The sequence below is a fragment of the Saccharopolyspora endophytica genome (assembly GCF_018070075.1).
Taxonomy (GTDB): domain Bacteria; phylum Actinomycetota; class Actinomycetes; order Mycobacteriales; family Pseudonocardiaceae; genus Saccharopolyspora; species Saccharopolyspora endophytica.
Genome location: NZ_JAGPXE010000018.1, coordinates 55,412 through 111,338, shown reverse-complemented (window position 1 = coordinate 111,338; position 55,927 = coordinate 55,412). Strand labels below are relative to the sequence as shown.

The following is a 55,927-nucleotide window of genomic DNA, read 5'->3' as shown; positions in this document are numbered from 1 at the left end:
TTTCTCCGTGGTCGAAAGGCAGCAGTTGTTCGACCGGTACATCGTCCCGGAGATCCCGCTGCTGCTGCGGGTCGCGCGGTCGCTCACCGACCAACCCGCCGACGCCGAGGACCTGGCTCAGGACGCACTGCTGCTGGCATACCGCGGAATCACGAGTTTCGACGGCTACTTCCCACGTGCGTGGCTGCTGCGGATCCTCCACAACACCCACGTCAGCAGGGTTCGCCGTCGCACTCCTCTGCTCGTCTTCGGCACCAGCGATCGCGAAGAGACCATCAGCGATCCCGCACCGCACGTCTCACCGGAGAGCGTCGTCGTCGACGACTCCTTCGGCTACGCCGTCCAGAAAGCCCTCGGCATGTTGCGACAGCCGAACAAGAGGGTGATCGCCCTCGTGGACATCGAGGGCCTCTCCTACGCGGAGGCCGCGATCGCGCTCGACGTCCCGATCGGGACGGTGGTGAGCCGCTTGCACCGCGCCCGCAAGCAGATTCGCGAGAACCTCGCCGACCACGGTGTCGGCCCGCACCGGCGCGGTTGGTGACATCTTCTACCGGGCAGGTCCGTCGACGAGCCCGCGGGCCTGATCGATCGGCACCGTGAACCCGAGTCCGGCCGCCTCGTTGCCCTTCTTACCTGCGACCGCGGTGTTGATGCCGACGACCTCGCCGTCCATGTTGACCAGCGGGCCACCGGAGTTGCCGTGGTTGATCGCGGCGTCGGTCTGGATGGCGTTGGCGAGTCCGGCACCGTTCCCGGTCGGAACACTGCGGTGCAGCGCGCTGACGATCCCGCTGGTGACCGTGCCGGGCAGGCCCAGGGGCGAACCGACGGCGATGACCTGCTGACCGACCTCGGGCTCCGGCCCGTAGGCGAGCTTCGCGGGCGTCAGGTCCTTCACCCCGTCGGCCTGGACGACCGCGAGATCGGCGCGGGGATCCTGCTGCAGCACCCGGGCCGGTGCCTTCTTGCCGTCGTTGAACGTCACCGTGAGCTTGGCGCCGTTGGCCGCCTTGGCCACGACGTGGTTGTTGGTCAGAATCCGCCCGCCCTCGTCGACGATGACGCCACTACCGGTGCTCTTGCTGTCCGGGCCGACGAGGTCGAGCGACACGACGCTGGGCTGCACGGCGGCCGCGGTCGCCTGCGGGGAGGCGGAGGGCTGCGAAGCGTACGAGGCGATCCCGTAGGTCGCGGCGGCGGTGGCCCCGCTGCTCAACAGCGCGGCGGCCACGACCACGGCGGTCACGCCGTGACGCTTGGGCGCACGCTTCAGACCGACGTGCTCGGGAAGACGGGGGCGAGGCATCTGCTTGAACAGCTCGCCCAGCTTGTCCATCGACGACGGCCGGGGAGCCTCGTCGATCGACGGGTCGGCTGTTGCGGTCTCGGTCTCCGCGGGCTCGGTCGAACCCCACGGGTCGTAGCTGAAGGGGTAGTCGTTGCGCACCCGCTGGTACTGGGCGGGCGTGTACGGAGTGTGAGTAGGGGCTTGCTCCATGGCCGAAAGTCTCCGTACCACACCCGAAGATCGCCAGGCTTTCTTACGTAGAGTGCATCACTCCACGCCTGGTCAGGACTAAATACCCGGAAATTCATCATTCTTCCGGGTGAAGATCGGAGCGCCGACAGCGGTGGCCCTTCGGAGTCGCGCGCTGAGACAGGTGGGAACGGAGTTGCTTCTGCGTCCATCGGGACGAATGTGACTCCGCTCCAACGCGATCCGGTCGACCGCGGCGTCACCCTACGTGGGCCCGCACCGACCAGGATTCACGACACCGCTTGCACGGCGGGCATTTCCCAACACGCTACCAACGTCGTGCGGACACGTCACCCCCACCGCGTGAGACTCCCGGCGAAACCGGTCCCGACAGGCGTTTCTCGATCTCGCCGGTCCGCGGAACCGGGTCAGGTGGCACCGCTGGTCGCTCTGCGGGGGTACGTGGCGGCATCGGTGGTGTACTCGGGATTTCCGTACTCGGCGAGCCGCTGCTTGACCACGCGGGTGGTGTAGCAGTCGGTCAGCTTCCGCAGGAGGGGCTGGCCGGCGACGACGGACATCGCCACGAACCGGCCGAGCACGAACGGCGCGGTGGCGGCCACGCACGCGGCGTCGACGGGTCCGAACTGGACGCTCATGGCCTCGGCCCGCTTGAGGTCGCCGCCGCAGATCCCGAGGAAGAAGGCCCGGCTCCAGCTGCGCTCCACGGTCTCGGCGGCCTGGTCGAGCAACGAGTTCCGCTGCCGGAGGTCGGCGGCCATGGTGGAGCGGACCAGCTCCCCGCAGGTCGCGTCGTCGAAGCCGCGGCGCAGCGTCGCCGCCCGCGCGTGGAAGACCTCGATGATCCCGGACGCCGTGGTGGGCAGGAGCTCTTCGGGCAGACCGAGCAGGAAGCACCGGTACCGGCTGAACTCCAGCATCGCGCGCTCGCGCGGGGAGAACTCGTCGCGGCCGGCGCTCCTGGCGAGCACCGCCGCCAGGTACATGTTGAACAGACCGGCGGGCATCTGATCGACCTGCGGCACCGGCACCCCGTACACCTCGGGGTCCCATCCCTCGGGGCTGATGAGTGCGTTGCAGCGCACCATCGAATGCATCAGCCGCACCATGGCGGCCGCCTGGAAGCCCTCCCCGTAGCGCTCCAGGGCTCCCGGCAACGTCGTCACCGCGAAGAAGTTCGCGGTCTCGTTGACCCGGCGGGAGGCACGGCGCCCGGTGAGCGCACCGGTCAGCGCCATCGGCAGGGCGGCGTAGGTGTTGATGAAGGTCGCGAGGAACGCGCCGCGGGTGATGTAGGGGGACAGGAACGCCGCCCCGATGCGCAGCTGCCGCGCGCCCTCCTCGACCAGCTCGACGTCGAGCCACTCCGGCGCCGCTTCCATCGATGCGATGAACGCGCGCAGCTCGTCGGGCGCGTCGGCGACGGAGTCCACGCCCGACCGGCAGGCCTTCCGCAGCATGTCGATCAACCCCTTGGCGCCGTGCTGCTTGGCCAGAGCCGCGTAGGGGTCGGCGACGACGTCACCGAGCATGGTGGTCGTGCGGATCAGCTCGACGGCCCGCTCGTCGGCGAGGACGGAGTCACGATCGGCGACCCACGCGGGCAGGTCGGACTTCACCTGCGGGTCGGTGGTGAACCGGTGCGGGGTGCGGTCGAAGTCGATCGAGCCGTAGAGATCGGGCATCCGCCGACGTTGTTCGCGGACGCGCTCGGCGAGTTCAGGATGGTGGAGCGCCATGGCAACACCTCAACTTTCAACCTGTTAATTCAGACTGACAGGTTGTCAGTTAGAGTGTCAAGGGTGAGCGGATCCCCCAGCGCGCGCAAGCGGATGAGCTCGGCCGACCGCCGCGAGCAGATCCTCGACGTCACGCACGGCATCGTCGACGCGGAGGGCTTCCACGCCGCGACGCCCAACCGCATCGCCGAGGACGCCGGCATCACGCGCCCGGTGCTCTACCAGCTGTTCGGCGACATCGCGGGCCTGTTCGTCGCGCTCGTCGACCGCGAGTCCGAGCGCGCGGGAATCCAGTTCGCACGAGCGACTTCGCAGCTCGCCGGAATCCCGGAGGAGGACCGGCTCGTCAGCACCTTCTGCGGCGTGCTCAACGCCGTCGACGAGCATCCCGCGACCTGGCGGCTGTTCCTGTTCCCACCCCAGGGCGCTCCCCCGGAACTGCACCAGCGCCTCGCCGAATCCGAGGAGCTCGTCCTGCGTTTCCTCCAGCAGGAGCTGGAACGCACCTTCCCAGGCATGCCCGACCCCGAGTACACCGCCAGGATGGTGCACGCCTCCGGGCGCGAACTGCTGCAACGCCGCCTGGTCGACCCCACCCACGCCACCACCGAACGCCTCGTGGCCCTCGTCCGGCACGTGCGGACCTGGGTGCTGCCGACGCGGAACCTCACGACGTGACAGCACCGCCGGCACGGAGTTCCGCGCCGGCGGTGCTCGAGGTCACAGGGAGGCGGGCACGACCAGGAAGCTCCAGGCCAGGATCGGGCCGATTCCCACGATTCCCGCCGTGTAGCCGATGATCTGCCTGTAGAAGCGCTCCCGGTCGACGCCTCGGGCGTTGCTGAGCACGAGCGCGCCGTTGGTGGAGAACGGCGAGGTGTCCACGATCGTCGTCGAGATCGCCAGCGCCGCGACGAGCCCGACCGCGCTGAGGTGGCTGGCCAGCAGCAGCGGCACGGCGATCGGGATGATCGCGGTGAGGATCGCCGTCGACGAGGCGAACGCCGACACCACCGCCACGACCAGGCACAGCAGCAGCGCGACGAACAGCGGGGCTCCCATCCCGGCGGCGCCGTGCGAGATCGTCTCGATCGTGCCCGCCTTCTCCAGGATCTCCACGTAAGTCACCATGCCCGCGACCAGCAGGATGGTGGACCAGCTGATCCCCTCGACCGCCTTGGACTGGTTCTTCATGTCCACCAGCGCCAGCACCGCGCCCGCGACCAGGGCCAGGAACCCGATCTCCAGGTGGAAGACCAGCGCCCCCACCACCAGCGCCGCCAGCGCGACCAGCGTGAGCCCTTGCCGCCACGTCACCTTCGGCTCGGCCGCGGCCTCCACGTCCTCCCCGACCGACTCGGCAGAGGCCTCCGGGGTCCTGCGACGCAGCAGCAGGAAGGTCAGCACCGACAGCAGCACGTTGAACCCGAAGCTGGCCAGGAACAGCGCCAGCGGGGACACCGCGAGCGGGGTGTTGCCGACCATCCCCAGCACGAGCGCACCCGAGACCGCGATCGGCGAGAAGGCTCCGGCGTGGGCGCCGCTGATGACCATCATGCCGACCATCAGCTGGCTGATGCCGTAGCGGTAGGCGAAGTTCATGCCGACCGGCACCAGCAGCGCCACCGCGGCCGGGGTGAAGGTGCCGAAGGCGGTGAGCACCGCCGCGACGCCGAACAGCACCCACGGCACCAGCGCGGCCTTGCCGCGCACGAGCCTGATCCCGACCCGCACCAGCAGGTCGATCGTGCCGTTGCGCTGCGCCACCGAGAACAGGTACGTGACACCGACGATCGTGACGAACAACGAGACGGGGAACCCCTCGAAGATCTCGTCCTCGGTGAGCCCGAGCGATGCGGTGCCGACGACGAACGCGCCGATGAAGGCCAGGATCCCGATGTTGATCGGTAACAGGGTCGCGACGACGAACATCACGCCGAGCGCGCCGATGGAGATCATTTCAGCAGACATCTTTGTCCTTGAGGTGGGAATCAGGCGGAATGCTAGGCGGGAATCGACTCGGGAACCACGATGTCGGCCGCGCAGAGGATGCGGGCGGCGCGGCGGACGGTGACCCGCCGCGGCCCCGACGTGGTGAGATCACCGCTGGTGACGGCGATGACACCGGCTGCAGTGGCGATCCGGAGCTCGGTCGCACCGGGGGCGCTGGACGCCGAGCGGACGACGGAACCGTCGAGGAGGTTGGCGACCGCGACGCCGACCGCCGAGGTGAGCCCGATCGCCGGGTGCGGAGCGTTCATCGACAGCATCCGCACCGACACGTCGTGCTCGGCGGCGGCGACCTCGTCGCCCAGCTGGGTCCGGTAGGCACGCGGCGGCCCGACGATGCCGACCTTCGGCACCGCGTCGTTGACGGCCGCACCGGGTGAGGTCAGCCCCATCCGTTCGGCGGCGCGGTGCCGGAACCGCCGCAGCGGTCCCACGAGATCGCCCATCTCGCGGAGGTTCTCGGCGCCGGTGAGGCCTTCGGCGTCCAGCAGGACCATCGGCGCACCGGCGTCGATCATCGTGACCCGGGCCCGCAGCCCGTCGATCTCCCACTCCTCGACCACCTCGCCCGCGGGCAGCAGCGCGCCGGTGGTGCCGCCGGCCGGGTCCAGGAAGGTCAACCCCACCGCCACTCCCCCGGCTCGGGTTCCCGGAACGGTTTGCGTGCCGAACTCGGTCACCTGCCCGTGCGGCGTGTCGACTTCGGCCTCGAGGACCGCGCCGGTGTTGGTGTTGCGCAGGACCACGCGGGTGCGATCACCGCTGACCGGGACCAGGCCCCGGGCCACCGACCACAGCGCGATCGCGGTCGCGCAGTTGCCGCAGTTGCTGCCCCACTCCACGCGCCCGACCCCGATGCCGACCTGCGCGAACAGGTAGTCCACGTGCACGCCGGGCGTGCCGGAGGGCCGCACGACCGCGGCTTTCGACGTGGTCGGGGTGGCACCGCCGATGCCGTCGAGCTGGACGGGATCAGCGGCACCGTAGGCGTTGACCAGCAGCGCCTCGATGTCGCTCACCGACGTGGGCAGCTCGGCTTCGTCGAACAGCCAACACTTGCTGGTACCACCGCGGACCAGCGTTGCCGGAACGTGCACGCCAACCTTCTTCCTCGCTCCGAATCGTTGGCGCTCACCCTGACAAGACCGGTGACTTCAGTACAATGTTCATATCCTTACGCTGGCTTAAGCGAAGCTAAAGGCTCTTGGGAGGCTCGGTGCTCGACGTCCGCAGGGTGTTGCTGCTGGTGGAGGCCGCCGAACTCGGTTCGCTCACCGCCGCGGCCGACGCGCTGGCCATCACGCCGTCCGCCGCGTCGCAGCAGATGTCCAGATTGGAAGCGGAGGTCGGGCAACCGCTGTTGCACCGCTTGCCACGCGGGGTCCGGCTCACCGACGCCGGGCACGCGCTGGCCGAGCGCGGCCGCGCCATCCGCCGCGAACTCCGCGGCGCGCAAGCGGATCTGGAGTCCCTGGCCCAGCTCGACCGGGGCACGCTGCGACTCGGATCGTTCCCGACGGCCAGCGCCTCGCTGCTGCCGCTGGCGCTGACCCGGTTCTCCCGCAAGCACCCGGGGATGCGAACCGCTGTGCGCTCCGCGCTGTTCGCCGAGCTGCTCGAACTCCTCGACACCGGCGAGGTCGAGCTGGCGCTGCTGTGGGACTACGACTGGAACCGCATCGACGAGCAGGCGCTGCACGTCGAGCACCTCCTCGACGACCCGACGGTCCTGGTCGTGCCCGCCAACTCCGAGCTGCTGGAGGAGCCGCGCATCAGCCTGGCCGATCTGGCGAGCCAGGAGTGGATCATCCGCGCCGACAACCACCCGGTCGCCGAGGTGCTGCGGCGCAGCTGCCGGCTCGCCGGTTTCGACCCGAAGATCTCCTACGAATCCCACGACTACCAGGAGGCGCAGGCGATGGTGGCCGCGGGCCTGGGCATCGCGATCGCACCGCGCCTGGCGCTGACCAACCGCCGCCACGACGTGCGGCTGGTGCACTTCGCCGACGACGTGCCCGCCCCGACGCGGCGAATCCTGCTGGCCCGCAACGCGAGCAGGCCACCGACACCGGCCGCCTCGGCCATGACCGACATCATCCGCTCGGTCTCCCAGCGCTTCACCGAGTCCAACCTCCACCGCACCCAGCTCGGCACCGTGCGCACCGGCTGAGGGCGGGTCGCCGGGAAGCCGTCGCGGGAGGTCGTGCCTAGGCTGGTGCCATGCCGCTGCTGCACGCCAACTCCTCGGTCCTGCTGGTCGTGGACCTGCAGGAACGTCTCATGCCGGCCATCGCGGGCGGTTCCGCCGTGCTGGACAACAACGCGCGGCTGGTCCGCGCCGCGACGCGGCTGGGCGTCGACGCCCGGGCCAGCGAGCAGAACCCCGCGGGACTGGGCACGACCGTCGGCGAGATCGCCGAGCTGCTGCCGCGACCGGCCCAGCCGAAGACGTCCTTCGCCGCCGGGTTCGACCCCGGACCCGGCACGGTCGTCGTGACCGGGTGCGAGACGCACGTCTGCGTGCTGCAGACGGTCCTGGCGCTGCTGGAACGCGGCCGGGACGTCGCGGTGGTCGCCGACGCCGTCGGCAGCCGCGTCGAGACCGACCGCGAGCGCGCGCTCGACCGGATGCGCTCCCACGGCGCCGACGTCGTCACCACCGAGATGGTGCTCTTCGAGTGGCTGCACGACAGCGACAACCCCGCCTTCCGCGAGGTCCTGGAGCTGATCAAGCAGCCGCGTCAGTCCTGCTGAGGCAGGCCGGGGTTGTTGCGGGCCGCGAGTTCCGCGCGGGAGCGGATGCCGAGCTTCGCGTAGACGCGGGTGAGGTGGTACTGGACGGTCTTGCTGGACAGGAACAGCTCCGCCGCGACCTCCTTGTTGGACAGTCCCCGTGCGACCAGTCGCGTGACCGATTCCTCCTGCGGCGTCAGGGCGTCCGCGGTCGGTTCCGGTCGAGTCCGGTGCACGCCACCGGCTTTGAGCTCGCGGTCGCAGCGCTCGACGTAGGTGGTGGCGCCCATGGCGGCGAAGCCGTCCCGGGCGGCGCTGAGCACGACGTCGGCGCGGGCGCGGCGGCGGAGGCGGCGCAGCGTCTGGCCGTAGCTGAAGTTGATGCGGGCCTGGTCGTAGCGCAGCGGCAGGCCGCTGATCAGCTCCAGCGCCTCGTCGAACGCCGCCGACGCCGCCGCGACGTCGCCTCGCGCGCCGTGCAGGCGGCCGCGAGCGGCGGTGAGCCGGGCGCGCATCGAGGTGTGGCCGCGCTTGGCGGCCAGCTTCTCGTGCGGGACCAGGAACTCGTCGGCCTCGTCGAGCCGGCCGAGCAGCACCAGGGCGTGGGCGTACATGTCCTGCCAGGGCCAGTGGCCGGGTTCATCGGTGCTGGTGCTCGGTGACGGGCGGGTCAGCGGGTACAGCGCGCGCAGCACGCCGTCGGAATCGGCGCGGGCCTCGGCCACGTGCGCTCGGGCGAGCTGGCTCGGGACGCGCATGATCTGGTAGTCGCCCGCACCGGTCGCGCTCTTGAGCAGGACCTCCTCGGTCTCGGCGAACTCACCGCGCAGCGCGTGCACCGCCGCGGCCGTCCACAGCAGCAGCGGGCCGGTCACCAGGATCCCGGTGCGCTCCTGCATGTCCATCGCTTCGCGGACGGTGGCCAGAGCCTCGTTCCACTCCCCGGTGAGGAACTGCACCCTGGCGAGCCAGGCGCGGGCCCACAACGAGATCCGCGCGGAACCGCCGAGGTAGGCGGTGGGCATGGAGCTCTCGAAGTCGACCCGGGCGTCGTCGACACGATCGGTGAGCAGGTTGATCCAGCCGCGGGCCATCGTGGCGCGCTGCCACTGCGCGCCGTGGCGCAGCCGGGCGGTCAGCTCGTCGTAGTGGCGCTGGCCCAGCACCACGCTGCCGGTCGCGGCCAGGCCGAGTCCGCGGATGGCCTCGGCTTCGACCGCCGTCGGCGTGTTGGGGCCCGCCAGCTCGATGGCCCGATCCGCCCACAGCACCAGGTCGCGACCGTCGTAGCGGCAGAGCGCGTCGAGCACGTAGCGCTGGCAGATCAGCGCCGCGGTCTCGGGTTCGCGGTCGGTGTTGACGATGTCCCAGGCCCGCCGGAGCCTGCTGCCCGCTTCGGCCGCGCGCCCTCGGACCATGGCGAGGTAGCCGAGAACGGCGTCCCGCAGCGGGGTTTCGCGGATGCTCTCGACCTCGGGGATCAGCGCCGTGGCGCGGAAGACGTCGCCCGCGCCGATGAGCGCGTCGACCGCGCGGGTGATCAGCGCCTGCTGGTGCTGCGGGTCGTCGGTGAGCCGGCTCGCGTCGCTGAGCAGGGTCGCCGCGGTCCCCCAGGCTCCTTCGGACGCGCGCTCACCGGCGAGGGCTTCGAGCCGACCCGCCACCTCGGCGTCCGGCACGGGGCTGGCGGCGACCAGCAGTCGCAGGGATCGGACCGGGTCGTCGACCAGTTCGGCGGCTCGGCGTTGCAGCGCAGCGCGTCGGGCCGGTCCGAGGACGGTGAGCACGGCGGCGCGCACCATCGGGTCGGGTGGGCTGACGTAGGTGAGCCCGCGCGGGGCCAGCGCCACGAGGCCGGCGGCGGTGGCTTCGTCCATCAGCGGCAGCGGTTCGCCGTCGAGCTCGGCCAGGGACATGACGTTGCGGACCGGGGCGTCGGTGCCCAGCACGGCGGTGGCCTCGGCGAACCCGCGCGCGCTCGGGGTGCACGTCTCCAGGCTCTCGCGCACGAGGGCCTGGACCGAGGCGGGTGCGGGCAGGGTGGGTTCGAACTGCGACCAGGTGGCGCGGGGAAGTTCGGTCAGCAGCTGCACGGCCGGTCGCGGCCTGCCGAGGGTGTGCCGCCGCAGGCGTTCGGCCATCGACGGGTGCAGCGCGACTCCCCGCGCGGCGGCCAGCTCGCTGATCTGCGCGGCGTCCAGCGGCGGGATGCGCGGTGCGTCGGTCGCGATGCGCGGGAGCAGGTCCAGGACCTCGGCCGACGCCCGCCGATCGCCGGTGGTGGAGGTCGCCACCACCCGCAGCGCGGCTTCCGGGTGGTGGCGCTGGGCCGAGGCGAGGGTGCGCAGCGAGTCGAGGTCGCCGAACTGCGCGTCGTGGATCACCAGCACCGTTCTCGGTGCGAGCCGGGCGACGAGTTCTGCCGCCGTGGCAAGCGGATTCGACGTCGGCAGGCCCGGGACGAGCTGGGCCAGCAGGGATCCGGGCTGCTCCGGCTCCCATTCCGCGGCCGTGGCGCGCAGGACGGGACCGTCGTGGCGGCGGACGAGGTGTTCGGCGAGCGTCGAGCTGCCGATCCCGGGCGGCCCGCTGAGCAGCACGAAACGGCTCTGGCCGGTCTGGAGGGTCTGCTCCAGACCGGCCACGAGCTCGGTCCGCCCGATCAGCGGCTGCGCCGGTCGTGTCACGTCCACCTCGTCGTTGGTCCCAGGCCGCCGGTGCGTCCACGGTGACTCATCGCCACGGCGACCGTCGAGTCACGCGGCCGGCGCACCGCCAACGGCGCCGAACAGCCTAGACCGGGTTCGAGCTGCCGGCCGCCGCTGCGACCAGCGGTCGTTCCGCCGCCTCCTCCTCGTCGTGCGAGCGGGGCACCAGCAACGTCACCGCCGCCGCACCGGCCGCGACGGCGGCGAACAGGTAGAACGCCGTGGTTCCGCCGAGGCCCGCCCCGACGAGCAGGCCACCGACGACGGGACCGACGATGCCGCCGATCCGCCCGAAGCCCGCGCACCACGCGACACCGGCCGCGCGCGCCCTGGTCGGGTAGTAGTTCGACACCAGACCGTAGATGAGCACCTGCGTTCCGATCGTGCCGATCCCGGCCACCGCGACCGCCAGCAGCAGCACGAACAGCGGGAGTTTCAGCGGGAGCAGCGCGAGGGTGCCCGCCGCGAGGACGAACGTCGTGGCGACCACGCGCTTGGCCCCGGCTCGGTCGGCCCACAGCGACGCGACCAGGCCACCCACGATGGCGCCGAGGTTGAGCACGAGCAGGAACGTCAGCGAGTAGGTCTTGCCGTAGCCGTTGTTGGCCATGATCTGCGGCAACCAGGTGTTGAGGCCGTAGGTCAGCAGGAGACCCGCGAAGCTCATCAGGCCCAGCAGCGCCGTCGGCCACGCGAGGTCCTTCGACGCCAGCGCGGGGAATCCCGCGCGGACGCTGCCCGCCGGTGCCGCCGGCTCGGTCCGCAGCTCGATCCCGGTGCGCTCGGCGAGCGCCTTCGCCTGCTCGACCTTGCCGCGCGCGGCGAGCCACTTCGGCGATTCCGGCAGCTTCACCAGCGCCAGCGGGAGCACGAGCACGATCGGGAGGGCCCCGATCCAGAACAGCCCGCGCCAGCCGACCACGTCGTCGAGCACCAGGGCGAGAAGCCCGGCGAGCACGCCACCGGCGGGCACTCCGCTGTAGACGATGGCGTTGAGCCGGTTCCGCCGCCCGGGATCGGCGAACTCGGCCACCAGCGGTCCGACCGTGGCCACCAGCGCGCCGACACCGATCCCGGTGAAGAAGCGTCCGATGCCGAAGGCGGCGACGCTCTGGGTGAGCGCGGTCGCGCCCATCCCGACGGAGAACCAGGCGAGGTTGATCAGCATGATCCGGCGGCGGCCGATGAGGTCGCCGAGGGTGCCGGCGACCAGCGCGCCCACGAGGACTCCGATGAGCGCGTAGCTGCCGAGGGTGCCCGCCTGGCCGGGCGTGATCGCCCCGAGCTGGGTCGGGTCCTTGAGCAGGGTGGGCAGGACGGTGCCGTAGACGACGAGGTCGTAGCCGTCGAACACGAGCACGATGGTGGACAGGGCCACGACCCAGGAGACGGTTCGTTGGCGCCGACGCGTCGTTGAGTCGGTTTCGGACATGGGGGGGCTCCCGATTCGTCGGAGGGAGGAAAGCGGCCTGATCAGGCCGAACCGGCGGCGCGAGGCCGCACGTGCGAGAGGTGGGACGGGGGCACGTCTCGCCCCCGTCCCGACCGGCGTCAACCGAGGTCGCCGCCCGCGACCGGCAGGACGCTGCCGGTGATGTAGGACGCCTCGTCGGAGGCGAGGAAGGCGATCGCCGCGGCCTGCTCGTCCAGCGTTCCGTAGCGCTTCATCAGCGAGGTGCTCACGGTCTGGTCGATGTGGGCCTGGAACCAGGCGCGTTCCTCGTCCGTCTCCAGCGCGGAGCCGCCGCGCGAGATCCGCCGAGGTGGTGCCTCCGTCCCGCCGGGAGCCGTGGCGACCACTCGGATCCCTGAGTCAGCGCACTCCAGGGCCAGCGACGCGGTGACCGCGTTGATGCCGCCCTTGGCCGCCGAGTACGGGATGCGGTGGACGCCGCGCGTGGCGGCGGAGGAGACGTTGACGATCACACCGGTGCCGCGCTCGCTCATCGACGGCAGCACCGCCCTGCAGGTGAACAGCGTCGTCAGCAGCGACCGGCGCAGCTCGGCCTCGATCTGCTCCGGCGTGAACTCGGTGAACGGCTTGAACCAGATCGCACCGCCGACGTTGTTGATCAGCACGTCGATGCGGCCGTGGCGAGCGATCGCCGCGTCCACCACCGCCTGCGCGCCCTCCCAGGTCTCCAGGTCGGCCACCACGGCCACGCCCGAGAGCTCCTCGGCCAGCTCCTCGACCAGCTCCGACCGGTCGGCGAGCACGAGATCGCCGCCCTCGGCGGCGACCCGGCGTGCGGTCCACTCGCCGATGCCCTGGGCCGATCCGGTCACGACGACGACCTTGCCGTCGAAGCGTCCCGGGGTGATGAACCGCGGCCGCTTCGCCGACTCGGCGTCGGCCATCGCGCGCCGGGTGGTGACCTTCGAGCGGTCCGCGTGCTCGGCGATCAGCCGTCGGGCGGTCGTGCGGTCGCCCGCTTCGAAGGCGCTGACGATGTCGAGGTGGTCCTGCGTGCACCGCGGGTGGCACCAGGTGGCGTTGCGCAGCGTCGTCTCCATGTGGCCCTTCACGCCGAGCGCGCGGTAGGCCTGCAGGAGGTGCTCGTTGCCGGTGAGGGTGAACAGGTAGTCGTGGAAGGCCGCGTTGGTCTCGGTGTACTGGGCGGCGTCGACGAACCGGTCGCCCTCGACGTAGGGCACGGCGGACTCGGCGAGCAGCCGGTAGCCGGCCAGCTGCTGCGAGGTGAGCCTGCCGATGGTGAGTTCGAGCGCACCGAGTTCCAGCGCCTGGCGCGCCTCGAACACCGCGTCCGACTCGTGCACCGACGGGTGCTCCTCGCCGATCTCGTACCCGCCGGGCGCGGGTGCGGTCAGCGGTTCGAGGTCGGACGGCGGGGACAGGACCTCCTGCCCGGCGATGGATCGGGCCTCGGCGTTCTCGATCAGCGCCGCACCGGGATCGAGGGCGCGGCTGCCGCTGCCGGTGCCCTGCCAGATCCGCTGCCCGGCGATCAGGCTCGCGGTGACCGTCTCCTCCCCCGCCGACCGCTCGAACCCGGCGTGCAGGGCCGGGATCGCGACGTCCGGGAAGAGGTTCTGCCCGGCGACCTCCCGGCTCCCGCCGGGGTTCGCCTCCGGCACGAGCTCGGGTTCCGGTTCGGGTTCGGGTTCGACCTCGGCGGACGGTTCCGGTTCGGGCTCGGGTTCCGGAGCCGGCTCGGGCGCCGGTTCCTGAGCCGCAGTGGCGGCGAGGGCGAACTTCTCGTAGTAGAAGCCGGTCGGCTCGAACCCGTCGTCGGCGAAGTGCTTGCGCACCGCCTCCACCATCGGCGGCGGTCCGCACAGGTACACCGCGACATCGCCGCCGTGCAGGTGCTCGTCCCGGATCAGCTTGGTGACGTAGCCCTTGTTGGGCGCTGCGCTGCCGGGGTCGGCGACGCAGTAGTCCCAGGTGAGGTTCTCGATGTCGGCCGCGAGCTCGGTCACCGCGTCGGTCTCGACCAGGTCGTCGTCGGTCGTCACGCCGTAGATCAGGTGCGCGGGGCGCTTCGATCCGCACGCCCGCATCTTGCGCAGGATCGACAGGATCGGCGCGAGCCCGGTCCCACCGGCCAGCAGCAGCACCGGGCGATCGGTCTCGCGCAGGAAGAAGCTGCCGTGCGGGCCGGTGAACGACAGCTCGTCGCCGACCTTCGCGCGCTCGGTGAGGTACTCCGACATCACCCCGCCCGGGGTGATCTTGACCAGGAAGCTCAAGTGCTCCTCGTCGGGCGCGCTGCTGAAGGAGTACGACCGCGTCTGGTCGGTGCCGGGCACCGCGATGTTGACGTACTGGCCGGGCAGGAACGCCAGCTTGTCGCGGTCCGGCGTCTTCAGCGTGACCGACACCGTGGTCGGCGAGAGCCGTTCGAGCGCGGTCAGCGTCGCGGGGTAGGTCGCCGCCTGCGTCTTGGCCACGGCCGAGGTGCTGGCGATGCGCAGCACCAGGTCCGACTTCGGGGACATGCTGCACGGCAGCACGTAGCCGCGCTCGGCCTCGTCGGCGGTCAGCGCGTCGTCGATGTAGGTCCCGCCGTCGTACTCACCGGACTCGCAGAACGCCTTGCACGTGCCGCAGGCGCCGTCCCGGCAGTCCAGCGGGATGTTGATGCGCTGCCGGTAGGACGCGTCGGCCACGGTCTGGTCGGGAGCGCACGTGATGAACCGGGTGACACCGTCCTCGAAGGACAGCGCGACTTGGTGAGTCATGGCCGCCTCGCTCAGATGTGGTACACGTCGACGACGTGGTGGATGTAGTCGTTCTTGAGCACCACGGTCTTCCGGCGGATCAGCGGCGCCGGTCCGGAGAAGTCGATGGTGTAGAACGACGTCCCGTAGTACGGGTCCACGGTCTTGTACCGGAAGTACATGGTGTGCCAGTTGAAGCGCACGTCCACGATGTCGCCGCGGCGCTCGATCAGCTCGACGTTGCTGATGTTGTGGCTCGTGCGCGGTTCCGGGATCGAGGTGGCGCTGGAGCGCTCGGTGCGGATGCGGAAGACCCGGTCCTCCAGGCCGCCCTTGTTCGGGTAGTAGATCAGCGAGATGTCGGTCTGCGGATCTTCGGTGAGAAGGTCGTCATCGCCCCACGAGGGCATCCAGTAGACGACGTCGTCGGCGTAGCACTCCAGCCACTTCTCGAACTCGCGGTCGTCGAGGTAGCGGGCTTCGCGGTAGAGGAACTGCTCGATGTCCTGCTGGGTGATCGGCTTTCCGGTGGTGGTGGCGGTGGCGTCAGCGTGGACGGTCATCGGGAACTCTCCTGGCGCAGAGGGGGTCACTGGGATTCGGCGGCGCGTTCGGCGGCGATGGCGGCCTGCATGGTCTGCTGCCAGTAGCCGTGCTGCACCGGGTAGAGGCCCTCGTCCTCGTTCTTCTTGCCCGCCGAGATCACGCCCGGCATGTCGAGTGCTTCTGCGACCTCGTCGGGGCCGGTGAGCCAGTGCTCGGCCCCGCGGCTCATGTCGTTCCACGGCGCGGCGGTGGCGCGGAAGGTGAGCTGGCAGGAGCGGAACTCCTCCAGGTCGTCGGGAGTGGCCATGCCGGAGGCGTTGAAGAAGTCCTCGTACTGTCGGATCCGCCAGGCCCGCGCCTCGGCGCTCTCGCCCTTGGGGGCGATGCAGTAGATGGTGACCTCGGTCTTGTCCGGCGCGATCGGCCGGAAGTGCCTGATCTGCGTGGAGAACTGGTCCATCAGGTACACGTTGGGGTACAGGCACAGGTTGCGGGAGCCGCGAACCATGAACTCGCCCTTGGCCTCGCCGAACTCCTCCTTGAGCTCGTCCATGCGGTCCCACAGGGGGCGGTCCTGCGGGTTGCCCGCCCACGTCCACAGGCACAGGTGACCGTTGGGGTAGGACCAGTAGCCACCGCCGGACTTGCCCCAGCTGCCCGCGTCGAGGGTCTTGGTGCTGTTCTTGGACTCGCCGGTGCCGCGCCGGGCCGTGGTCGCCGCGTAGTTCCAGTGCGTGGCGGTGACGTGGTAGCCGTCGGCGCCGTTCTCGGCCTGCACCTTCCAGTTGCCGTCGAAGGTGTAGGTGGACGCGCCGCGCAGCACCTCCAGCCCGTCCGGGGACTGGTCGACGAGCATGTCGATGACCTTGGTGGTGTCGCCCAGGTGCTCGCTCAGCGGCTTCACGTCGGGGTTGAGGCTGCCGAACAGGAAACCGCGGTAGGAGTCGAAGCGGGCGACCTTGGTCATGTCGTGCGAGCCGCCGGTGTCGAACGAGTCCGGGTAGCCGGCGCCGTCGGGGTCCTTGACCTTGAGCAGCTTGCCGTCGTTGCGGAACGTCCAGCCGTGGAACGGGCACGTCAACGTCGTGCGGTTGTCGGCCTTGCGGCGGCAGATCATCGCACCGCGGTGAGCGCAGGCGTTGATCAGCAGGTGCAGCTCGCCGTCCTTGTCGCGGGTGATGACCACCGGCTGGCGGCCGATGTAGGTCGTGAAGTAGTCACCCGGGTTCGGCAGCTGGCTCTCGTGGGCGAGGTAGATCCAGTTGCCCTCGAAGATGTGCTTCATCTCGAGTTCGAAGATCTCCTCGTCGGTGAAGATCCGGCGGTTGGCCCGGTACACCCCGGCCTCGCGGTCCTCCACGACAGCGTCTGCGACGACGGCGGACACGTGGTTCAGCATCTCGGTCATGGATCCTCCAACGGCCCAGATCGACTCTGATCGGCCTCGCGGCGACAACTGGCCGCCGTGGCATGACTGGGAACCATGACACCTCGTGGTGCCGGTCACACCAGGCAAATACCCAGACCTGGCTTAGGGTGTTATTCATCCACGCTGTTTATCAATCGAGCGAAACCAAGTCTTTGTCTTCGATGAGCGGGTTGCCTACCGTGAGAAAAATCGGCGACGAGGACGAGGGAGGAGGCCCGCCGTGGAGCTTCGCCACCTGCGCTACTTCGTCACCGTCGCCGAGACGTGCCACTTCGGTCGCGCCGCCGAGCAGCTGCACATCGCCCAGCCCGCGCTCTCGCACACCGTCCGCCAGCTGGAGGACGAGCTCGGCGTCGCGCTGCTGGCCCGCACGACCCGGCAGGTCCGCGTGACACCGGCGGGCGAGTTCTTCCTGGGCGAGGCCCAGCGGGTGCTCGCCGCCGTCGACGCCGGGGTGCGCGGAGTGCAGCGCATCGGCGAGGGGCAGCTGGGGCTCGTCCGGGTCGGGTTCACCGGCACGGCCGCGTTCTCCCACCTGCCGCACCTCGCCCGGGCGCTGGCCCAGCGCGTTCCGCAGGTCGAGCTGGAGGTGCACGCCGAACTCCTCACCGCCGAGCAGTGCGAGCAGCTGCGCGACGGTTCGCTGGGCGTCGGCGTGCTCCGGCCGCCGGTGACCGGTGACGACATCGACTACCGCGTGATCGAGGTCGAGCCGCTGGTGCTGGCGGTGCCCGCCGACCACCGGCTGGCCGTCGAGCCCGTGGTGGCCACGACCGATCTGCGGGCCGAACCGCTGGTGACCTACGACGGGCGCAACTCCGTCGTGCACGCGGCGGTGCTGCGCAGCTGCCGGGACGCCGGGTTCACCCCGCACCAGCAGCACCAGGCCCCGGGGACCGCGGCACTGCTCGCCCTCGTCGCGGGCGGTCTGGGAGTCGGGGTCGTTCCGGCTTCGGCGCGCTCGCTGCCGCTGGCCGGGGTGGTGTTCCGGGACCTCGCCGGCGCGGCGACCGTCGAGCTGGCGCTGGCCTGGCACCGCGAGACCAGCTCGCCCCTGGTCAACACAGTCCTCGCCGAATTGGAGGACGTCTTCCCGTCCGCACGACCACCAGCAGAGGCCGGTTCATGAAGATCACCCAGGTGGAAGCGATCCCGTTCGCCATCCCGTACCGCAAGCCGCTGCGCTTCGCCTCCGGCGAGGTGCACGCCGCCGAGCACGTGCTGGTGCGGGTGCACACCGACGACGGGATCGTCGGCGTGGCCGAGGCACCGCCGCGGCCGTTCACCTACGGCGAGACCCAGGCCGGGATCGTCGCCGTCATCGACTCGATCTTCGCTCCGCAGCTGGTGGGCCTGAGCCTGCTGGACCGCGAGACCGCGCACGCCAGGCTCGGGCGCACCGTCGGGAACCCGACCGCGAAGTCGGCCATCGACATGGCGATGTGGGACGCGCTCGGCCGCACCCTCGACGTGTCGGTGACCGAGTTGCTCGGCGGCTTCACCGACCGGATGCGGGTGTCGCACATGCTCGGCTTCGACGAGCCGGCCGCGATGCTGGCCGAGGCCGAGAAGATGCGCGACAACTACGGAATCACCACGTTCAAGGTCAAGGTCGGTCGCCGTCCGGTGTTCCTGGACACCGCCGTGGTGCGCGCGCTGCGCGAAGGGCTCGGCGACTCCGTCGAGCTCTACGTCGACGGCAACCGGGGCTGGACGGCCGCCGAGTCCGCGCGCGCCATGAAGGAGATGGCCGACCTCGACCTGCTCTTCGCCGAGGAGCTGTGCCCGGCCGACGACGTGCTCGGGCGGCGCTGGCTGGTGCAGCAGCTCGACGTGCCGTTCATCGCCGACGAATCCGCCGTCTCCCCCGCCGACGTCACCCGGGAGATCCTCGGCGGTTCTGCCACGGCGGTGAGCATCAAGACCGCGCGGACCGGGTTCACCCGCTCCCAGCGCACCCACCACCTCGCCGAAGGGCTCGGGCTGGAGGTCGTGATGGGCAACCAGATCGACGGCCAGCTCGGCTCCCTGTGCAGCGTCGCCTTCGGCGCCGCCTACTCGCTGACCTCCCGCCGGGCCGGCGAGCTGTCCAACTTCCTGGACATGAGCGACGACCTGCTGGCCGAACCGCTGCGCATCAGCGACGGTGAGCTCACCGTCCGACCCGGCGCCGGTCTCGGCGCCGAACTCGATCCCGACAAGCTCCGGCACTACCGCCAGGACTCCTGACCCACCACGAATCGAGGAGGATTCCATGACCACCGCTTCTGATGCGGCCACCGCCGCCGCTTCCGGCGCCAACGCCACCGAGCGGTTCAAGAGCGACAAGCTGGTCGGCGTGGAGAACACGCCGCCCGAGCGCGTCAGCACCCTCGCCCGCGAGGTGCTGGAGGCCGTCCACGAGACGATCCGCAAGCACAAGGTGACCTACGACGAGTACAACGCCCTCAAGGCGTGGCTGATCAGCGTCGGCGAGGACGGCGAGTGGCCGCTGTTCCTCGACGTCTGGGTCGAGCACGTCGTCGAGGAGGTCGCCACCGAACACCGCGAGGGCAACAAGGGCACCATCGAGGGCCCGTACTACGTCCCGGACGCCCCCGAGCAGGGCTCCAGCGGGTCGGTCCCGATGCGGGAGAACGAATCGGGCACGCCGCTGACCTGGACCGGGAAGGTCACCTCCACCAACGGCTCCGCGCTCGCGGGGGCGAAGGTGGAGCTGTGGCACGCCGACGCCGACGGCTACTACTCGCAGTTCGCGCCGAACATCCCGGAGTGGAACCTGCGCGCGTCGTTCACCACCGACGCCGACGGCAACTTCGAGATCCGCACGGTTCGCCCGGCTCCGTACCAGATCCCCACCGACGGGGCCTGCGGCAAGCTCATCTCCGCGGCCGGCTGGCACGCGTGGCGTCCGGCGCACCTGCACGTCAAGGTGTCGGCACCGGGCCACGAGCTGCTGACGGCGCAGCTGTACTTCCCGGGGGACGAGCACAACGACGACGACATCGCCTCGGCCGTCAAGCCCGAGCTGATGCTCGCCCCGAAGCCGGTCTCCGGTGGCGAGGCCATCGAGTACGGCTTCGTCCTCGACCCCGCCTGACCGATCAGTCCACAGGAGACACACTCGTGCTTTACCACATCCGCATGGACGTGAACCTCCCGCCGGACCTCGATCCGGAGGAGCGCGCCGACCTCCTCGCGCGCGAGAAGGAGTACAGCCAGAAGCTCCAGCGCGAGGGCAAGTGGCCGCACCTGTGGCGGATCGCGGGCGAGTACGCGAACGTCTCGGTCGTCGACCTCGCCGACCACGACGAGCTGCACTCCGTGCTGTCCGGGCTTCCGCTGTTCCCGTACATGAACATCGAGGTCACACCCCTGGCAGTGCACCCCAACAAGATCACCGGCTGAGGACGGTTGTTGAGGGCGGCACGGCTTCCGCCGCACGGCTCAACAGCTCTCAGCAGGACTCCACCGATGCCGGGTGTCCGTCGTGGACGCCCGGCATCTTCTCCGCCCGAGGGGGATTCGTGACCAGCACGCTCGACGACGTCGACACCGAGAAGCCGGTCCACCGGGAGCGGTTCGAACGTCCCGCCTCCCCCGCCACGGGGCCGCGCCGGGTGCTGCGGGACCTCAGCGGGGCGTCGGTCGCGGGCGGGGTGGTGGGTCTCGTCTTCTCCGCCAGCGGCCCGATCGCCGTGATCCTCTCGGCGGGCACCCACGGCGGCCTCAGCTCGGCGCAGCTGGCGTCGTGGGTGTTCGGGGTGTTCTTCCTCAACGGCATCCTCACCGCCATCGCGTCCTGGGTCTACCGGCAGCCGCTGGCGTTCTTCTGGACGATCCCGGGCACCGTGGTGGTCGGCGCATCGCTGAACCACCTGAGCTGGCCGGAGGTCCTGGGGGCGTTCGTCGTGACCGCGCTGCTGATCCTCGCGATCGGCCTCACGGGCTGGGTGCGCACGATCATGGCCGCCCTGCCGATGCCGATCGTGATGGCGATGGTCGCCGGGGTGTTCCTGCGGTTCGGGCTCGACCTCGTCACCGCGACCGGCTCGGACATGAGCGTCGCCGTGCCCATGATCGCGGTCTTCGCGCTGCTGAGCGCATTCCCCCGCGCGGGACGCCTGGTGCCGCCGATCCTCGGCGCGCTGGCCGCCGGCGCTCTCGCCGTCGCCGCGTCGGGCCGGTTCGGCCTCGACAGCGCGGGATGGCTCGCCCAGCCGATGCTGCAGACCCCGGAGTTCTCCTGGCGGGCGATCACCGAGCTCGTCGTGCCGCTGGCGATCACGGTCCTGGTGGTCCAGAACGGCCAGGGCACAGCGGTTCTCAAGCAGGCAGGCCACAACCCGCCGACGAACGTGGCCGCGGTCCTGTGCGGGCTCTGGTCGTTGCCGGCCGCCGCGGTCGGCGCGGTCTCGACCTGCCTGACCGGCCCGACCAACGCGCTCCTGGTCGCCTCCACCGAACGCTCCCGCCAGTACACGGCGGGCATCGTGTGCGGGCTCGGCGCGATCGTCGTCGGCCTGTTCGCCCCGGCGTTCGTCAGCTTCATGCTGGCCACGCCCCCGGCGTTCATCGCGGTGCTGGGAGGCCTGGCCATGCTCCGAGCCTTGCAGGGCGCCTTCGTCACGGCGTTCAGCACGAACTTCACCCTCGGCGCCCTGCTGGCCTTCCTCGTCACCGTCTCGGGCGTGAACCCCCTGAACATCAACTCCGCGTTCTGGGGCCTGCTCGCAGGAGTCCTCGTCGCCCTGGCCCTCGAACGCCAACACTTCAACCCGCGCAACTGACCCGAGACCCGTCAGACCAGGACGGCGAACAGTCCCCCGACGACGGCCGCGCCGACCACCGAACCACCCACGACCTGTGCCGTCGTGTGGTCACCAAGCCGGACCCGCGACCACGCGATCGCCGCGACGACCAGCGATGACAGCAACCAGGCCGGCCCGTGCAGAACCACCAGCACCACGGCCGCGCCGGCGGCCACGGCGGCGTGCAAGGACACCTTCCACCAGATCGTGATCGTCCCGGTGACCAGCAAGGCGGCGACCATCGTGACGTCCAGCGCCACCAACATCCACGGCGCACCCAGAGCCATGAGCAGCGCCAAACCGATGCTGCTCAGCACGATCAGGGCCAGGAAGGGCACGAGCCTGCCCTTCCGATCGCGGACATGGTGCCCGTCCCACCGCCCCGAACGCGCACCCCACACGATCACCCCCATCGGCAGCACGCTGCTGGTCAAAGCCACCAGCAGCCCCCACCCCAGCGTCGGGCCCGCGGCACGGGTCGCCTGCCACGCCACGATCAGCGGCAACACAGTCACGACCACGGAGGGCGGCAGCACCTCGGTGACCACACGCGCGACCCGATCAACCCACGTCCAGCGCGCGAGTACACCCACTGCTTGCAACTCGGTCCGCATCTCCGCCCGGTTCTGCGAGGCAGCACCCAGGCCAGGTCTTTCCTGGCCGAGCGCAGGGTCCTGCGTCGTGTCCTTCATTCCCACGGGTGTCCGCGTCACGGCACGTGGTGGCCTGCTGCTTGGAGGAGGCCGTACCACTCTCCTCGGGTGAGCCGGATGTCCGAGCCCGCGGCGGCATCGGTGATGCGCTGCGGGGTGGTGGTGCCGAGGACCACCTGCATGCCGGCCGGGTGGCGGGTGATCCACGCCGTGGCGATCGCGAGGGGCGTGACGCCGTACTCGGCCGCGAGCTCGTCGAGCATCGCGTTGAGCCGCGGGAACTCCGCGTCGCCCAGGAAGACCCCGCCCTGGGCCCCCTTCTGGAACGGCGACCACGCCTGGACGGTGATCCCGTTGATGCGGCAGTGCTCCACCAGGCCACCGCCGTCGCGGGTGAGCGCGTCGTCGACGGCCGTGTTGGCGGCCAGGCCCTGCGCGACGATCGTCGCGTGCGTCACCGACAACTGCACCTGGTTGACCACGATCGGCTGCCGCACAGCGGTCTTCAGCAGGTCGATCTGCCGCGGTGTGTGGTTGGAGACGCCGAAGCTCCGCACCTTCCCAGCGGATTCGAGCTCGTCGAAAGCGCGCGCCACCTCGTCCGGCTCGACCAGCGCGTCCGGGCGGTGCAGCAGCAGCACGTCGAGGTAGTCCGTGCCCAGCGCCCGCAGCGAATCCTCCGCGGAGGACACGATGTGCTCGTAGGACGAGTCGTAGTGCCACTCCTCGTCGACGATGCTCGTCTTCGTCTGCAGCGTGATCTGCTCGCGCTCCGCCGCGGAGAGCCCCAACGCCTCGTGGAACCTGCGCTCGCAGTGGTGCGTGCCGCCTCCCGGGTGACGGAAGCCGTAGAGGTCCGCGTGGTCGAAGAAGTCGATCCCGGCCTCGCGGGCCGTGGTGTAGAGCTCGCGGATCTGCTCATCGGTCTTGTCCGCGATCCGCATCATCCCGGAGATGACGTTGGGGGCTGCAGCACCGCTCGTTCCGAGCGGAACGGTCCGCATAGGTCGTGTCCCAATCAGTAGGCGTCAGTCTGAGCCCGGACGTGCCGAGCCGGCACCGGAGATTCTTCACGAACGCGCTCCGGTTCGGCCAGGCCGCTCACCTGTTCCCGTCCCGGGCGAGGGAGGGAGGGCCTATCGGCCCTACCCGTACCGGTGGCGGGTCTGCATGGTTGCCTCACCAGGCCCGCCGACCGCCGGAGGACGCCATGCTTCGACGCCATGAGATCCGCATCCTCGGAGAGATGGAACGACAGCTGCGCACCGACGATCCGGCGCTGGCCGGCGAGCTGACCCACCCCCGGACCCGGTTCCGCGACTGGGGGACCACGCGCAGAGCGCTGGGGTTCACGACGGCGGGTTTGGCCCTGCTGTGCCTCGTGCTCGGCGAAGGCGCGGCCTTCTTCACCACCGCAGCGCTGGCCGTGGCGCTGATCCTGCTCAGCCACTGGTCCGTCCGAACCGAATGACCGCGCGAACCGGGCGCGCTCAGCGCGGGGTTCGAGGTGCGCGCCGGAGATCGGCGGCGTTCGCGATGTTGCGGACCATCCCGCCGAACACGAGACCGTGGAACGGGTAGATCGCCGCCCAGTACAGCTGTCCGGTCAACCCGTGCGGTTCGAACACCGCGCGCTGCCGGTAGATCGCGCCGCCGTCGTCGGCGGGTTCCACGCCGAGCTCCAGCCAGGCGCGACCGGGCACCTTCATCTCCGCCCGCAACCGCAGCAGCCTGGGGCGGTCGACGTGTTCGACCCGCCACCAGTCCAGCGCTTCCCCGGCGTGCAGCCGATGCGGGTCCCGGCGTCCCCGCCGCAGCCCCACGCCACCGACCAGCCGGTCGACCCAGCCGCGCACCGACCACGCCAGCGGGAACGAGTACCAGCCGTGCTCGCCGCCGATCGACTCGATGACCTCCCACAACGCCTCCACCGACGCCGCCGTGCTCTGCTCGCGCACGTCCTCGCGCACGCTGCCACCGGTCCACTCCGGGTCGCTGGGCAGCGGATCCGACGGGGCGGTCGGTCCGGTGGCGTCCGACCACCGCGTCGGCACCTCCGCGCTGCGCATCCGCGCCAGCGCGAGCTCCACCGCGCGTTCGTAGCCGGTCAAGCCGCCCTCGGGGTCGGGGACGTGGTCCGCCACCGCGTGGTCGCGGCAGACCACCTCGTGCACCAGCGATTCGATCAGCGGCACCGCGATCGCCTTGGGCACCGGGGTGACCAGGTTGACCCACTGCGCCGACAACCAGGGCGTCAGCACCGGCACCGGGAGCACCACCCGCCGCGGCAGGTCGGCGACCCTCGCGTACCGGTGCATCATGTCCAGGTAGGTCAGCACGTCCGGACCACCGATGTCGAACGCCCCGCTGGTCTCCGCGGGGATCTCGGCGGCGCGCACGAGGTAGTGCAGCACGTCGCGCACCGCGATCGGCTGGATCCGGTTGTGCACCCAGCGCGGCGTGACCATCGCCGGCAGCCGATCCGACAGGTACCGCAACATCTCGAAGCTCGCCGACCCCGAGCCGATGATCACCGCCGCCCGCAGCACGATCGTCGGCACGCCCGAGTCCGCGAACACCCGGCCCACCTCGGTCCGCGACGCCAGGTGCGGCGACAGCTCCTGCTCCCCCGGCACGATTCCGCCCAGGTAGACGATCCGCCCGACGCCCGCCTCCCGAGCGGCGTCGGCGACGGTGCGCCCGGCGGCGCGGTCCAGCGCGACGAAATCCCGGCTGGTCAGCGAGTGCACCAGGTAGTAGACGACCTGCTCGTCCGACAGCACCCGCGCGACGCTCTCGGCATCGGAGACGTCGCCCTGCACCACCTCCACCTGGTCGCGCCACCGCATGTCGTCGAGCTTCTCCGGGGAGCGGGCGAACACCCGCACCCGGTGCCCGGCGTCGAGCAGCTCGGGCACCAGCCGCCCACCGATGTAACCCGTCGCACCCATGACCACGCACCGCATACCGCGATGGTTCCTCGAACCGAGGGGCTCCGCAGAGCCATCGCCGACTCGCCGCGGCGTGCGGGACGGGTCGTGCCCGAACGATTCGGGCATCCTGTTGACCCGCACGACCGAGACCCGTGAGGTGCTTTCCGATGACCGTCGCCGTCGCCCTGTTCACCCGCGACCTGCGGGTGCACGACAACCCGGTGCTGCACGCCGCGGCGACCGGCGCGGACCGGGTGATCCCGCTGTTCGTCCTCGATCCCGCGATCACCGGAACGGGGTTCGCCGGGCCCAACCGCGCCGATTTCCTGGCCCTCAGCCTGGCCGACCTGGACGACGCCCTGCGCGCACGAGGTGCAGCCCTGGTCGTCCGGCGCGGCGATCCGCGGCAGGAGCTGGCGGAACTGGTCGCCGAGCACGACGTCACCGACGTCCACCTGGCCGCCGACGTCAGCGGTCACGCGCAGCGCAGGCAGGACGCGCTGGTCGACGGGCTCGACGCGAGGGTGCACCTGCACGACGCGTCGATCACCGCCGTGGCGCCCGGTGCGATCACCCCGTCCGGCGGCGGCGCGCACTTCGCGGTGTTCACCCCCTACCTCCGGCGCTGGCAGGAAACCGGTCAGCGGTCGCCGCTGCCCCCACCGGACCGGCTGCGCATGCCCGACCTCGACCCGGGGAAGGTTCCGGAGGCCGCCGAGATCAGCTCCGGCGACCCGGCCGAGGACCTGGTCGGAGGTGGCGAGCGCAACGGCCGGAGCCTGCTGTCGGAATGGGCTGACGGTCTGGTCGACGACTACTCGTCCGGGCACGACGACCTCGCCGGGGATCGCACCTCGCGGTTGTCGCCCCACCTGCACTTCGGCACGCTCTCGCCGACCGAGGTGGTGCACCGGGTGGGTACCCGCACCCAGGGCGCGCAGGAGTTCGTCCGGCAGGTGGCCTGGCGGGATTTCCACCACCAGGTGCTGGCCGCGAACCCGCGCACCTCGATCGAGGACTACCGACCTCGCGGCGACGACTGGCGCGACGCGCCGGAGGAGCTGCGCGCCTGGGCGGAGGGGCGCACCGGATATCCGATCGTGGACGCGGGCATGCGCCAGCTGCTGCGGGAGGGCTGGATGCACAACCGCGCCCGGATGATCACCGCGAGCTTCCTGACCAAGACGTTGCACCACGACTGGCGGGCCGGTGCCCGGCACTTCCTGTGGCACCTGGTGGACGGGGACGTGGCGAACAACCAGATGAACTGGCAGTGGGTGGCCGGAACCGGCACGGACACCCGGCCCAACCGGGTCCTCAACCCGCAGCGCCAGGCCGAGCGCTACGACCCGCGCGGGGACTACGTGCGGCGGTACGTGCCGGAACTGCGCGGCATCGACGGCCCGGCGGTGCACGCGCCGTGGAAGCTCCCGGACGACCAGCGCCGCGGGCTGTCGTACCCGGAGCCAATCGTGGACCTGGACTTCGGTCGCCGCCGCTTCCTGGACGCCCGCACATCCGACTGAGGTTCCAGGATCGCCGCTGACCTGGGCCGCGAACCCCGGCCCGGAACGCGGCCGTTCCCGATCACGCACGAGCTGGTATGTCCGGTTAGGGTAGATCAGATGCGTGAAGCGTTCCACGGCGAACTCGAGGAGCTCGGCGAGCAGCTGGCCGCGATGGTCGGCCAGGCGGCCGAGGCCATGCGTCTCGCCACACAGGCCGTGACCACCGGTGACGTGTCGCTGGCCGAGCAGGTCCTCACCGCCGATGCCGAGCTCGACGACGCTCGCAACACCTGCGAGGACCACGCCCAGCGGCTGCTCGCGCTGCAATCACCCGTGGCCGGTGATCTGCGCACCGTCCTGGCCGTCCTGTACTGCGGGGTGAAGGTCGAGCGGATGGGTGATCTGGCCGCCCACGTCGCGGGCCTGGTCCGCTACAGCCATCCGGACCCGGTCGTCCACGACGAGGTCGCCGACATCGTGGCCGCCCTCGGCGAGGTGACCGTGACCATGGCCGGTTCCCTGCAAGAGCTGATCCGGGGTTCCGACCCCGCGGACTCCGCCTGGCTGAGCGGCACCGACGATGAGGTCGACGCTCTGAGCAGCCGGTTGGACGCCGCGGTGCGCAACGACAGCTGGCCGCACGGCGTGGCCTCCGCGATGCACCTCGCGCTGCTCGCCCGGTTCTACGAGCGCTTCGCGGACCAGTCCGTGTCCGTGGCCCGCCGACTCGAATTCGCCACGACCGGCGAGATGCCGGACTGAAGCGAGCCTCAGGGCTTCCGCCCTGCGCGATCGTGCCGCCCGGTCCGGACGGCGTAGCGGCGTTCGGCGTAGGCGAGGTCGTCCCGCCAGAGCCTGCGCGCCGCTCGTGCCATGGCCGGTCGCAGCAGCGTCGCCGCGTTCCTGGCCAGCAGGAATCCGGTCCTGGGCGAGGTCGCGACGACGGCTTCGACGACCTGCGTCAGCGGACGCCCGTCGGCCGTGCTCCCCACCGGCGTGGCATGCGTTTCGACCACGCTGCCGGCGCCCTCCCCGGAGATGATGCGCATCAGCACGGTTCTCGCCTCGGGGCAGGTGAACTCGGCGAGGACAGGAACGCCGAGGCGTCCCGCCACGCGGAAGGTGACCTCGACGAGGAAGCGGTCCTCGACAGGTGCCGGGCCGTCGACCGGCGGGGTTTCCAGGACGCGGAGCCGGGTGAACGAGTACGGGTGGAACCACGCGCCGTGCCAGGGATCGAGGCGATTGGCGACCACATCGGACGGTTCGCAGACACCGGTCACCGCCATGACCGCGTCGATGCTGCGGCGCGGCACCGGGCGGGCGGCGATCACCGGCTCGTCGAGCGGCTCCTCATCGCCCGCGCCGTCCAGCCGGACCCAAGCGAGAACGCCGTCGTCGTGGCTGGGCAAGGGTTTCCAACCGGGCCGTCCGCGGCTGCCCAAGCGCATCCCGTGCCACCGACACACGAGGGCGCCGCGGTGCACGGCGGCCTCGCTCAGCGGAGCCCCGAGGTGCGGGCACGCACCGGGCCCGACCTGCAGCGCTCCCGACCGATCGCGCCAGGCCACGAGCTCGGTCCCCGCGACGTGGAAGCCCAGCGGCCGGTCGGCGCGAACCTGGCGGCTACCCGCGAAGACGTACCAGTTGCCGCCGGTGCGGCGCTCGGCCCGCGCGAGTGCGGCACGGATGATGCGCGGCTCGGCCTCGGGGTAGGTCGGGTGCTGCTCGGCCCACGCATCCCTGGGAACCGGTTGCAGGGGCCACCTCTCGGGCCACTGGTCGCGGATGTTCACCACCGAGTCCTCCCTTCTCGCTGGGCCAGCCGCCGCAGCACGCCGTTGCGACCGCAGGTGGGAACCGAGCGCAGCTCGTGCCCCCGAAGACCCCAGTGACCGAGCAGCCGGTTGGCTGCGTGCCAACCCGTGGTCGCGGCCCGTTCCATCAGCGCCACCGGCAGGTCGATCCGGATGCCGTCGCCGGCGAGCACGAGGCCTGCGTGCGGAGTCCTCACGCCCGGCCGCCGGAGGAAATCGCCGACACCGAACAGCGGGCAGTCCTCGCGCCACAGCACCGATTCCGCGACGACGCCGGCTCGGGCGGTCTCGGGGTAGAGCTCGTGGAGCCGACCCACCAGGTCGTTGCGCAGGCGGCGGGTTCGAGCGCAGTCCCCCGGGTGCTCCGCCACGGCGTAGGCGTGCAGCTCGACCACGGAGCCACCGCGCCGGGCCGCCCAGCCGCGCGCTTCACCGTCGTAGCGGTCGAGCACGCTGATGTTGTCGAGCGGGCCGTGGCCGCTGGTGGCCAGGAACGCCGCCCGGTGCGGCTCGACCGGCCGGTCCAGCCAGAGCCGCTGGACGAAGAACGAGGGAGCGTTGCGCAGCCCGCGAACCGACTCCGACCAGCCGGGCGCCTCCAGATCCGGCGAGTCGTCCAGGAGCTGCCGCAGCGCCCGCACGTCAGCGGCGATGACCACGCCGTCGGCGTCGAGAGGTGCGCCCCGGTCGCGGTGCACACGGTAGGTGCCGTCGGAACCGCGTTCGATCCCCGACACCGCGGTGCCCAGGTCGAACCCGACGCCGAGCGCGGTCAGGTACGTGCGGAGCGGGTCCCACAGGCTCCGCTCGAAACCCGCGTCCGGAACGTCGAACAGCAGCCCTTCGCTGGAGCCGAGGAAGAAGATGTGGAACATCGTGGCGAGCTCGGCCGCCGACATCTGCTCCGGGACCGCGAAGAAGCTGCGGGAGAACACCTCCAGCGCCAGGTGCCGAGCCGCTTCCGGGAAGCGGATGCGGTCGAGGAACGTCGCGGCGTCGACGTGGTCGAGGCGCTCGTAGGTCTCGGGGACCGACACGGTCGCCAGCGGCGCCGCCGCGCGGGGGTCCAGGCCGGCCAGGTCGGAGAGGCGGAACGTGGGGCTGCGCAAGGCGAACAGCAGCGCGTTCCACGGCGGTGTTCGGGGCAGGCCCTGGAACGTGTCGACCCGGCCTTCGGCATCGACCAGCGGGTAGTCGGGCAGCGCGACGAGGCGCTCCAGGCCCGGGTCGGTCCTGCGCAACAACTTCCGCAGGTTGTAGTACTGGCGGAAGAAGGCGTGGAAACCGCGGCTCATCGCGACCTCGTCGCCGTCGGGCAACCGCTCGGTCCAGCCACCGACGCGACCGCCGAGGTGGGTGTTGCGCTCGACGAGCTCCACCTCCACGCCCCGCTCGGCCAGGCCGGTCGCCGCGCACAGCCCGGCGATGCCACCTCCGACGACCACGACTCGGGGCCTGCGCCCGAGCGCGCCCGCATCGGCGACTCCGGGCGGTGCCCGGTGCCGCACCGCCCGCGGGTCCGCGCAGCCCTGGTCACGCATCGGGGGTGTTCCCAGACGGTGCCCTGGCGAGGAAGGTGTGCACCACGCGCCGCTGCCACCCCGACACCGTCCGGGTCTCGACATCGGTGAAACCGCAGTCCCGCAGTCGCCGCTGGAAGCGCTCCACCCCGTCGAACGACCGGACGCTGCGCCACAGGTACCGGTACAGCGCGGAACTCCCGCTCGCCGCGGTTCCTGCGGGGATGATGATCGTCCAGCACACGAGGTTCCAGACCGCCCGCGCCCGCATCGAATCGCGCACCGAGAACTCGTGCACGACGAGCCTGCCGCCCGGGCGCAGCAACCTCCGGAACGCGCGCAGCTGCTCGTCGGGGTCGTCCAGGTTGCGGACCAGGTAAGCGGCGAAGACGGCGTCGAAAGGTCCGTTCTCCGGGAGGTCTTCGACGCGGCAGTGCGCGAAGCGCACCGAGGGCGGCCACGGCTTCCGCCGAGCGCAGCGCAGCATCTGCTCGGACGCGTCGACCGCGACGACCTGCGCGAGCGGCGCCGCGTCCAGCACCGCTGCCGTGGAAGCCCCTGTGCCGCAACCGGCGTCGAGGACCCGCAGCCCAGCACCTCTGCCGGGCAGTCCCATGCGGCTCGCGGAGGCGCGGAGGTCGCGGTGGTACCCGGGATCGGCCGCCACGAGGGCGTCGTAGGACGCTGCTGCGCCGTCGAAGGTCGCCGGGACGGCGCGGGCGCGCAGCGCGGTCTGCCTTCGCCTCATCGCGCGGCCCCCGTTCGACCACGTCGGTGGCGCTGCCGCTCCCACCCCAGGAGCACGGCGGTGACCAGGGAGAAGCCGAAGAGGAAGTCCTCGACCGGGATGTCCCACGGGAACCTGATGCCGCTGATGTGCGCGGGATCGTAGAGGACGATCGGTGCGTCGAGCTTGGTCAGCCACCCGTCGACGGGGATCTGGAACGCCAGGACGATCACCACGGAGATCCAGTAGGCCGGTTTGGCGAACAGCCCGGTGCGCAGGACGGCGCACTCCAGGAGGACCACGACGCCCACCGACAGCAGCGCCGGGAGCGTGTACCCGAGCCCGGTCACCGGTGCACCTCCACGTCGCCGCGGGCGCGTCGACCGCGCCGCGTCAGCGCCTCGACGGACTGGTAGGTCAACAACGCGCACAGCGGGACGACCAGGAAGAACAGGAACTCCTCCAGCACGATCCCGGCCAGCGAGACCCCGAGCGTGTAGCGCGGGTTGAAGCTCCACACCTCGGCCCAGACGGCCACCGCGTCCCACACCAGGAAGACCAACGCCACGGGCAGCACGGCGGCGGCGATCCTCCCCGGTTCGCGCAGCACGCGTGCGCCGAGGCACTCCAGCGGGAGCACGACGAGGAGGCATCCCGCCATCACGAGCAGGTACTGCCACTGGTCGGCGTTCACGGCCGCGCACCTCTCGTGGGCGCGGGCCGGTGCGCACCGCGCTCGCGCGCCCGGACGGCCCGGAACAACGCGGCCCCGGCGATGCGCGCGCGGTAGGCCTTGCCCACCACCGCGCGGCGCGTGAACACCGCGAAGTCGTCGGCTTCGATGCGGTCGAGGATGCGCGAGTACAGCGCGTGCGCGGTCTGCACGCAGGGCCGCGACACCGGGTCCAGCATCCCGATCCCGACCTCGGCGAACCGGTAGATCTCCCGGGTGAGCGCGTGCTGTTCGACGAGCGCCGCGCGCACCCGGGGATCGGTGCGGCGGTGCCGGTGACACCAGAGGAGCAGCTCCCGGTCCACGCCATGCGCGGCGAGCTCGTCGGCGGGGAGGTAGACGCGCCCGCGTTCGAGGTCCTCGGCCACGTCGCGCAGGAAGTTCGTCAGCTGGAACGCCCGGCCGAGCGCTGCCGCGTGCGGCGCGGCCTCGTCGAGCGGGACGACAGCGCCCAGCACCGGCAGCACCTGCAAGCCGATCACCTCGGCGGAACCGCGCATGTAGGTGCCCAGCGCGTCCCGGTTCGGGTAGTCGCGCACCGAGAGGTCCATGCGCATGGACCTCAGGAAGTCCTCGAAGAGCTCGCTGGGCAGCCCGTGCCGCACGGCGGTGTCGACCACGGCGGCCAGCAGCGGATCGGAGCAGCTCCCGCTCCGGATGCCCGAGATCAGTTCGGCCCCCAGGCCGCTGAGCCGTTCCGCGCACCGCGCGGGCTCCTCGTGCTCCCGCGGCTCGTCGACGATGTCGTCGGCCCAGCGGGCGAAGCCGTAGAGGGCGTGCACCGACGGCCGTTGCGCGGGGGTCAGGAGGCGGGTGGCCAGGAAGTAGGTCCTCCCGTGGCGGGCGTGGAGGCCGCGGCAGAGCTCGTAGGAGCGGCGCAGAGCGGGGTCGGTGATGTGCGCGGCGTCCAGCTCGGCTCGTGGCACGGCACCTCCCCTCGTCCGCGCGGCCGGACCGCCCGCTCGTCTGGTGCATCCGTCCCATTGCAGCCCGGCAGCCAACTGATCGCCATTCCGCGCGGCGGTGGCCGGGCTGAACCCGAAGACCGTTCGGGACCGGCCCACGACCTGCGTCGTGCGCACCGGCGCGGGAGGCAGAATGTCGCCATGAGCGAGCCCTCCTTCACCCTCGTGCAGCTGCGCTACTTCGAGGCCGCCGCCCGGCACCTGAGCATGACCGCGGCGTCGAACGAGCTGCTGGTCTCGCAGTCGGCCGTGTCGACCGCGATCGCTCAGCTGGAGAAGGAGATGGGGGTGCAGTTCCTGCTGCGTCACCACGCGCGGGGGCTGAGCCTGACCACCGCGGGTGAGGAGTTCTACAAGCGGGTGCTGGACTTCCTCGCCCACGGCGCGGAACTCGTCGAGACCGCCCGGCAATCCGGCACGGAGCTGGTCGGCACGCTGGCGGTCGGCTGCTTCGCGACGCTCGCACCGTTCCGGCTGCCCGGTCTGCTGGCCGAGTTCGAGGCCCGGCACCCGCGGGTCCACCTGTCGTTCCGCGAGGGCGAGCACCACGCCCTCAAGGCGGCCCTGCGCTCGGGCGCCACCGAGCTCGCCCTGCTCTACGGCTACGACCTCGACGACGACATCGAACGCGAGGTCGTGGGCACGGCCTCGCCCTACGTCCTGGTCGCCGAGGACCACCGGCTCGCGCGGCGGAAGCGCCGCAAGGTCTCGCTCCGCGACCTCGCCGACGAGCCGATGGTGCTGCTCGACCTGCCGCACAGCCGCGACTACCTGCAATCGATCCTCAGCGACGCGGGAGTGCGACCGCGCATCCGCCACCGCGCCAGCGGCTACGAGACCGTCCGGGCCCTCGTCGCCAACGGGCACGGATTCGCCCTGCTCAACCAGCGGCCACCGGACGAGACCACCTACTCGGGGTCCCGGGCGGTGGCGCTCGAGCTGACCGACGACGTGCCGTCGCTGGAGATCGTCGTCGCCTCGATGCGCGGCGTCCGCCTCACCCGCCGTGCGCAGGAGTTCCGGGACCTGTGCCGCGACCTCTACGCGGGCTGATCGATCGGCTTGGGCTCCGCGCTCAGGTATCTGCGTTGGGTTGCGATGTGATCGGCGACGAACTTGGCGTCGTGCCAGACGCCCCAGATGAAGCTCGATCCGCGGCGGGCCAGCCACGGCAGGCCGAGGAAGTACACGCCCGGCTCGGCTGACACGCCGCGGCGGTGCTCCGGCCTGCCGTTCTCGTCGAACGCGTCGACCTGCAGCCAGTCGTAGTCGACGGCGAAGCCGGTCGCCCAGACGATCGAGTGGACACCGGCGGCGGCGAGGTCGAGTTCGAGGGTCGGATCGGTGACGCAGGCGGGGTCCGGGCCCAGCTCACGTGCCTCGGGCTCTTCCGGCAGGTCCAGGCCGTTGCGCGCCACGTAGGCGTCGGCTTCGTCGAGCAGCGCCAGGTAGTTCGCGTCCCCGTGCGCGATGTTGGTGCCGAGGTCCGGGGCGAAGCGCAGGACTCCGTCGTCGAACGAGCCGGTCATCCCGACGAGGTCGATCCCGAGGTCGGCGAGCGCCCGGAAGTCGACGGTGCGGCCACCGCGCGCTCCGCTGACCGCGATGGTGACGTGCTCGGCCCCCGACGGCGGGGTTTCGGCGTCCCACTTGCCGAGAACGCCGAGCCACCAGCAGAAGTCACGTCCGCGGTAGTGGCGCGGCGGACGGTCGTGCGGGCCGACCGAGAGGTAGGTGGTTCGGCCCGACCGTCGGAGTTCTTCGGCGATCTGCACTCCCGACGACCCGGCTCCGACCACCAGCACCGCACCGCCGGGCAACTGCTCGGGGTTGCGGTACTCGCTGGAGTGGATCTGCACGGGTCCGGCGTCGCGCGGCACGATCGGCGGGATCACGGGCCGTTGGAAGGGTCCGGTCGCCGCCACGACGTAGCGGGCGTCGAGGGGCCCTTCCGAGGTCTCCACGCGAAAACCCGCTCGCCCCTCCTTCTTCCGCACTGAGGTGACTTCGACGCCGGTGCGGATGGGCGCGGCGATCTTCTCGGCGTAGGCCTCGAAGTAGTCGGCGATCTGGTCCTTCGAGGCGAACGCGTCGGGCGGCAGGTCGACGAACTCCAGCCCGGGGAACCGGTCGTGCCACGCCGGTCCGTTCGCGACCAGCGAGTCCCACCGCTCCGAGCGCCAGCGCTCGGCGATGCGGTTCCGCTCCAGGACGACGTGCGGCACGCCGCAGTCGCTCAGGTGCTCGCTCATCGCCAGACCGGCCTGCCCCCCGCCCACGACGACGGCCTCGACCTCTCGGCTTGACATCCACGGACCTCCACTCGGGACCGGCGGGCGATCCGCCCGGTTCGCCTCCACACCACTGCTTCTCACCGGATCCTCGCCGCCGACAGATCCCGTGTCCAACAGATGTTTTCTGTCATGTGCATCTGATATTCCGATGCATATCGCATCAGTTATTCCGATGCATTGATCCGGAAACATCTACTGGACAGAACCTCGGTGGCGAGTTCAGGCTGGTGCGATGACGCCGCCGACGCGTGCGACGAAGTCCCAGGGAAAGGCCATGAAGTGATAGTTCACCGTCGCATCCGACCGTTCAACACCCGCGACACCTATCCCGAGCAGAGCCTCGACAACGATCTCTGCCAGGCCGTCGTCGCCAACGACACCGTCTACGTGCGCGGCCAGATCGGGCAGGACCTCGACACCAGCGAATCCGTCGGCATCGGCGACGCCGCGGCCCAGGCCGAGCAGGCGATGGCCAACATCAAGATGCTGCTCGAGGAATCGGGTAGCCGGATGGAACACCTCGTCAAGCTGACCATCTACCTCATCGATCCCCGCTACCGCGAGGACGTCTACCGCGTCGTCGGCAGCTGGACCAAGGGCGTGCACCCGATCTCGACCGGCGTGGTGGTCTCCGCGCTCGCACGGCCCGAGTGGCTGTGCGAGATCGACGCGATCGCCGTGATCCCGAAGGAGGAGAAGTGACCTTCTCGATCGTGGCCCGCGACCGCACCGGCGACCGCGTCCGGTTCGGCATCGCGGCCAGCTCGTCCAGCCCCGCCGTGGTCGCCCGCGTCGCGCACCTGCGTCCGGGCATCGGCGCGGCCGCCTCCCAGAACATCACCGACCCGCGGCTCGGCGGTCACCTGCTCGACCGGCTCGCCGAGCACGGCGACGCCGCGCGGGCGCTCCGCGAGGTGACCACCGGCACCGACCACGTCGAGTACCGGCAGCTCACCGCGCTCGGGGCGACCGGCCCGGGCTTCGCCCGCAGCGGTGCGAGGACCCTGGGCACGCACGGATCGGCCACCGCGGACGGCGTCGTCGCCGCGGGCAACATGCTGGCGGGCGAGCACGTCCCGCAGGCCATCGTCGACGCCTTCACCGCCGCCACCGGGGAACTGGAGCAGCGGCTCGTCACCGCCTTGCGGGCCGGGCTCGCCGCCGGGGGCGAAGAAGGCCCCGTGCACTCCGCCGGCCTCGTCGTGGTGTCCGATGTGGAGTGGCCGGTCACGGATCTCCGGGTGGACTGGGCGGACGACCCGATCGACCGGCTCGACGAGCTGCTCGACGTGTGGCTCCCGCAGCGCGACGACTACGTGACCCGCGGGCTCGACCCCTCCTCCGCACCGTCCTACGGCGTCCCGGGAGACGACTCGTGACGGGCATGAAAGCCGCCGCTCGCACCGTCATCGACCGGCACGCCGAGGAGCTGATCGGCCTGTCGGAACGGCTGCACGCCGACCCGGAGACGGCGTGGGAGGAGCACCGGGCGGCCGCGGCCGTGCCCGAACTGCTCGACCGGGCCGGGTTCACCGTCACCCCCGCCTACCTCGGGTTGGACACCGCGTTCCACGCGAGCTTCGGCACCGGCCCCCAGCGGATCGCGCTGTGCGCCGAGTACGACGCGCTGCCGGGTCTCGGCCACGCCTGCGGCCACAACCTCATCGCGGCCAGTTCGATCGGCGCCGCGCTGGGGCTGGCGGCGGTGGCCGACGACGCGGGCGTGACGGTCGAGGTCTACGGGACTCCCGCCGAGGAAGGCGGCGGCGGCAAGATCGAGCTGCTCGACCGCGGCGCCTTCGCCGGGGTGGACCTGGCGATGATGGTGCACCCGGCGCCCGTCGACGTCGCCGAGGCGCGGCCGTTCGCGGTGAGCCATTCGAAGATCTCCTACTCGGGCAAGTCGGCCCACGCCGCCGCCTACCCCGAGTCCGGGATCAACGCCGCCGACGCGTTCACCGTCGCCCAGGTCGCCATCGGGCTGCTCCGCCAGCAGATCCCGGCATCGGCCAGGGTGCACGGGATCGTGACGCACGCCGGGGACGCGCCGAACGCGATCCCGGAGCGCGCCACCGGCCGCTGGTACGTGCGAGCCGAGACGCTCGCGGAGCTGGCCGAGCTGGAGCCGCGCGTGATGCGCGCCTTCGAGGCCGGGGCGCTGGCCACCGGGAGCGAGCTGACCGTGGAGCCGGAGAGCAAGCCCTACGCGGAGTTCCGCGCGGACGACGCGGCGCTGGAGGCCTACCGCGCCAACGCCGTCGAGCTCGGCCGCGAATTCGCCCCGGACGGCACGGCGTCCCGCATGAACCGGGCCTCCACCGACATGGGCAACGTCTCGCAGGTGGTGCCCGCCATCCACCCCTACATCGGCATCGGCTCGCTACCGGCGATCAACCACCAGCGCGAGTTCGCCGACCACTGCGTCGGCGGCACCGCCCAACGCGCCCTGCTCGACGCCTCGATCGCCCTGGCCTGGACCGGAACCGACCGCGCCACCACCCCATAACCACCGCACTCCCCCGCACCTGCACCTTGGCGAAGCGAGCTCACAGATTTCCACTGAAATCCGGAAGACCGCCCGGCCTCGGTGACTGCGGTGGCACGGCTGCGGGTCGCGTCGGGTGGGTGGGCTTCAGGGTCGTGGGGTCCGCTGGGGTCGGGGTGATGCCTGGGTGGGTGTTCTCTCGGGGAGGAAGGCAGGGTGCCGGGTCTCCTGCGAGTCGGTGCTCTTGGTGAGCCGGGACGTGGGTGAGGTCCGGGGGTTGATGACGTTCTCGTTTCGGCGCTATCAGCTGTGCGTTTCGGGGCGGGCGCGAGCGGAGCGCATAGATCTTTGCGATGCGTTGCTCCGTTTATTTCTTCTTGTTCGATGTTGCGGGCGGCTTCTAGCGTCCACATGAGATCCGGTCCGAGGAGGCCACCGATGACCGCACCTGAATCCGCTCCCGCCAGAGAGCTCATCGAGACAACAGCCGATCCCGCGACGCTGCGGCGCAGCGTCGCGGCGGGTGCGGTCGGCGTCTTCGTGCACTGGTTCGACTGGGCCGCCTACGCCTACCTCGCGAGCACCATCGCTTCGGTGTTCTTCCCCGCGGGTGACGCCACCGCCGGACTCCTCGCCGTGTTCGGGGTCTTCGCGGTGTCGTTCGGCATCCGCCCCGTCGGGGCGCTGGTGTTCGGGCCGCTCGGCGACCGGATCGGCCGCAAGCGCACGCTGTCGCTGGTCATCTTCCTGATGTCCGGGGCCACGCTCGTCATCGGCCTGCTGCCGGGGTACTCGACGATCGGGATCGCGGCACCGCTGCTGCTGGTGCTGCTGCGGTTGCTGCAGGGATTCGCGGCGGGCGGCGAGTTCGGCAGCGCCGCGAGCTTCCTCGCCGAGCACGCACCCCGACGTCGGCGCGGTTTCGGCGTCAGCTGGCTGGAAGTCGGTTCGCTCCTGGGGTTCCTGGCGGGTTCGTTCGTGTTCTTCCTGCTGTCGGTGGGACTCTCGGAGGATCAGCTGACCTCGTGGGGCTGGCGCATCCCGTTCCTCATCGCCGCGCCGCTGGGCGTCGTCGGCTTCATCATCCGCAACAAGATCGAGGACACCCCCGAGTACCGCGCCCTCGAAGAGGCCGACACCGTGCCCAGCAGGCCCGTGCGGGAGCTCCTGCGCAACAACGGCACGCAGCTGCTGCAGGTCGCCGGCCTGATGACGATGATGCACGTGCCGTTCTACGCGATCCTGACCTACCTGGTGACCTACGAGACCGACCACCTCGGCCACTCCTCCGGCGACGCCGCCCTGCTGTCCACCGCGATCTCGCTGATCGGGCTGGTCCTCGTGCCCGTCTTCGGTCGGCTGTCCGACCGGATCGGCCGGCGGCCGGTCCTGATCGGTGCGGGCATCGCGTTGTTCGTCCTGTCCACCCCCGCCTACCTGGCGATGCGCACGGGACTCGTCGGGACGTGGATCGGCGGACTCGCGCTCGGCGTCGTGCTCTCGGCCATCCTGGGCACCTACGCGGTGTGGTCCGCCGAGATCTTCCCGACCCGGGTCCGCCAGGGCGGGCTGTCCATCGCCTACAACATCACCGCCGCGCTGTTCGCCGGCACCGTGCCCTACCTGATGACCGTCCTGATCGCGGCCACCGGCAGCACTCTGGTCCCGGGGCCGTACCTCATGGTCGCCGCCGCGGTCGGGCTCGTCGCCGCCTTCAGCCTGCGCGAGACCGCGGGCAACCCGCTGCTGCGCCCGGAGGACCTCGGCAGCGAGCGCACCGAAGCCTGAACCGGCAGCCGGTCAGGCGCCCGCGGGAGCCGGTTGGTGGACGGGAGCTCCCGTCTTGGCCTGCACCTCGTCCGGGGTGACTCCCGGTGCCGCGGACACCAGGTGCAGGCCGTCCGGGGTCACGTCGAGCACGGCCAGGTCGGTGACGATCCGGTTGACGACACCGGCCCCGGTGAGCGGCAGGGTGCAGCGCTCGACGAGCTTCGGGGTGCCGTCCTTGGCCACGTGGTCGGTGAGCACGACGATGCGTCGGGCACCCACGACCAGGTCCATCGCGCCGCCCATGCCCTTGACCAGGGAACCCGGGATGGTCCAGTTCGCCAGGTCGCCGGTGCTGCTGACCTGCAACGCTCCCAGCACCGCGATGTCGATGTGCCCGCCGCGCATCATGCCGAACGAGGCGGCCGAGTCGAAGTAGCTGGCGCCCGGGTTGACCGTGACGGTCTGCTTGCCCGCGTTGATGAGGTCGGCGTCCTCCTCGCCCTCCCACGGGAACGGGCCCACGCCGAGGATCCCGTTCTCGCTCTGCAGGGTCACCTCCACGCCGTCCGGGACGTGGTTGGCGACCAGGGTCGGGATGCCGATCCCGAGGTTGACGTAGTCGCCGTCGCGCAGCTCGGCGGCGGCGATGGCGGCCATCTCGTCACGAGTCCAGCTCATGTGCTGCTCCTAGTTCGTCGAGGCGGTGGCTCGGGGGCGCACGGTGCGCTTCTCGATGTCCTTGACCCGGGGCTTGGCCCGCACCAGGCGGTTCACGTGGATGCCGGGAGTCACGATCCGCTCGGGGTCCAGGTGCTCATCGGCGAGGTGCTCGACCTCGACCACCGCCACCCGCCCGCACGTCGCCACGACGGGGTTGAAGTTGCGCGCGCTCGCGCGGTAGACGAGGTTGCCCGCCGGGTCGGCGGTGTGGGCGTGCACGAGCGCGACGTCGGCGACGATCGCCCGCTCCTGGACGTAGGTCCGCCCGTCGAACTCCGCCAGCGGCTTGCCGTCGGCGACCGGAGTGCCCACGCCCGCACGGGTGTAGAACGCGGCGATGCCCGCGCCACCGGCCCGCAACCGCTCGGACAGCGTCCCCTGCGGCGCGAACTCCACCTCCAGCGTCCCGTCCAGGTACTGCTCGGCGAACCGCTTGTTCTCCCCCACGTACGACGCGATCACCCTGGACACCTGCTCGTTCTCCAGCAGCAGCCCGAGGCCCTTGCCGTCCACGCCCATGTTGTTCGACACCACCGTCAGATCCCTGACGCCGCTGTCGCGCACGACCTCGATCAGGTCGTTCGGCACACCGCACAGGCCGAACCCACCGACGGCGAGCGTCATGCCGTCGGTGAGCACACCGCGCAGCGCCTCCTCCGCGTCGGAACGCAGCTTCGACACCTCATCACCTCTCCCACGTCCACTTGACGGACGCCGGGAAGTAAAGGACTTCCGAGGCCGCTACCGCAATGTTCGGAGCTTTTTCGGGTGCGATCCGCTCGCTCGATGACCGACTCGACCGAACAGCGTTCACTCAATGGACGCTACGATGGCGGGCATGAGCGACGGTCCGAACGCCCACCTGGTCGGCAAGATCGGCACCGTGCTCCGCGCGCTGTCCACGACGAACGCGGCGGGCACGACGACCACCGACCTGGCACGCCAGGCCGGGCTCCCCCGGCCGACCGCGCACCGGCTGCTGAGCTCGCTGGCGGACGAGGGGTTCGTCGACCGCGACCTGGACACCGGCAACTGGTTCCTCGGACCCGAGCTCTACCTGCTCGGGCAGACCGCGGGGAGCCGGTACGACGTCACCCACCACGCGCGCGACAGCGTGCACCGGCTGGCCGCCAAGACCGGTGAGAGCGCGTTCTTCTCGGCGCTGCGCGGTCGGGAGACGGTGTGCCTGCTGCGCGAGGACGGGGACTTCCCGATCCGCTCGTTCGTGCTCTACGAAGGCGCGCGGTTCCCGCTCGGAGTCGTCTCGGCGGGCCTGGTCCTGCTCGCCTTCCAGGACGACGCCGACATCAACTCCTACCTCGAAGCCACCGACCTGACCGCCCGCTGGGGCCAGGACCACTCCCCCGAGGCTCTCCGCACCCGCGTCGACCGGACCCGCCGACTCGGCTACGCCGTGAACCCCGGATTGGTCGTCGAGGGCAGCTGGGGCATGGCCGCCGCCGTGTTCGACCGCACCGGCAAACCCGCCTGGGCCCTGACCCTCACCGGCATCGAGTCGCGGTTCACACCGGCGCGCCAACCGGAGCTCGGCGCACTCCTGCTCCACGAAGCCCACGTCCTCACCCGGCACCTGACCGGCACCCGGCGAGACCGGTGAGCGCGCCTACGTCCCGTCACCGCCCGCACCGAGAGCGATGTCGGCGTCGATGAGCGCGGTGATCTGCTCCTCGCTGCACCCGAGCGAGGCGAGGATGCGCCGGGTGTCGGTGCCCTGCTCGCGCGGCGCCGACCGGACGGTGCCGGGAGTTCTGCCGAGCTTGATGGGAAGGCCGATGCCGCGGTAGTCGTCGCGCTCGACGACCATCTCCCGGTGCCTGACCTGCGGATCGGTCAGCGCTTCGCCGACGTGGTGCACCGGGGTGGCGGGAACGCCCCGGCCCACCAGAGCCTCGCTGAGCTCGTGGCGCTTCCTGGTGCTGATCGGCTCGGCCAGCAGCTCGCGCAGCGCGGCGATGTTGCCCACCCGGTCGGCGTTGGTCGTGAACCTGGGGTCCTCGGCGAGCGCCGGTGCCCCCAGCACGTCCACCAGGGTCTGGAACTGGCGGTCGTTCCCGCCGCTGATGAAGATCAGCCCGTCCGCCGCTTCGAAGGTGTCGTACGGGGCGATCGAGGGGTGCGCCGAGCCGGTGCGCTGCGGGGTCTTCCCGGAGGCCAGCCACGCCGAGGAGTGCGGGTGCAGCAACGACACGGCGGTGTCCAGGAGGGCGCAGTCCACCAGCTGGCCGCGTCCGGTGGTGCGCCGGTCGTGCAGCGCCAGCAGGATGCCGGAGAAGGCGTAGATGCCGGTCACCATGTCGACGATCGGCACGCCGACCCGCAGCGGCGGACCGGTCCGCTCGCCGTTGATGCTCATCAACCCGCCGTAGGCCTGCAGGATCGCGTCGTAGCCGGGATCCGACCCCCTCGGCCCGCCGGTGCCGAAACCGGTGATGCGGCAGTGCACGAGCTGCGGGAAGCGCGTGCCGATCACCTCGTCGGAGAAGCCCCACTTGGCCAGCGTGCCCGTCTTGAAGTTCTCCACGACGACGTCGGCTCCGGCGAGCAGTTCGCCGAGCAGCCGCCGGCCCTCCGGCTCGGTCAGGTCCAGGCAGATGTTGGCCTTGTTGCGGTTGATCCCGGCGTGGTAGGCGCTCATCGACTCGGTGACGAACGGCGGCCCCCAGGTGCGGGTGTCGTCGCCGGCCGGGGGCTCGACCTTGATCACCTCGGCGCCGTGGTCGGCGAGCATCTGCGCGCACAGCGGCCCGGCGAGGATCCGGGACAGGTCGAGGACGCGCAGACCGCGGAGGCTGCCCGTGGGTTCAGGTGTGGTCATCGGTGATCCTGTTCGTCTGCGCGCTCAGTAGGACTTGGGCAGGCCGAGGACGTGGTGGGACACGTAGTTCAGGACCATCTCCTGGCTGACCGGGGCGAGCCGGAGGATCCGCGACTCCCGGAAGTAGCGCTCCACGTGGTACTCCCGGGCGTAGCCCATGCCGCCGTGGGTCTGGATCGCCTGGTCGGCGGCGTGGAAACCGGCGTCGGCGCACAACCACTTCGCCATGTTCGCCTCCTTCCCGCACGACAACCCCTGGTCGTAGCGCCAGGCGGCGTTGCGCGCCATGAGCTCGGCGGCGTCGAGCCGGGTCGCGGCCTCGGCGAGCGGGAAGGCGATCCCCTGGTTCTGGCCGATCGGCCGGTCGAAGACGACGCGCTCCTGGGCGTAGCGCACGGCCTTGTCCAGCGCCGCGCGGCCGATGCCGAGCGCCTCGTGCGCCAGCAGGATCCGCTCCGGGTTGAGACCGTCCAGGAGGTACCGGAAACCGTCGCCTTCGGCTCCGATCCGCGCGCTCTCCGGCACGAACAGGTCGTCGATGACCACCTCGTAGGAGGAGACCGCGTTGCGGCCGAGCTTGGGGATCGGGCTCAGGTGCACGCGCTCGGGGTCGATGTCGATGAGGAACAGCGACATGCCGTCGGTCGGCCGGGACACGTCCTCGCGCCGCGTGGTCCGCGCGATGAGCACCATCTTCTGCGAGTCGCCCGCCTTGGTGATCCACACCTTGCGGCCGTTGATCCGGTAGCCGCCGTCGACGCGCTCGGCGAAGGTCGAGATGCGGGTGGTGTCGGTGCCCGCGTCGGGTTCGGTGACCCCGAAGCAGACGTGCAGCGAGCCGTCCGCGGCAGCGGGCAGGACCTCCTCGCGCAGCTGCTCGCTGCCGTGCTTGACGATCGTGTTCAGCCCGAAGATGGTCAGGTGCATGGTGCTGCACCCGTTCATCCCGGCACCGGAGGCGGCCACCTCCTCCAGCAGCAGCGCGGCTTCGAGGACTCCGAGCCCGCCACCGCCGTACTGCTCGGGGATGGCGATGCCGAGCCAGCCGCCCTCGGCGAAGGCGTTGTAGAACTCCCACGGGAACCGGGTGTCCGCGTCGCAGCCGGCCCAGTAGTCGTCGGAGAAGCTGCGAGCCAGTTCCCGCGCTCCCGCCCTGAGATTCGCCTGGTCCTCGGACAGTTCGAAGTGCATGCCCCGGCCTTTCGTGTTCGTATTTGCGAACATCACAACTGATATGGGAATAGACTCTTCCGCGGCGGCGGCGCTGTCAACCGCTTGACAGTGACTCGTTTCACTTCTTATGTTCCCGATTGCGACGCCTCGTTGGTATTTACGAACGCCCCGCGCGGCTTCTCACGCGATCTCCGCGAGCACCACCGTCGAAGAGGATTCGAGCAATGACGCTGAACAACGCCGCACCGCCAGATCCGTCCTCCCGCAAGGCCGTCGGGCCCGCGGTGGTGATCGGCTCAGCACTGGAGTGGTTCGACTTCTACCTCTACGCCTCGATGGCCGCGCTGGTCTTCGGCAAGCTGTTCTTCCCCGCGAGCAACCCGACCACGGCGACCTTGGCCTCGATGGCCACCTTCGCGGTCGGCTTCCTCGCCCGCCCCTTCGGCGGCATCGCCTTCGGCCTGATCGGCGACAAGTTCGGCCGGAAGACCGTGCTGTCAGCCACCTTCCTGCTGATGGGCATCTCCTCCGGACTCATCGGCCTGCTGCCGACCTACTCCTCGGTGGGCCTCATCGCGCCGATCCTGCTGGTGGTGCTGCGCCTGCTCCAGGGGCTGGGCGCCGGGGCCGAGCTGGGCAGCGCGACCGCGGTGGCCTACGAGCACGCCGACGCGAGAACCCGCGGGCGGCAGAGCTCCTTGCCCGCCTTGGGCGTCAACATCGGGCTGTTCGCGTCCTCGCTCACCGTCACCGTGCTGACCAGCTTGAGCGAGGAGTTCCTCCTCGACTGGGGATGGCGGATTCCGTTCGTGGCGACCTTCGCCTTGGCAGGACTCGGTTTCTGGGTGCGACGCCAGATGCCCGAGACCCCGGAGTTCGAGAAGGCGGCCCGCACGGCGCAGGCCGGCGCGAAGGCCAAGCCGCTGCGCTCGCTGCTGCGGTCGAACTGGCGCGGTCTCGCCGTGGTCATGGCGGTCACCCTGGGCTACAACGGGGTCAGCTACATCTTCAAGACCTTCTCGCTGTCCTACCTGACCACGTTCCGCGACGTGCCCGCCAACGTCGGCGCTTTCGGCATCACGCTGGCCAGTGCCTGCGCCATCATCACGGTGCCGATCGCCGGCCGGATCTGCGACTTCGTCGGCGCCAAGGCGGTCATCCTGGTGGGCGCGCTGGCCACCGCGGCACTGGCCTTCCCGTTCTTCTGGTTGCTGGACTCCGGGCAGCACGTGGCGATCTGGATCGCGCTCATCCTCGCCACCGGCATCGTGGTGCCCGCGATGCTCAGCGCCCAGGGCGCGTTCCTCTCGCAGCAGTTCCCGACGCGGACCCGGGTGTCCGGGCTGGGAACCGGTCGGGAGGTCGGCGGCGCCTTCTCCGGCGGGCTCGCCCCGGTGGCCGCGCTCGCCCTCGTCACGGCCACGCCCGGGCACGCCACCTGGGCGGTGTCGCTGATGTTCGTCGGCGGAGCCGCGCTCATCGCCGCGGGCGCGCTGTTCGACCAGATCAAGACCGTCGAGGCCGACGAGGCGCGGATCGCCGAAGCAGTGGGCGGCAGGGCCTGGACCACCGGCGGTAAGTTCGACACCAGCCGGGGTCGGTCAACACGATGGGGAACGCAGTGCCACTTGCCGAATCGGGAGCAGCCAAAGCGCACCGGACCGTTTCGCGGATCACCACCATCCTCGAACTCGCCGCATCGCGCCGGTCCGGGGTGCGACTGTCCGAGCTCGCCACCGAGCTGGACGCACCCCGGTCCTCGCTGCACGGCCTGGTCAAGGGCCTGGTCGCCGACGGTTACCTGCGCGAGCAGGGCGGCGCCTACACGATCGGCCCGGCGATCAGCGCCCTGCTCGCCGCGGCACCGCCCACGGTCGCCGAAGCCGCCCGCGCGGCCATGGAGGAGTTGCACCGCCAGTTCAACGAGACCGTCATGCTGGCCTCCCCGGTCGGGAGCTCTCTCGTCTACACCGACGCCATCGAATCCACGCAGCCCATCCGCTACTCCGCTCCGCTGCGCGTCCGGCGTCCGCTTTACCCGACCAGCTCGGGCAAGTGCCTGCTGGCCTTCGGCACGGAGCGGTTCCGGGAGAACTACCTGACCGGCCACCTCGACGACGTGCCGCGCCTCGACCAGGTCCGCCGCGAGCTCGACGAGGTCGCGAAGGCCGGGGTCGCGATCAACCGCGGTGAGACGCTGCCCGACATCACCGGGGTCGGAGCACCGGTCTTCGACAAGGGTCGCGTCGTGGCGGCCCTCGCCCTGGCAGGCCCGACCTCCCGGCTCGGCGACGTCGTCACCGACATCGCCGAAGCCACCAAGGCCGCCGGCCACGAAGTCTCCGAACGCCTCGCCGGCCGCTGAGCGAGCGCGAAGAAACCCCCGAACCCCGCAGGGAGCGCACCGTGCACGTGGGTACCTTCTCGATCGCCGCCTACGACGTCGCCTCCGGGCGGGCGGGAGTCGCGGTCAGCACGCGCATGCCCGCCATCGGGGCGTTGGCGGTGTTCACCGACGCGGCCTCGGGCAGCGTGGCCACCCAGGCGCTGATCAACCCGCTGCTCGGCGTCGACGGCCTGGAGCTGCTCGAAGAGCACTCCGCGGAGCAGACGTTGCGCCGGCTCCTGGACGCCGACCCCGGTGCGGATTCCCGTCAGGTGTCCATCGTGGACAGGCACGGCGGTTCGGCCGCTCACACCGGGACCGAGACGCATCCGTGGAGCGGCCACCGGACGGGACCGGGATTCGCGGTCGCGGGCAACATGCTCGTCGACGGCCGGACGATCGACGCCATGGTCGAATCGTTCGAGGCCACCGCCGACGAGCCGCTGCACGAACGGCTGCTGCTGTCCCTGGAAGCCGGCCAGCGGGCCGGTGGGGACAGGCGCGGCAAGCAGAGCGCGGCGCTGCGGGTGAGCAGCGGAGAGCCGTACCCGTACCTCGACCTGCGCGTGGACGACCACCCCGAACCCGTGGCCGAGCTGCGCAGGGTCTACGAGGTCGCGAAGCGAGAGCTGCTGCCGTTCGTCGAAGCGCTCCCGACGAGGGCGAACCCGCACGGCAGGTTCCACGAGCTGCTCGGCCTCCCGGACGACGATCCCGCGCGCTGAGCGGACCTCAGATCACGCTGAAGGCACCGGCCCGATCGGGGTTCTCACGCGGATCGCCCTCGCCGTCCTCCCCACCGGGTTCAGGAGCGGTGCTGGAGGCGACGAAGCTCCGCCAGCGGTCCCACGTGCCCCGCAGGGCCTCGTCGGCGCTGTGCGCGTGCGGGGCGAGCGAGCGGGCGATGGACCCGGGACCCGCGAGCGGCGTCTCCGGCGGGGAGACCCGCTCGTCCGGACGGGCGCCGAGCAGCGCGGCGGTGGCGAGCACCCGGCAGTCGCCGAGGATCCCCGGCGCCTTCCTCAGCTCGGGCGAGCGCAGGTCGAGCTCCTCGATCAGCAGGTCGCGGCCGGCCAGGGCGCACCGCATCGTCGAGCGCAACCGACCTCCCTCTTCGCCGCTGCGCCCGAGCACCAGGGTTTCCGACAGCAGGGCCACCGCGCCGTCGTCCAGGACGATGCCGGTGCGCCGGTCCACGTCGGCACCGCCCGCGACCACGAACGGAGCCGCGTCCCAGACGAGCGAGCCTGCGGTTGCGACGTGCACGTCGGCGGCCCAGCTCTGGTGACCGCCCCGCGCGTCGTAGGCGACCACGCCCGAGGGCTCGACGAGTTCGAGGTGCACGCCGCTGCCGACCGAGATCTCCAGTCGGAGGTCGTCTCCGGCGAGCAGGGTGGCGCACACGCCGACGAGCGCGATGCGCACGCGCGGTCCGTCGATCCCGAGCAGGCGGGGGCGCAGGTGATCCCCCGCCTGCAGGACCGTGGCCCGCGCGACGCCGTCGACGAGTTCGATCGACACCGTTGCCATCGCGCGATCACCCGTGGTGGACGTGCGGGGCCATCGGACCCGGGTCCACGGCGGTGTGCTCGCCCCGGCGGTGCTCGGCCACGAGGTGGTGCACCCACTTGCACAGGTCACCGACGGCCGTCGGATCCGTGCGGGACAGCGCGAGCGTGGGCAGTCCCGAGCGCACCGATTCGGCGTCGGTGATCATCTGGGCGACGTCCACGTCCACGTGCTCGGCGAGGTCGGTTTTGTTGATCACCAGCAGGTCGGCTCGTTCGATGCCCGGACCTCCCTTGCGCGCGACGTCACCGCCACCGGCCACGTCGATGCAGAAGATCTGGGCGTCGACCAGCGCGGGGCTGAAGGTCGCCGTGAGGTTGTCGCCACCGCTCTCGACGAGGACGACGTCCAGCGGCCTGAACGCGCGCTCCAGGTCTTCCACGGCGATGAGGTTGGCGGTGACGTCGTCGCGGATCGCCGTGTGCGGGCAGGCGCCGGTCTCCACGGCGCGAATCCGCTCGACGGGGAGAACGCCTGCGGCGCGCAGCATCCGGGCGTCCTCGTCGGTGTAGATGTCGTTGGTGACCACCGCGAGCTCCAGCTCGTCGGCGAGCTGCCGGCACAGCGTGGCGATCAGGGTGCTCTTGCCGGTGCCGACCGGCCCGGCGATCCCCAGCCGCAGCGGCCGGGACGCAGCGCTGCTGTCGCGGTGTTCGTGTTCAGGCAACGAAAATCCTCCTCGTGCTGTTCTCGTGCTGCAGAGCCCAGTGCTCCGCCAGCGGTGCGGTCACGGCGGGCATCTCGGCCGGGCAGGTGACCGCGACGGCGATCTCCGCGGATTCGCGGACGACCGCCGCCGATTCCCAGATCCAACGCGCGGTGTCGACGGGATCGACGGGCAGCAGCTTCAGCGCCGCCGCCGCGACGGTCTGGGCGTCCTCGTACAGGCACGCCCGCGCGACGCGCGACTCGTCGAGCCCCATGACGGCCGCGACGACGCCGAGGGCCACGGGGCGCTGCGGCCCCGGACCGAGCGCGTCGAGCGCGGCCACGGCCGGGTGGTCCGGCCACAACCGCTCGGCGAGCCGGACCAGCCCCCGCCCGAGCAGGGCGGAAGCCGCGCGCACCGGCTCGGTCGGCGTGCGCGCCAGCAGCGCGTCGTGGATCTCGTCGAGCCGGACGTGCTGCTCCCCGGCCGCCCGCAGGGTCAGCACGGCGGCCGAGGCGTCGACCAGTGCCACCGAGCGCAGTCGAGCGCGGAGGTACTCGGCGACCTCCGCGCGGCCGAGACCGGCCGCCAGCGCCGGTTCCAGACCGGCGGAGTGCGCGTGCCCGCCGGTGGGGAGACGGGCATCTGCCAGGAGCATCGCTCCCAGGTCCGGGTCCATCACCCACTCCTCAGAACAACGAGTAGCGCTGGGCGAGCGGGACCGTGTCGACGGGGTTCGGGCGGACCCGCTCGCCGTCGATCTTGATGTTGAAGGTCTCCGGGTCGACCTCGATCCGCGGCAGCGCCGTGTTGTTCGGCAGGTCGTGCTTGGTGACGCTGCGGGTCTCGCGCACCGCGGCGAGCCTGCGCCGCAGGCCGAGCTTGTCGGCCAGGCCGTCGTCGAGCGCGGCCTGCGCCACGAAGCTCACCGACAGGTGCGGCGCGGAACCCGGTCCGTGGGGCAGAGCCGGGCGCATCATGACCGGCTGCGGTGTCGGGATCGTGGCGTTGGGATCTCCGAGCGCACCCCACACGGCGGCACCGCCCTTGACCACGGTGAAGGGGCGGATGCCGAAGAAGGCCGGATCCCACAGCACGAGGTCGGCCAGCTTGCCCGGTTCGACCGAACCGACCTCGTGGTCGATGCCGTGCGCGACGGCGGGGCAGATCGTGTACTTGGCGACGTAGCGGCGGGCGCGTTCGTTGTCGGCGGGCAGCGACGAGCCCAGCGGTCCGCGCTGGTTCTTCATCACGTGCGCGACCTGCCACGTGCGGCACACCAGCTCGCCGATGCGCCCCATCGCCTGCGCGTCGGACGAGGTGATCGACATCGCGCCGATGTCCTGCAGGATGTCCTCGGCCGCCATCGTCGTCGGGCGGATGCGCGACTCGGCGAACGCGAGGTCCTCGGGCACCTGCGGGTTGAGGTGGTGGCACACCAGGAGCATGTCCAGGTGCTCGGTGGCGGTGTTGACCGTGTGCGGCAGGGTCGGGTTCGTCGAGGCCGGCAGCACGTTGGGCTCACCCGCGACGACGATGATGTCGGGGGCGTGCCCGCCACCGGCGCCTTCGGAGTGGAACGCGTGGATGCCGCGACCGCCGATCGCGTCGAGGGTGTGCTGGACGTAGCCGGTCTCGTTGAGGCTGTCCGCGTGCAGGGCGACCTGCAGGCCGTACTCGTCGGCCGCGCGCAGCGCCGCGTCGATGGCCGCCGGGGTGGCGCCCCAGTCCTCGTGGACCTTGTACCCGCCCGCACCGGCCAGGGCCTGCTCGGCGAGCCCCTCGGCGCTGACCGTGCTGCCCTTGCCGAAGAGGATGACGTTGAGCGGCAGGTGGTCGAGGGCCCGGTGCATCATGGCCAGCGACCAGGATCCAGGGGTGACGGTCGTGGCCTTCGACCCCTCGGTCGGCCCGGTGCCGCCGCCCACCACGGTCGTGGTGCCGGTGGCCAGTGCTTCGGCCATCTCGATCTCGGTGAGGAAGTGCACGTGGGTGTCGATCGCGCCCGCGGTCAGGATCTTGCGGTCCCCCGCGATGACGTCGGTGGTCGGACCGATCTTCAGGTCCGGGTGCACGCCGTCCATCACGTCCGGGTTGCCGGACTTGCCCACCGCGACGATGCGTCCGTCGCGGATGCCGACGTCACCGCGGACGACGCCCCAGTGATCGAGCACGATCACGTTGGTGATGACCAGGTCGAGAGCACCCTCCGCGCGCGTGGTCATGCCCTGCGCACCGGACTCGCGGATGCTCTTCCCGCCGCCGAACACCGCCTCGTCGCCGCCGACGCAGAAGTCCTGCTCGATCTCGATCCACAGGTCGGTGTCGCCGAGCCGGACCTGATCGCCGGTGGTCGGCCCGTACAGCTTCGCGTACTCGCGACGACCGATCTGGCTCACTGCCCCTCCTCGGAGTGCTGCTGATCGCCACCGCGCTCGCCGGTGGTCGATTCGTCGTTGACTGGTTCGTCGGTGACCCGCGCCCGCGCCGGAGGCGAGGCCGTGCCGGGCATCTCGGGTTCGGACCCCGGGGTTCCGTACGGGACGACCTTCCTGGGTTCGCGCGTGTAGGTCGGCAGTTCCCGATCGCGGATCTGCAGGCCGGGCACGTGCCCGGTGCCGCCCAGCGCCACCAGCTCCACGAGCTTGCTCACGCCGGGCTCGAAGCGCACCGACGTGCCCGCGGGCGAATCCAGGCGGTAGCCCTGGGCGGCGTCGCGGTCGAAGGTGAGCGCCGGGTTGGCGTCCGGGAAGTGCAGGTGCGCACCGATCTGGATGGGACGGTCGCCGTCGTTGACCACCAGCAGCGTTTGCCGCTCGCGGCCGGCGTTGAGCTCGATGGGCGTCTCGCGGACGCGGACCTCGCCGGGGATCACGAGATCGGCTCCGTGATCGTGACGAGCTTGCGCCCGTCGGGGAAGGTCGCTTCCACCTGCACGTCGGAGAGCATCTCGGGCACGCCCTCCATGACTTCCTCTCGCGTGAGCACGCGCCTCCCCTCGTTCATGAGCGCGTCGACGGTGAAGCCCTCCCGAGCGCGCTCGATCGCCCAGCAGGACAGCAGGGCGACCGCTTCCGGGTGGTTGAGCAGGACGCCGCGTTCCCGTCGATCGCGGGCGATCATTCCGGCGACGCTCAAGAGCAACTTCTCCGTGTCAGACGGAGTGAGATTCATGAAATCACCTCGCATCACTGCAGTTCGCGATCGACTGTAAGGCACGTGCGGATCACTCGCACAACGCGCATGATAATCGCGAAATCGCGCTTCAAAAACGGCGAACCTGCTGTTCATGACACCAGTACCGCTGGGCCCGAACAACTTTCACGCAGCAAAACCGGTCCGCGAAGGTTTTCGTCCGCTTAGGATATTTTGGCGACTCTCGCCACACAACGCGGTTTCGAAAACGTCATCGGGCGCCGAAACCCGCAACCCGCACGACACATCCGCGCAATACAAAGCACCGAACAAACTTTCACATTCGGCCTCGCCGGGTTGAAAAAATGCGCACCTCGACTCGGCGGGGAACAACTCCTCCTCGGAACCCGCGCGGGTCCTCACCGGCCGCGGCCGGTGAGGACGTTGCGGAGCCGGACCGCGACGTGCAGGTCCCCGAGCTTCTCGGGATCGGTCACGTCGATCCCCAGCGACGCCGACAGCTTGTCCAGCCGCTGGTAGAGGGTCTGCCTGCGCACGTGCAGGCGTTCGGCGGCCCGGGTCTTGTTGGCCCCGCAGTCGAAGAAGACCTCCAGGGTCCGCAGCAGGCGCTCCCTGGTCTCGCGCGGCTCGTCGAGCAACGCCCCGAGCTGCTCGCGGATGAACCGCTGCAGGACTTCGTCGGCGTCGAGCTGGTGCACGAGCCGGTGCAGCGACCAGTCGGCGGCGTCGACGACCCGCGTCGTCTCGCCGTCGGCGAGGTCCAGCTGCAGGCAGCGACGCGCTTCGGCCACCGCGTGCGGGATGCCGCCGCTCCCGCTGACCAGCGGCCCGATCCCGACGGCCGGGTGCTCCGGCCCGAGCACGCCGAGCTGGCGCACGTCGTCGATCAGGTCCCGCCGGGAGCGTTCGGGCCGCCGCGCGTCCAGCGCGACGAGGGCGAGGTACTCCTGCTCATCGGCGTGACCGACCGCCATCCGGCCGTTCCGCTGCAACTGCTGCTCCAGCGCCTCGCGCACCCCCGGGTCGTCGCCACCGGTGACGACCGCGACGAAGGCGTCCGTGCCCGCCAGGCCGGAGTTGGCGAGCAGGACGTCGAGGTCGTCGTGCGCGGCGGAGGGATCGCGGAGGTGCTGGAAGAGGGCGCGGGTGGCGCGCATCCGCGGAGTGGGCGGTTGCGCGCGCAGCAGCGCCAGGGCGAACGACTGCGGCGCGCGGCCGAGCGCGGCTTCCAGCACCAGCGGGTCGGCACCGGGCGCGGCCAGCACCTCCAGGTTCGCCGTGCTGATGCCGTGCACGGCGACCGTGGCGCGCCAGGTGACGACCTCGCCCAGGTCACCCGCTCCCCGCTCCGGTGCTCGGGAGAGCACGGCACCCGAGCGATCCCGCACGACGACAGCGGCGCCGGTGAGCTCCGCGAGCGCGGCGGTGAGCTCGGGCAGACCGGCGCCGGAGGTGAGCTCCGCCGACAGCGCGTCGGAGATCGAGTCGGCCAGGCGCAGCCGCTGCACCGAATCGTTGATGATCAGGCCGTTGATGCCCTCGGTGATCTCCACGAAGGGGACGGGGCGGTCGAACCGGATCAGCGGGAACCCCTGCTTGGCGCACTCGTCGATCAGCGCGTCCGGCATCCCGAGGCCGGTGCTGGCGGTCTCCACGGCCAGCGCGGTGACACCGCGAGCGGCCAGTTCGCGGACGTAGGAGCGCTGGCGCGACGGCGAGACCTCCGAGAGCACCACTCCCCCGGTGAGCAGCAGCTCCCCGCCCCGGAGCAGCGGGGCGATGTCGATGACTTCGCTGGAGTGCACCCACCGCACGCTGCGCGCACCCGCCTCGGCACCGACCAGGAGCACCGGCTCCCCGCGTTGCACGCTGCGGTGGCGCAGCACCTCGTCGAGCGACATCTTCATGACAGATCGTCCAACTGCGATCGACATTTGGTTGACGGAATGTACCTTGTTTCCTCCCTCCCCGGCCAGAAGCATGAGATCTCGCCAAGGCCAGCGTGGAGGGGAGACCCGATGACGAGTCCGGCAGGTGACGACCCCGCAAGAGGCGACCTGGAGGAATGCCTCCAACCGATCCCCGACGAGTCCCGAACCCGCCGGGTCTCGGGGCAGTTCTGGATCTGGGCGGGCGCGAACATCGCACCGATCAACTGGGTGCTGGGGGCGCTGGGCATCGAGCTCGGCCTCGGGCTGTCCGACACGTTGATCGTGCTCATCGCGGGCAACTTCGTCGGGATGGCCCTGTTCGGACTGTTCGTGCTGCTCGGCCAGCGCACCGGCGCGACCGGGATGGTGCTGTCCCGGGCCGCGTTCGGCCGACGCGGGGCGTACCTGCCCGCGGCGATCCAGGCGCTGCTCGCCGTCGGGTGGTGCGCGGTCAACACCTGGATCATCTTGGACCTGGTCATGGCGCTGCTCAGCGAGCTCGGCGTGGTGGACCCGGCCGCCGAGAACCACGGCGCGAAGCTCGGCGTGGCCGCGCTGATCATGGGCGCCCAGGTGCTCATCTCCTGGTTCGGGTACCGCGCGATCTCCAGCTTCGAGCGCTGGACCGTCCCACCGACGATCGCCGTGCTGGTCCTCATGTCGCTGGTCGCCTGGACCGGGCTGGAGATCGACTGGAGCTACGCGGGCCCGCCGGGGCAGGTGCTGACCGGCATCGAGCGCCTCAGCGCGATGACCGCCGTCATGACCGCCATCGGCATCGGCTGGGGCATCACCTGGTTCACCTACGCGGCCGACTACTCGCGGTTCGTCAGCACCACCGTGCCGCGACGCAGGCTCTACCTCGCCAGCACGCTGGGGCAGTTCCTCCCGGTCGTCTGGCTCGGCGTCCTCGGCGCCTCGCTGGCCACCAAGAACGGCGAGGCCGATCCCGGACGCCTGATCGTCGACAACTACGGCTCGCTCGCCGTGCCCGTGCTCTTCCTGGTGGTGCACGGGCCGATCGCCACGAACATCCTCAACATCTACACCTTCGGCGTCGCCGCGCAGGCCTTGGACGTCAAGGCCTCGCGCCGCACGCTGAGCGTCCTGGTGGGCGTGTTCTCGATGCTGTGCGTGGCGCTGTTCGTCTTCCACGGCGACCTCGCGTCCGTGCTGGACTCCTGGCTCGTCTCGCTCGTCGCCTGGGTGGCCTCCTGGGCCGGGATCATGCTCGTCCACTTCTTCGCGCTCGAACGCGACAACAGCCGCACGGACCGGCTGTTCGCGCCGGTCGGCAGCCCCCTCCTGCCGGACGTCAACTGGGCGGCGGTGGTCTCCTTCGGCGCGGGCGTGGTCTCCACCTGGCTGTTCATGCACGGCGTCCTGGAGGTCTTCCAGGGACCGATCGCCGGCGCGATGGGAGGCATCGACCTCTCCTGGCTGGCCGGTGGCCTGGTCTCGGCGGCCCTCTACGCCGTGCTGGGACCGCGCGTGCACCGCCGTCACCTGCCCGAGCAGCTGCCGAAGCGCGACCTGCCCGATCACGCCCCCTCCTGAGCAGTGCCATTCCGATGTGGAACGAGGTGAACATGTCCGGAACTCCCGGATCCTTCCCGTGGCAGCGCGGTGTTCGCGCCGCGGCCGCGCTGACCTTCGACGTCGATGCCGAATCCTGCGCCCTGGTCCAGGATCCCGGCTCGGTGGAGCGCATGTCCCTGATGGGGCACCAGTCCTACGGCCCCCGGGTGGGCGTGCCGCGGCTGCTGAACGTGCTGCGGCGCCACGACGTGCGGGCGACCTTCTTCGTCCCCGGCTACACCGCCGAGTGCTACCCCGACACGGTGCGGGCGATCGTCGACGACGGTCACGAGGTGGCCCACCACGGGTACGTGCACGAGTCGATGCGCGGGCTCGACGAGGGCAAGGAGGCCGAGTACCTGGACCGGGGGCTCGAGGCGCTCGAACGCGTCGCCGGTGTCCGGCCGACCGGCTACCGCGCGCCGTGGTGGGAGATGAACTGGCACACCCCGAAACTGCTGGCCGAACGCGGTTTCAGCTACGACTCCAGCCTGCTCGACGACGACGTCCCGTACCTGATGACCAGCTCCGGGCCGGGTTCGACCGAGCTGGTCGAGATCCCGGTGGACTGGTCGCTGGACGACTGGGAGCAGTTCGCGTTCTACCCCGGCTGGACGGGCAGCGGCGTCATCGAGAGCCCGCTGAAGGCGCTGGAGATGTGGTCGCTGGAGGCCACGACGCGCCACGCCGAGGGCGGCTGCTTCGTCCTGACCGCCCACCCGTTCCTGTCCGGGCGCCCGGCCAAGGCCCACGCCCTCGACCGGCTGCTGGAGCTGCTGCGATCGCTCGACGGCATGTGGGTGACCTCGCTGGCCGAGATCGCAGCGCACGCCCGGCCGCTGTGCGGTCCCGCCCGGACCCACGA

The 55,927-nt window shown here is 70.9% G+C and carries 51 protein-coding genes and 2 pseudogenes (1 of these 53 only partly in view); 23 read left to right on the top strand and 30 right to left on the bottom strand.

Translation table 11 applies throughout. The features are described 5' to 3' along the window. Nucleotides 1–7 precede the first annotated feature (7 nt). Nucleotides 8–544 (top strand): sigma-70 family RNA polymerase sigma factor, encoded by a 537-nt coding sequence (locus tag KBO27_RS30825; RefSeq protein ID WP_210973368.1) that lies wholly within the window; start codon nucleotides 8–10, stop codon nucleotides 542–544. Between the two features lie 6 nt (nucleotides 545–550). Here the strand turns inward: KBO27_RS30825 and KBO27_RS30820 are convergent, their stop codons facing one another. Next, nucleotides 551–1,501: a S1C family serine protease gene (locus tag KBO27_RS30820; RefSeq protein WP_210973367.1), complete on the bottom strand. Its 951-nt coding sequence runs from the start codon at nucleotides 1,499–1,501 to the stop codon at nucleotides 551–553. Nucleotides 1,502–1,908: 407 nt separating this feature from the next. Continuing rightward, a complete protein-coding gene (locus tag KBO27_RS30815; RefSeq protein WP_210973366.1) occupies nucleotides 1,909–3,240 on the bottom strand; it encodes an oxygenase MpaB family protein in 1,332 nt (443 codons plus the stop codon). A 63-nt stretch (nucleotides 3,241–3,303) separates the two neighbouring features. Here KBO27_RS30815 and KBO27_RS30810 point away from each other — a divergent pair, with 63 nt between their 5' ends. Then, nucleotides 3,304–3,918, top strand: coding sequence for a TetR/AcrR family transcriptional regulator (locus tag KBO27_RS30810; protein ID WP_210973365.1), 615 nt, complete (start codon nucleotides 3,304–3,306; stop codon nucleotides 3,916–3,918). A gap of 42 nt (nucleotides 3,919–3,960) precedes the next feature. Here the strand turns inward: KBO27_RS30810 and KBO27_RS30805 are convergent, their stop codons facing one another. Beyond that, nucleotides 3,961–5,211, bottom strand: coding sequence for an SLC13 family permease (locus tag KBO27_RS30805; RefSeq protein ID WP_210973364.1), 1,251 nt, complete (start codon nucleotides 5,209–5,211; stop codon nucleotides 3,961–3,963). 32 nt (nucleotides 5,212–5,243) lie between these two features. Beyond that, nucleotides 5,244–6,347, bottom strand: a complete 1,104-nt coding sequence (locus KBO27_RS30800) for a PrpF domain-containing protein (protein ID WP_210973363.1) — start codon at nucleotides 6,345–6,347, stop codon at nucleotides 5,244–5,246. A 119-nt stretch (nucleotides 6,348–6,466) separates the two neighbouring features. On the opposite strand from KBO27_RS30800, the gene KBO27_RS30795 reads away from it, so the two are divergent. Then, nucleotides 6,467–7,420, top strand: a complete 954-nt coding sequence (locus KBO27_RS30795; protein WP_210973362.1) for a LysR family transcriptional regulator — start codon at nucleotides 6,467–6,469, stop codon at nucleotides 7,418–7,420. A gap of 50 nt (nucleotides 7,421–7,470) precedes the next feature. Then, nucleotides 7,471–8,004, top strand: coding sequence for an isochorismatase family protein (locus KBO27_RS30790; protein WP_210973361.1), 534 nt, complete (start codon nucleotides 7,471–7,473; stop codon nucleotides 8,002–8,004). On the opposite strand, the gene KBO27_RS30785 is transcribed toward KBO27_RS30790, so the two are convergent. The 5 genes from KBO27_RS30785 to benA all read right to left on the bottom strand — a co-directional run bounded on the left by KBO27_RS30785 (nucleotide 7,992) and on the right by benA (nucleotide 16,827). Then, a complete protein-coding gene (locus KBO27_RS30785; RefSeq protein ID WP_210973360.1) occupies nucleotides 7,992–10,670 on the bottom strand; it encodes a LuxR family transcriptional regulator in 2,679 nt (892 codons plus the stop codon). The two genes, KBO27_RS30790 and KBO27_RS30785, sit on opposite strands and share 13 nt — an antisense overlap. A 106-nt stretch (nucleotides 10,671–10,776) precedes the next feature. Further along, the gene (locus KBO27_RS30780; RefSeq protein WP_210973359.1) at nucleotides 10,777–12,123 is read right to left on the bottom strand and encodes an MFS transporter; all 1,347 of its coding nucleotides are present in this window, start codon (nucleotides 12,121–12,123) and stop codon (nucleotides 10,777–10,779) included. A 119-nt stretch (nucleotides 12,124–12,242) separates the two neighbouring features. Beyond that, a complete protein-coding gene (gene benC, locus KBO27_RS30775; protein ID WP_210973358.1) occupies nucleotides 12,243–14,894 on the bottom strand; it encodes a benzoate 1,2-dioxygenase electron transfer component BenC in 2,652 nt (883 codons plus the stop codon). Between the two features lie 11 nt (nucleotides 14,895–14,905). After that, nucleotides 14,906–15,436, bottom strand: coding sequence for a benzoate 1,2-dioxygenase small subunit (gene benB / locus KBO27_RS30770; RefSeq protein WP_132618271.1), 531 nt, complete (start codon nucleotides 15,434–15,436; stop codon nucleotides 14,906–14,908). 26 nt (nucleotides 15,437–15,462) lie between these two features. Further along, nucleotides 15,463–16,827, bottom strand: a complete 1,365-nt coding sequence (benA, locus tag KBO27_RS30765; protein WP_210973357.1) for a benzoate 1,2-dioxygenase large subunit — start codon at nucleotides 16,825–16,827, stop codon at nucleotides 15,463–15,465. 241 nt (nucleotides 16,828–17,068) lie between these two features. On the opposite strand from benA, the gene KBO27_RS30760 reads away from it, so the two are divergent. The 5 genes from KBO27_RS30760 (at nucleotide 17,069) to KBO27_RS30740 (ending at nucleotide 21,638) form a co-directional block, all read left to right on the top strand. Further along, nucleotides 17,069–17,977 carry a LysR substrate-binding domain-containing protein gene (locus KBO27_RS30760; protein ID WP_210973356.1) on the top strand — a complete coding sequence of 303 codons (909 nt, stop codon included), beginning with the start codon at nucleotides 17,069–17,071 and terminating at the stop codon, nucleotides 17,975–17,977. Continuing rightward, nucleotides 17,974–19,077 carry a mandelate racemase/muconate lactonizing enzyme family protein gene (locus KBO27_RS30755; protein ID WP_210973355.1) on the top strand — a complete coding sequence of 368 codons (1,104 nt, stop codon included), beginning with the start codon at nucleotides 17,974–17,976 and terminating at the stop codon, nucleotides 19,075–19,077. Before KBO27_RS30760 ends, KBO27_RS30755 begins: the two co-directional genes overlap by 4 nt. 25 nt (nucleotides 19,078–19,102) lie before the next feature. Then, complete coding sequence (gene catA, locus KBO27_RS30750; RefSeq protein WP_210973354.1) at nucleotides 19,103–19,948, top strand: catechol 1,2-dioxygenase; 846 nt, start codon at nucleotides 19,103–19,105, stop codon at nucleotides 19,946–19,948. A gap of 26 nt (nucleotides 19,949–19,974) precedes the next feature. Beyond that, the gene (gene catC / locus KBO27_RS30745; RefSeq protein WP_132685452.1) at nucleotides 19,975–20,256 is read left to right on the top strand and encodes a muconolactone Delta-isomerase; all 282 of its coding nucleotides are present in this window, start codon (nucleotides 19,975–19,977) and stop codon (nucleotides 20,254–20,256) included. 119 nt (nucleotides 20,257–20,375) lie between these two features. Further along, nucleotides 20,376–21,638 carry a benzoate/H(+) symporter BenE family transporter gene (locus KBO27_RS30740; RefSeq protein WP_210973353.1) on the top strand — a complete coding sequence of 421 codons (1,263 nt, stop codon included), beginning with the start codon at nucleotides 20,376–20,378 and terminating at the stop codon, nucleotides 21,636–21,638. Nucleotides 21,639–21,649: 11 nt separating this feature from the next. Here the strand turns inward: KBO27_RS30740 and KBO27_RS30735 are convergent, their stop codons facing one another. Together KBO27_RS30735 and KBO27_RS30730 are read right to left on the bottom strand one after the other, a co-directional pair. After that, nucleotides 21,650–22,273 carry a phosphatase PAP2 family protein gene (locus KBO27_RS30735; protein ID WP_210973352.1) on the bottom strand — a complete coding sequence of 208 codons (624 nt, stop codon included), beginning with the start codon at nucleotides 22,271–22,273 and terminating at the stop codon, nucleotides 21,650–21,652. Between the two features lie 95 nt (nucleotides 22,274–22,368). Further along, the gene (locus tag KBO27_RS30730; RefSeq protein WP_210973351.1) at nucleotides 22,369–23,316 is read right to left on the bottom strand and encodes an aldo/keto reductase; all 948 of its coding nucleotides are present in this window, start codon (nucleotides 23,314–23,316) and stop codon (nucleotides 22,369–22,371) included. Nucleotides 23,317–23,522: 206 nt separating this feature from the next. Between KBO27_RS30730 and KBO27_RS30725 the strand changes: the two genes are divergently transcribed. Continuing rightward, nucleotides 23,523–23,783: a DUF3040 domain-containing protein gene (locus tag KBO27_RS30725; protein WP_210973350.1), complete on the top strand. Its 261-nt coding sequence runs from the start codon at nucleotides 23,523–23,525 to the stop codon at nucleotides 23,781–23,783. Nucleotides 23,784–23,802: 19 nt separating this feature from the next. Here the strand turns inward: KBO27_RS30725 and KBO27_RS30720 are convergent, their stop codons facing one another. After that, complete coding sequence (locus tag KBO27_RS30720; protein ID WP_210973349.1) at nucleotides 23,803–25,278, bottom strand: SDR family oxidoreductase; 1,476 nt, start codon at nucleotides 25,276–25,278, stop codon at nucleotides 23,803–23,805. A 134-nt stretch (nucleotides 25,279–25,412) separates the two neighbouring features. On the opposite strand from KBO27_RS30720, the gene KBO27_RS30715 reads away from it, so the two are divergent. Then, nucleotides 25,413–26,771 carry a cryptochrome/photolyase family protein gene (locus KBO27_RS30715; RefSeq protein WP_210973348.1) on the top strand — a complete coding sequence of 453 codons (1,359 nt, stop codon included), beginning with the start codon at nucleotides 25,413–25,415 and terminating at the stop codon, nucleotides 26,769–26,771. Between the two features lie 99 nt (nucleotides 26,772–26,870). Then, nucleotides 26,871–27,515 carry a phosphate signaling complex PhoU family protein gene (locus tag KBO27_RS30710; RefSeq protein ID WP_210973347.1) on the top strand — a complete coding sequence of 215 codons (645 nt, stop codon included), beginning with the start codon at nucleotides 26,871–26,873 and terminating at the stop codon, nucleotides 27,513–27,515. An 8-nt stretch (nucleotides 27,516–27,523) separates the two neighbouring features. On the opposite strand, the gene KBO27_RS30705 is transcribed toward KBO27_RS30710, so the two are convergent. The 6 genes from KBO27_RS30705 to KBO27_RS30680 are packed head-to-tail and all read right to left on the bottom strand — an operon-like array spanning nucleotide 27,524 to nucleotide 32,476. Beyond that, nucleotides 27,524–28,552: a DUF5914 domain-containing protein gene (locus KBO27_RS30705; protein ID WP_372448893.1), complete on the bottom strand. Its 1,029-nt coding sequence runs from the start codon at nucleotides 28,550–28,552 to the stop codon at nucleotides 27,524–27,526. Then, nucleotides 28,546–30,111 (bottom strand): FAD-dependent oxidoreductase, encoded by a 1,566-nt coding sequence (locus KBO27_RS30700; RefSeq protein WP_210973346.1) that lies wholly within the window; start codon nucleotides 30,109–30,111, stop codon nucleotides 28,546–28,548. The genes KBO27_RS30705 and KBO27_RS30700 overlap by 7 nt, the downstream gene beginning before the upstream one ends. After that, a complete protein-coding gene (locus tag KBO27_RS30695; protein ID WP_210973345.1) occupies nucleotides 30,104–30,838 on the bottom strand; it encodes a class I SAM-dependent methyltransferase in 735 nt (244 codons plus the stop codon). Before KBO27_RS30695 ends, KBO27_RS30700 begins: the two co-directional genes overlap by 8 nt. Then, nucleotides 30,835–31,167 (bottom strand): lycopene cyclase domain-containing protein, encoded by a 333-nt coding sequence (locus tag KBO27_RS30690; RefSeq protein ID WP_210973344.1) that lies wholly within the window; start codon nucleotides 31,165–31,167, stop codon nucleotides 30,835–30,837. The genes KBO27_RS30695 and KBO27_RS30690 overlap by 4 nt, the downstream gene beginning before the upstream one ends. Next, nucleotides 31,164–31,511: a lycopene cyclase domain-containing protein gene (locus tag KBO27_RS30685; protein ID WP_307870713.1), complete on the bottom strand. Its 348-nt coding sequence runs from the start codon at nucleotides 31,509–31,511 to the stop codon at nucleotides 31,164–31,166. Before KBO27_RS30685 ends, KBO27_RS30690 begins: the two co-directional genes overlap by 4 nt. After that, entirely contained in the window at nucleotides 31,508–32,476 is a 969-nt protein-coding gene (locus KBO27_RS30680; protein ID WP_210973343.1) for a phytoene/squalene synthase family protein, read from the bottom strand. The genes KBO27_RS30685 and KBO27_RS30680 overlap by 4 nt, the downstream gene beginning before the upstream one ends. A 180-nt stretch (nucleotides 32,477–32,656) precedes the next feature. On the opposite strand from KBO27_RS30680, the gene KBO27_RS30675 reads away from it, so the two are divergent. Further along, nucleotides 32,657–33,568 (top strand): LysR substrate-binding domain-containing protein, encoded by a 912-nt coding sequence (locus KBO27_RS30675; RefSeq protein WP_132685463.1) that lies wholly within the window; start codon nucleotides 32,657–32,659, stop codon nucleotides 33,566–33,568. On the opposite strand, the gene KBO27_RS30670 is transcribed toward KBO27_RS30675, so the two are convergent. After that, nucleotides 33,556–34,824: a flavin-containing monooxygenase gene (locus KBO27_RS30670; protein ID WP_210973342.1), complete on the bottom strand. Its 1,269-nt coding sequence runs from the start codon at nucleotides 34,822–34,824 to the stop codon at nucleotides 33,556–33,558. The genes KBO27_RS30675 and KBO27_RS30670 overlap by 13 nt on opposite strands. A 264-nt stretch (nucleotides 34,825–35,088) precedes the next feature. Between KBO27_RS30670 and KBO27_RS30665 the strand changes: the two genes are divergently transcribed. From KBO27_RS30665 to KBO27_RS30650, 4 genes are all read left to right on the top strand, one after another. Beyond that, the gene (locus KBO27_RS30665) at nucleotides 35,089–35,511 is read left to right on the top strand and encodes a RidA family protein (RefSeq protein WP_210973341.1); all 423 of its coding nucleotides are present in this window, start codon (nucleotides 35,089–35,091) and stop codon (nucleotides 35,509–35,511) included. Continuing rightward, complete coding sequence (locus KBO27_RS30660; RefSeq protein ID WP_210973340.1) at nucleotides 35,508–36,188, top strand: DUF1028 domain-containing protein; 681 nt, start codon at nucleotides 35,508–35,510, stop codon at nucleotides 36,186–36,188. Before KBO27_RS30665 ends, KBO27_RS30660 begins: the two co-directional genes overlap by 4 nt. Nucleotides 36,189–36,193: 5 nt before the next feature. Further along, complete coding sequence (locus KBO27_RS30655) at nucleotides 36,194–37,315, top strand: M20 family metallopeptidase (protein ID WP_246538566.1); 1,122 nt, start codon at nucleotides 36,194–36,196, stop codon at nucleotides 37,313–37,315. 417 nt (nucleotides 37,316–37,732) lie between these two features. Beyond that, the gene (locus KBO27_RS30650; protein WP_210973338.1) at nucleotides 37,733–39,082 is read left to right on the top strand and encodes an MFS transporter; all 1,350 of its coding nucleotides are present in this window, start codon (nucleotides 37,733–37,735) and stop codon (nucleotides 39,080–39,082) included. Between the two features lie 12 nt (nucleotides 39,083–39,094). Here the strand turns inward: KBO27_RS30650 and KBO27_RS30645 are convergent, their stop codons facing one another. After that, on the bottom strand, nucleotides 39,095–39,742 hold the full coding sequence (locus tag KBO27_RS30645) for a CoA transferase subunit B (protein ID WP_210973337.1): 648 nt from the start codon (nucleotides 39,740–39,742) through the stop codon (nucleotides 39,095–39,097). Nucleotides 39,743–39,751: 9 nt separating this feature from the next. Continuing rightward, entirely contained in the window at nucleotides 39,752–40,465 is a 714-nt protein-coding gene (locus KBO27_RS30640) for a CoA transferase subunit A (protein ID WP_210973336.1), read from the bottom strand. A gap of 157 nt (nucleotides 40,466–40,622) precedes the next feature. Between KBO27_RS30640 and KBO27_RS30635 the strand changes: the two genes are divergently transcribed. Continuing rightward, complete coding sequence (locus tag KBO27_RS30635) at nucleotides 40,623–41,402, top strand: IclR family transcriptional regulator (protein ID WP_210973335.1); 780 nt, start codon at nucleotides 40,623–40,625, stop codon at nucleotides 41,400–41,402. Between the two features lie 6 nt (nucleotides 41,403–41,408). Here the strand turns inward: KBO27_RS30635 and KBO27_RS30630 are convergent, their stop codons facing one another. Beyond that, nucleotides 41,409–42,620: a CaiB/BaiF CoA transferase family protein gene (locus tag KBO27_RS30630; protein ID WP_210973334.1), complete on the bottom strand. Its 1,212-nt coding sequence runs from the start codon at nucleotides 42,618–42,620 to the stop codon at nucleotides 41,409–41,411. Nucleotides 42,621–42,644: 24 nt separating this feature from the next. After that, the gene (locus KBO27_RS30625) at nucleotides 42,645–43,811 is read right to left on the bottom strand and encodes an acyl-CoA dehydrogenase family protein (RefSeq protein ID WP_210973333.1); all 1,167 of its coding nucleotides are present in this window, start codon (nucleotides 43,809–43,811) and stop codon (nucleotides 42,645–42,647) included. Between the two features lie 206 nt (nucleotides 43,812–44,017). Here KBO27_RS30625 and KBO27_RS34055 point away from each other — a divergent pair. The 3 genes and pseudogenes from KBO27_RS34055 to KBO27_RS30610 form a co-directional block, all read left to right on the top strand. Next, nucleotides 44,018–44,800: pseudogene (locus tag KBO27_RS34055) on the top strand (MFS transporter); the annotation flags it as partial. 602 nt (nucleotides 44,801–45,402) lie between these two features. Next, nucleotides 45,403–46,158, top strand: coding sequence for an IclR family transcriptional regulator (locus KBO27_RS30615; protein WP_210973332.1), 756 nt, complete (start codon nucleotides 45,403–45,405; stop codon nucleotides 46,156–46,158). Nucleotides 46,159–46,199: 41 nt separating this feature from the next. Continuing rightward, entirely contained in the window at nucleotides 46,200–46,904 is a 705-nt protein-coding gene (locus KBO27_RS30610; protein ID WP_210973331.1) for a DUF1028 domain-containing protein, read from the top strand. Nucleotides 46,905–46,911: 7 nt separating this feature from the next. On the opposite strand, the gene KBO27_RS30605 is transcribed toward KBO27_RS30610, so the two are convergent. The 7 genes and pseudogenes from KBO27_RS30605 to KBO27_RS30575 all read right to left on the bottom strand — a co-directional run bounded on the left by KBO27_RS30605 (nucleotide 46,912) and on the right by KBO27_RS30575 (nucleotide 53,460). After that, on the bottom strand, nucleotides 46,912–47,709 hold the full coding sequence (locus KBO27_RS30605; protein WP_210973330.1) for an urease accessory protein UreD: 798 nt from the start codon (nucleotides 47,707–47,709) through the stop codon (nucleotides 46,912–46,914). A gap of 7 nt (nucleotides 47,710–47,716) precedes the next feature. Further along, nucleotides 47,717–48,415, bottom strand: a complete 699-nt coding sequence (gene ureG, locus KBO27_RS30600) for an urease accessory protein UreG (protein WP_210973329.1) — start codon at nucleotides 48,413–48,415, stop codon at nucleotides 47,717–47,719. Further along, nucleotides 48,408–49,076 (bottom strand): urease accessory protein UreF, encoded by a 669-nt coding sequence (locus tag KBO27_RS30595; RefSeq protein ID WP_210973328.1) that lies wholly within the window; start codon nucleotides 49,074–49,076, stop codon nucleotides 48,408–48,410. Before KBO27_RS30595 ends, ureG begins: the two co-directional genes overlap by 8 nt. A 10-nt stretch (nucleotides 49,077–49,086) precedes the next feature. Continuing rightward, complete coding sequence (locus KBO27_RS30590) at nucleotides 49,087–50,796, bottom strand: urease subunit alpha (protein WP_210973327.1); 1,710 nt, start codon at nucleotides 50,794–50,796, stop codon at nucleotides 49,087–49,089. Between the two features lie 194 nt (nucleotides 50,797–50,990). After that, nucleotides 50,991–51,272 (bottom strand): annotated as a pseudogene (locus KBO27_RS34050) (urease subunit beta); the annotation flags it as partial. After that, on the bottom strand, nucleotides 51,269–51,571 hold the full coding sequence (locus tag KBO27_RS30580; protein WP_132684627.1) for an urease subunit gamma: 303 nt from the start codon (nucleotides 51,569–51,571) through the stop codon (nucleotides 51,269–51,271). The gene KBO27_RS30580 and the pseudogene KBO27_RS34050, both read right to left, overlap by 4 nt. A 380-nt stretch (nucleotides 51,572–51,951) precedes the next feature. Beyond that, a complete protein-coding gene (locus tag KBO27_RS30575; RefSeq protein WP_210973325.1) occupies nucleotides 51,952–53,460 on the bottom strand; it encodes a PucR family transcriptional regulator in 1,509 nt (502 codons plus the stop codon). 111 nt (nucleotides 53,461–53,571) lie between these two features. Here KBO27_RS30575 and KBO27_RS30570 point away from each other — a divergent pair, with 111 nt between their 5' ends. Both KBO27_RS30570 and KBO27_RS30565 read left to right on the top strand, forming a co-directional pair. Continuing rightward, entirely contained in the window at nucleotides 53,572–55,041 is a 1,470-nt protein-coding gene (locus KBO27_RS30570) for a purine-cytosine permease family protein (protein ID WP_210973324.1), read from the top strand. Nucleotides 55,042–55,073: 32 nt separating this feature from the next. Then, nucleotides 55,074–55,927: the 5' portion of a polysaccharide deacetylase family protein gene (locus KBO27_RS30565; protein WP_210973323.1), read on the top strand. It continues 25 nt past the right edge of the window; 854 of the gene's 879 nt are visible here — the first part of the coding sequence; it begins with the start codon at nucleotides 55,074–55,076; its stop codon lies off the right edge, out of view.

What these genes read in the sequence shown, in the direction of transcription:
- KBO27_RS30820 (WP_210973367.1), bottom strand. Translation starts at nt 1,501, where the DNA reads ATGGAGCAAGCCCCTACTCACACTCCGTACACGCCCGCCCAGTACCAG.
- KBO27_RS30815 (WP_210973366.1), bottom strand. Translation starts at nt 3,240, where the DNA reads ATGGCGCTCCACCATCCTGAACTCGCCGAGCGCGTCCGCGAACAACGT.
- KBO27_RS30805 (WP_210973364.1), bottom strand. Translation starts at nt 5,211, where the DNA reads ATGTCTGCTGAAATGATCTCCATCGGCGCGCTCGGCGTGATGTTCGTC.
- KBO27_RS30790 (WP_210973361.1), top strand. Translation starts at nt 7,471, where the DNA reads ATGCCGCTGCTGCACGCCAACTCCTCGGTCCTGCTGGTCGTGGACCTG.
- KBO27_RS30780 (WP_210973359.1), bottom strand. Translation starts at nt 12,123, where the DNA reads ATGTCCGAAACCGACTCAACGACGCGTCGGCGCCAACGAACCGTCTCC.
- benC (WP_210973358.1), bottom strand. Translation starts at nt 14,894, where the DNA reads ATGACTCACCAAGTCGCGCTGTCCTTCGAGGACGGTGTCACCCGGTTC.
- benB (WP_132618271.1), bottom strand. Translation starts at nt 15,436, where the DNA reads ATGACCGTCCACGCTGACGCCACCGCCACCACCACCGGAAAGCCGATC.
- benA (WP_210973357.1), bottom strand. Translation starts at nt 16,827, where the DNA reads ATGACCGAGATGCTGAACCACGTGTCCGCCGTCGTCGCAGACGCTGTC.
- KBO27_RS30755 (WP_210973355.1), top strand. Translation starts at nt 17,974, where the DNA reads ATGAAGATCACCCAGGTGGAAGCGATCCCGTTCGCCATCCCGTACCGC.
- catA (WP_210973354.1), top strand. Translation starts at nt 19,103, where the DNA reads ATGACCACCGCTTCTGATGCGGCCACCGCCGCCGCTTCCGGCGCCAAC.
- KBO27_RS30735 (WP_210973352.1), bottom strand. Translation starts at nt 22,273, where the DNA reads ATGCGGACCGAGTTGCAAGCAGTGGGTGTACTCGCGCGCTGGACGTGG.
- KBO27_RS30730 (WP_210973351.1), bottom strand. Translation starts at nt 23,316, where the DNA reads ATGCGGACCGTTCCGCTCGGAACGAGCGGTGCTGCAGCCCCCAACGTC.
- KBO27_RS30725 (WP_210973350.1), top strand. Translation starts at nt 23,523, where the DNA reads ATGCTTCGACGCCATGAGATCCGCATCCTCGGAGAGATGGAACGACAG.
- KBO27_RS30720 (WP_210973349.1), bottom strand. Translation starts at nt 25,278, where the DNA reads ATGCGGTGCGTGGTCATGGGTGCGACGGGTTACATCGGTGGGCGGCTG.
- KBO27_RS30715 (WP_210973348.1), top strand. Translation starts at nt 25,413, where the DNA reads ATGACCGTCGCCGTCGCCCTGTTCACCCGCGACCTGCGGGTGCACGAC.
- KBO27_RS30710 (WP_210973347.1), top strand. Translation starts at nt 26,871, where the DNA reads ATGCGTGAAGCGTTCCACGGCGAACTCGAGGAGCTCGGCGAGCAGCTG.
- KBO27_RS30700 (WP_210973346.1), bottom strand. Translation starts at nt 30,111, where the DNA reads ATGCGTGACCAGGGCTGCGCGGACCCGCGGGCGGTGCGGCACCGGGCA.
- KBO27_RS30695 (WP_210973345.1), bottom strand. Translation starts at nt 30,838, where the DNA reads ATGAGGCGAAGGCAGACCGCGCTGCGCGCCCGCGCCGTCCCGGCGACC.
- KBO27_RS30675 (WP_132685463.1), top strand. Translation starts at nt 32,657, where the DNA reads ATGAGCGAGCCCTCCTTCACCCTCGTGCAGCTGCGCTACTTCGAGGCC.
- KBO27_RS30670 (WP_210973342.1), bottom strand. Translation starts at nt 34,824, where the DNA reads ATGTCAAGCCGAGAGGTCGAGGCCGTCGTCGTGGGCGGGGGGCAGGCC.
- KBO27_RS30655 (WP_246538566.1), top strand. Translation starts at nt 36,194, where the DNA reads ATGAAAGCCGCCGCTCGCACCGTCATCGACCGGCACGCCGAGGAGCTG.
- KBO27_RS30650 (WP_210973338.1), top strand. Translation starts at nt 37,733, where the DNA reads ATGACCGCACCTGAATCCGCTCCCGCCAGAGAGCTCATCGAGACAACA.
- KBO27_RS30645 (WP_210973337.1), bottom strand. Translation starts at nt 39,742, where the DNA reads ATGAGCTGGACTCGTGACGAGATGGCCGCCATCGCCGCCGCCGAGCTG.
- KBO27_RS30635 (WP_210973335.1), top strand. Translation starts at nt 40,623, where the DNA reads ATGAGCGACGGTCCGAACGCCCACCTGGTCGGCAAGATCGGCACCGTG.
- KBO27_RS30630 (WP_210973334.1), bottom strand. Translation starts at nt 42,620, where the DNA reads ATGACCACACCTGAACCCACGGGCAGCCTCCGCGGTCTGCGCGTCCTC.
- KBO27_RS30625 (WP_210973333.1), bottom strand. Translation starts at nt 43,811, where the DNA reads ATGCACTTCGAACTGTCCGAGGACCAGGCGAATCTCAGGGCGGGAGCG.
- KBO27_RS30615 (WP_210973332.1), top strand. Translation starts at nt 45,403, where the DNA reads ATGGGGAACGCAGTGCCACTTGCCGAATCGGGAGCAGCCAAAGCGCAC.
- KBO27_RS30605 (WP_210973330.1), bottom strand. Translation starts at nt 47,709, where the DNA reads ATGGCAACGGTGTCGATCGAACTCGTCGACGGCGTCGCGCGGGCCACG.
- KBO27_RS30595 (WP_210973328.1), bottom strand. Translation starts at nt 49,076, where the DNA reads ATGGACCCGGACCTGGGAGCGATGCTCCTGGCAGATGCCCGTCTCCCC.
- KBO27_RS30580 (WP_132684627.1), bottom strand. Translation starts at nt 51,571, where the DNA reads ATGAATCTCACTCCGTCTGACACGGAGAAGTTGCTCTTGAGCGTCGCC.
- KBO27_RS30575 (WP_210973325.1), bottom strand. Translation starts at nt 53,460, where the DNA reads ATGAAGATGTCGCTCGACGAGGTGCTGCGCCACCGCAGCGTGCAACGC.
- KBO27_RS30570 (WP_210973324.1), top strand. Translation starts at nt 53,572, where the DNA reads ATGACGAGTCCGGCAGGTGACGACCCCGCAAGAGGCGACCTGGAGGAA.